This is a genomic window from Amycolatopsis jejuensis (assembly GCF_000717335.1).
Classification (GTDB): Bacteria; Actinomycetota; Actinomycetes; order Mycobacteriales; family Pseudonocardiaceae; genus Amycolatopsis; species Amycolatopsis jejuensis.
Map to the genome: position 1 here is coordinate 57,672 of NZ_JNYZ01000005.1, position 57,414 is coordinate 115,085.

50 protein-coding genes (2 of these 50 running past the window's edge) are annotated in these 57,414 nt (G+C 68.2%); 24 read left to right on the top strand and 26 right to left on the bottom strand.

Annotated elements, in window-relative coordinates:
• From OO71_RS46205 to OO71_RS06895, 9 genes are all read left to right on the top strand, one after another.
• On the top strand, positions 1–283 hold the 3' end of the coding sequence (locus OO71_RS46205) for an amidohydrolase (protein ID WP_211260456.1). The gene continues 857 nt to the left of window position 1, outside the view; the window shows 283 of its 1,140 coding nt (coding positions 858–1,140); its start codon lies beyond the left edge, outside the window; the stop codon is at positions 281–283.
• A 145-nt stretch (positions 284–428) separates the two neighbouring features.
• Positions 429–1,808 carry a serine hydrolase domain-containing protein gene (locus OO71_RS06860; RefSeq protein ID WP_033288808.1) on the top strand — a complete coding sequence of 460 codons (1,380 nt, stop codon included), beginning with the start codon at positions 429–431 and terminating at the stop codon, positions 1,806–1,808.
• 45 nt (positions 1,809–1,853) lie between these two features.
• On the top strand, positions 1,854–3,440 hold the full coding sequence (locus OO71_RS06865; RefSeq protein WP_033288809.1) for an ABC transporter substrate-binding protein: 1,587 nt from the start codon (positions 1,854–1,856) through the stop codon (positions 3,438–3,440).
• A gap of 40 nt (positions 3,441–3,480) precedes the next feature.
• Entirely contained in the window at positions 3,481–4,479 is a 999-nt protein-coding gene (locus tag OO71_RS06870) for an ABC transporter permease (protein ID WP_245633602.1), read from the top strand.
• A 3-nt stretch (positions 4,480–4,482) separates the two neighbouring features.
• Positions 4,483–6,381, top strand: coding sequence for a dipeptide/oligopeptide/nickel ABC transporter permease/ATP-binding protein (locus OO71_RS06875; RefSeq protein WP_033288810.1), 1,899 nt, complete (start codon positions 4,483–4,485; stop codon positions 6,379–6,381).
• 217 nt (positions 6,382–6,598) lie between these two features.
• Positions 6,599–7,534, top strand: coding sequence for an ABC transporter ATP-binding protein (locus OO71_RS06880; RefSeq protein WP_033288811.1), 936 nt, complete (start codon positions 6,599–6,601; stop codon positions 7,532–7,534).
• Positions 7,531–10,836 (top strand): serine hydrolase, encoded by a 3,306-nt coding sequence (locus OO71_RS06885; protein ID WP_033288812.1) that lies wholly within the window; start codon positions 7,531–7,533, stop codon positions 10,834–10,836. Before OO71_RS06880 ends, OO71_RS06885 begins: the two co-directional genes overlap by 4 nt.
• A gap of 1 nt (position 10,837) precedes the next feature.
• The gene (locus tag OO71_RS06890; RefSeq protein ID WP_051791158.1) at positions 10,838–11,698 is read left to right on the top strand and encodes a GNAT family N-acetyltransferase; all 861 of its coding nucleotides are present in this window, start codon (positions 10,838–10,840) and stop codon (positions 11,696–11,698) included.
• A gap of 148 nt (positions 11,699–11,846) precedes the next feature.
• Positions 11,847–13,538: a PucR family transcriptional regulator gene (locus OO71_RS06895; RefSeq protein ID WP_051791160.1), complete on the top strand. Its 1,692-nt coding sequence runs from the start codon at positions 11,847–11,849 to the stop codon at positions 13,536–13,538.
• Between the two features lie 80 nt (positions 13,539–13,618).
• Here OO71_RS06895 and OO71_RS06900 read toward each other — a convergent pair whose 3' ends face one another.
• Entirely contained in the window at positions 13,619–15,055 is a 1,437-nt protein-coding gene (locus OO71_RS06900) for an aldehyde dehydrogenase family protein (protein ID WP_033288814.1), read from the bottom strand.
• Between the two features lie 147 nt (positions 15,056–15,202).
• Between OO71_RS06900 and OO71_RS06905 the strand changes: the two genes are divergently transcribed.
• Positions 15,203–16,654 carry a GMC family oxidoreductase gene (locus OO71_RS06905; RefSeq protein WP_033288815.1) on the top strand — a complete coding sequence of 484 codons (1,452 nt, stop codon included), beginning with the start codon at positions 15,203–15,205 and terminating at the stop codon, positions 16,652–16,654.
• Here the strand turns inward: OO71_RS06905 and OO71_RS06910 are convergent.
• The 3 genes from OO71_RS06910 to OO71_RS06920 are packed head-to-tail and all read right to left on the bottom strand — an operon-like array spanning position 16,636 to position 20,898.
• Positions 16,636–18,249 carry an amidohydrolase gene (locus tag OO71_RS06910; RefSeq protein WP_033288816.1) on the bottom strand — a complete coding sequence of 538 codons (1,614 nt, stop codon included), beginning with the start codon at positions 18,247–18,249 and terminating at the stop codon, positions 16,636–16,638. The two genes, OO71_RS06905 and OO71_RS06910, sit on opposite strands and share 19 nt — an antisense overlap.
• A gap of 3 nt (positions 18,250–18,252) precedes the next feature.
• Positions 18,253–19,017, bottom strand: a complete 765-nt coding sequence (locus tag OO71_RS06915; RefSeq protein ID WP_033288817.1) for a MoaF C-terminal domain-containing protein — start codon at positions 19,015–19,017, stop codon at positions 18,253–18,255.
• A gap of 9 nt (positions 19,018–19,026) precedes the next feature.
• A complete protein-coding gene (locus OO71_RS06920; protein WP_033288818.1) occupies positions 19,027–20,898 on the bottom strand; it encodes a primary-amine oxidase in 1,872 nt (623 codons plus the stop codon).
• A gap of 139 nt (positions 20,899–21,037) precedes the next feature.
• Between OO71_RS06920 and OO71_RS06925 the strand changes: the two genes are divergently transcribed.
• Together OO71_RS06925 and OO71_RS06930 are read left to right on the top strand one after the other, a co-directional pair.
• Complete coding sequence (locus OO71_RS06925; protein WP_033288819.1) at positions 21,038–21,754, top strand: SDR family NAD(P)-dependent oxidoreductase; 717 nt, start codon at positions 21,038–21,040, stop codon at positions 21,752–21,754.
• A 26-nt stretch (positions 21,755–21,780) separates the two neighbouring features.
• Positions 21,781–22,575, top strand: coding sequence for an SDR family NAD(P)-dependent oxidoreductase (locus OO71_RS06930; RefSeq protein WP_051791337.1), 795 nt, complete (start codon positions 21,781–21,783; stop codon positions 22,573–22,575).
• A 3-nt stretch (positions 22,576–22,578) separates the two neighbouring features.
• Here OO71_RS06930 and OO71_RS06935 read toward each other — a convergent pair whose 3' ends face one another.
• Positions 22,579–23,487, bottom strand: coding sequence for an AraC family transcriptional regulator (locus OO71_RS06935; RefSeq protein ID WP_033288820.1), 909 nt, complete (start codon positions 23,485–23,487; stop codon positions 22,579–22,581).
• An 80-nt stretch (positions 23,488–23,567) separates the two neighbouring features.
• Here OO71_RS06935 and OO71_RS06940 point away from each other — a divergent pair, with 80 nt between their 5' ends.
• Positions 23,568–24,254 (top strand): class I SAM-dependent methyltransferase, encoded by a 687-nt coding sequence (locus tag OO71_RS06940; RefSeq protein WP_051791162.1) that lies wholly within the window; start codon positions 23,568–23,570, stop codon positions 24,252–24,254.
• Here OO71_RS06940 and OO71_RS06945 read toward each other — a convergent pair.
• The 15 genes from OO71_RS06945 to OO71_RS07015 all read right to left on the bottom strand — a co-directional run bounded on the left by OO71_RS06945 (position 24,236) and on the right by OO71_RS07015 (position 40,395).
• Positions 24,236–24,931 (bottom strand): ABC transporter ATP-binding protein, encoded by a 696-nt coding sequence (locus OO71_RS06945; RefSeq protein ID WP_033288821.1) that lies wholly within the window; start codon positions 24,929–24,931, stop codon positions 24,236–24,238. The genes OO71_RS06940 and OO71_RS06945 overlap by 19 nt on opposite strands.
• On the bottom strand, positions 24,928–26,646 hold the full coding sequence (locus tag OO71_RS06950; protein WP_033288822.1) for a branched-chain amino acid ABC transporter ATP-binding protein/permease: 1,719 nt from the start codon (positions 26,644–26,646) through the stop codon (positions 24,928–24,930). Before OO71_RS06950 ends, OO71_RS06945 begins: the two co-directional genes overlap by 4 nt.
• Entirely contained in the window at positions 26,633–27,493 is an 861-nt protein-coding gene (locus OO71_RS06955) for an ABC transporter permease subunit (RefSeq protein WP_033288823.1), read from the bottom strand. Before OO71_RS06955 ends, OO71_RS06950 begins: the two co-directional genes overlap by 14 nt.
• 31 nt (positions 27,494–27,524) lie before the next feature.
• Positions 27,525–28,703 carry an ABC transporter substrate-binding protein gene (locus OO71_RS06960; RefSeq protein ID WP_033288824.1) on the bottom strand — a complete coding sequence of 393 codons (1,179 nt, stop codon included), beginning with the start codon at positions 28,701–28,703 and terminating at the stop codon, positions 27,525–27,527.
• 35 nt (positions 28,704–28,738) lie between these two features.
• Positions 28,739–29,125 (bottom strand): nuclear transport factor 2 family protein, encoded by a 387-nt coding sequence (locus tag OO71_RS06965; protein WP_033288825.1) that lies wholly within the window; start codon positions 29,123–29,125, stop codon positions 28,739–28,741.
• A 10-nt stretch (positions 29,126–29,135) separates the two neighbouring features.
• Positions 29,136–29,885 (bottom strand): MoaF C-terminal domain-containing protein, encoded by a 750-nt coding sequence (locus OO71_RS06970; protein WP_033288826.1) that lies wholly within the window; start codon positions 29,883–29,885, stop codon positions 29,136–29,138.
• A gap of 466 nt (positions 29,886–30,351) precedes the next feature.
• On the bottom strand, positions 30,352–30,873 hold the full coding sequence (locus tag OO71_RS53275) for a helix-turn-helix domain-containing protein (protein WP_084144756.1): 522 nt from the start codon (positions 30,871–30,873) through the stop codon (positions 30,352–30,354).
• A gap of 778 nt (positions 30,874–31,651) precedes the next feature.
• Positions 31,652–32,596, bottom strand: coding sequence for an AraC-like ligand-binding domain-containing protein (locus tag OO71_RS06980; RefSeq protein WP_033288828.1), 945 nt, complete (start codon positions 32,594–32,596; stop codon positions 31,652–31,654).
• 72 nt (positions 32,597–32,668) lie between these two features.
• On the bottom strand, positions 32,669–33,727 hold the full coding sequence (gene hpaD, locus OO71_RS06985) for a 3,4-dihydroxyphenylacetate 2,3-dioxygenase (protein ID WP_033288829.1): 1,059 nt from the start codon (positions 33,725–33,727) through the stop codon (positions 32,669–32,671).
• The gene (hpaE, locus tag OO71_RS06990; RefSeq protein ID WP_033288830.1) at positions 33,724–35,232 is read right to left on the bottom strand and encodes a 5-carboxymethyl-2-hydroxymuconate semialdehyde dehydrogenase; all 1,509 of its coding nucleotides are present in this window, start codon (positions 35,230–35,232) and stop codon (positions 33,724–33,726) included. Before hpaE ends, hpaD begins: the two co-directional genes overlap by 4 nt.
• Positions 35,233–35,234: 2 nt before the next feature.
• Complete coding sequence (dapA, locus tag OO71_RS06995; protein ID WP_033288831.1) at positions 35,235–36,179, bottom strand: 4-hydroxy-tetrahydrodipicolinate synthase; 945 nt, start codon at positions 36,177–36,179, stop codon at positions 35,235–35,237.
• Positions 36,176–36,862 carry a GntR family transcriptional regulator gene (locus OO71_RS07000; RefSeq protein ID WP_033288832.1) on the bottom strand — a complete coding sequence of 229 codons (687 nt, stop codon included), beginning with the start codon at positions 36,860–36,862 and terminating at the stop codon, positions 36,176–36,178. Before OO71_RS07000 ends, dapA begins: the two co-directional genes overlap by 4 nt.
• A complete protein-coding gene (locus OO71_RS07005) occupies positions 36,850–38,295 on the bottom strand; it encodes a fumarylacetoacetate hydrolase family protein (RefSeq protein ID WP_033288833.1) in 1,446 nt (481 codons plus the stop codon). The genes OO71_RS07000 and OO71_RS07005 overlap by 13 nt, the downstream gene beginning before the upstream one ends.
• Positions 38,296–38,704: 409 nt before the next feature.
• Entirely contained in the window at positions 38,705–39,787 is a 1,083-nt protein-coding gene (locus OO71_RS07010; protein ID WP_033288834.1) for a DmpA family aminopeptidase, read from the bottom strand.
• Positions 39,784–40,395, bottom strand: a complete 612-nt coding sequence (locus tag OO71_RS07015) for a TetR/AcrR family transcriptional regulator (protein WP_033288835.1) — start codon at positions 40,393–40,395, stop codon at positions 39,784–39,786. The genes OO71_RS07010 and OO71_RS07015 overlap by 4 nt, the downstream gene beginning before the upstream one ends.
• Before the next feature lie 139 nt (positions 40,396–40,534).
• On the opposite strand from OO71_RS07015, the gene OO71_RS07020 reads away from it, so the two are divergent.
• Complete coding sequence (locus OO71_RS07020; RefSeq protein ID WP_033288836.1) at positions 40,535–41,923, top strand: APC family permease; 1,389 nt, start codon at positions 40,535–40,537, stop codon at positions 41,921–41,923.
• A gap of 7 nt (positions 41,924–41,930) precedes the next feature.
• On the opposite strand, the gene OO71_RS07025 is transcribed toward OO71_RS07020, so the two are convergent.
• The 3 genes from OO71_RS07025 to OO71_RS07035 all read right to left on the bottom strand — a co-directional run bounded on the left by OO71_RS07025 (position 41,931) and on the right by OO71_RS07035 (position 45,287).
• Positions 41,931–42,554 carry an AMIN-like domain-containing (lipo)protein gene (locus OO71_RS07025; protein ID WP_051791164.1) on the bottom strand — a complete coding sequence of 208 codons (624 nt, stop codon included), beginning with the start codon at positions 42,552–42,554 and terminating at the stop codon, positions 41,931–41,933.
• Between the two features lie 317 nt (positions 42,555–42,871).
• Entirely contained in the window at positions 42,872–44,146 is a 1,275-nt protein-coding gene (locus OO71_RS07030) for a lipase family protein (protein WP_033288837.1), read from the bottom strand.
• Between the two features lie 76 nt (positions 44,147–44,222).
• The gene (locus tag OO71_RS07035) at positions 44,223–45,287 is read right to left on the bottom strand and encodes a tartrate dehydrogenase (protein ID WP_033288838.1); all 1,065 of its coding nucleotides are present in this window, start codon (positions 45,285–45,287) and stop codon (positions 44,223–44,225) included.
• 124 nt (positions 45,288–45,411) lie between these two features.
• On the opposite strand from OO71_RS07035, the gene OO71_RS07040 reads away from it, so the two are divergent.
• From OO71_RS07040 to OO71_RS07070, 8 genes are all read left to right on the top strand, one after another.
• Entirely contained in the window at positions 45,412–45,765 is a 354-nt protein-coding gene (locus OO71_RS07040; protein ID WP_245633593.1) for a PadR family transcriptional regulator, read from the top strand.
• On the top strand, positions 45,762–45,917 hold the full coding sequence (locus OO71_RS49925; RefSeq protein WP_156096210.1) for a hypothetical protein: 156 nt from the start codon (positions 45,762–45,764) through the stop codon (positions 45,915–45,917). Before OO71_RS07040 ends, OO71_RS49925 begins: the two co-directional genes overlap by 4 nt.
• Positions 45,914–46,837 (top strand): hypothetical protein, encoded by a 924-nt coding sequence (locus tag OO71_RS07045; RefSeq protein ID WP_051791166.1) that lies wholly within the window; start codon positions 45,914–45,916, stop codon positions 46,835–46,837. Before OO71_RS49925 ends, OO71_RS07045 begins: the two co-directional genes overlap by 4 nt.
• A 12-nt stretch (positions 46,838–46,849) precedes the next feature.
• The gene (locus tag OO71_RS07050) at positions 46,850–48,601 is read left to right on the top strand and encodes an arabinofuranosyltransferase AftB family protein (protein WP_033288840.1); all 1,752 of its coding nucleotides are present in this window, start codon (positions 46,850–46,852) and stop codon (positions 48,599–48,601) included.
• Positions 48,602–48,668: 67 nt separating this feature from the next.
• The gene (locus OO71_RS07055) at positions 48,669–49,406 is read left to right on the top strand and encodes an IclR family transcriptional regulator (protein WP_033288841.1); all 738 of its coding nucleotides are present in this window, start codon (positions 48,669–48,671) and stop codon (positions 49,404–49,406) included.
• An 88-nt stretch (positions 49,407–49,494) separates the two neighbouring features.
• Complete coding sequence (locus tag OO71_RS07060; protein WP_033288842.1) at positions 49,495–50,475, top strand: thiamine pyrophosphate-dependent dehydrogenase E1 component subunit alpha; 981 nt, start codon at positions 49,495–49,497, stop codon at positions 50,473–50,475.
• 13 nt (positions 50,476–50,488) lie between these two features.
• Positions 50,489–51,523 (top strand): alpha-ketoacid dehydrogenase subunit beta, encoded by a 1,035-nt coding sequence (locus OO71_RS07065; RefSeq protein WP_033288843.1) that lies wholly within the window; start codon positions 50,489–50,491, stop codon positions 51,521–51,523.
• Positions 51,520–51,747, top strand: a complete 228-nt coding sequence (locus OO71_RS07070) for a biotin/lipoyl-containing protein (protein WP_033288844.1) — start codon at positions 51,520–51,522, stop codon at positions 51,745–51,747. The genes OO71_RS07065 and OO71_RS07070 overlap by 4 nt, the downstream gene beginning before the upstream one ends.
• A 395-nt stretch (positions 51,748–52,142) precedes the next feature.
• Here OO71_RS07070 and OO71_RS07075 read toward each other — a convergent pair whose 3' ends face one another.
• Positions 52,143–52,628 carry a carboxymuconolactone decarboxylase family protein gene (locus OO71_RS07075; RefSeq protein ID WP_033288845.1) on the bottom strand — a complete coding sequence of 162 codons (486 nt, stop codon included), beginning with the start codon at positions 52,626–52,628 and terminating at the stop codon, positions 52,143–52,145.
• A 117-nt stretch (positions 52,629–52,745) separates the two neighbouring features.
• Between OO71_RS07075 and OO71_RS07080 the strand changes: the two genes are divergently transcribed.
• On the top strand, positions 52,746–53,675 hold the full coding sequence (locus tag OO71_RS07080) for an EamA family transporter (RefSeq protein ID WP_051791168.1): 930 nt from the start codon (positions 52,746–52,748) through the stop codon (positions 53,673–53,675).
• Here the strand turns inward: OO71_RS07080 and OO71_RS07085 are convergent.
• Both OO71_RS07085 and OO71_RS07090 read right to left on the bottom strand, forming a co-directional pair.
• A complete protein-coding gene (locus OO71_RS07085) occupies positions 53,650–54,126 on the bottom strand; it encodes a (2Fe-2S)-binding protein (RefSeq protein ID WP_033288846.1) in 477 nt (158 codons plus the stop codon). The two genes, OO71_RS07080 and OO71_RS07085, sit on opposite strands and share 26 nt — an antisense overlap.
• A gap of 8 nt (positions 54,127–54,134) precedes the next feature.
• A complete protein-coding gene (locus OO71_RS07090; RefSeq protein ID WP_033288847.1) occupies positions 54,135–56,471 on the bottom strand; it encodes a molybdopterin cofactor-binding domain-containing protein in 2,337 nt (778 codons plus the stop codon).
• A 176-nt stretch (positions 56,472–56,647) separates the two neighbouring features.
• Here OO71_RS07090 and OO71_RS07095 point away from each other — a divergent pair, with 176 nt between their 5' ends.
• On the top strand, positions 56,648–57,414 hold the beginning of the coding sequence (locus tag OO71_RS07095) for a sigma-54-dependent Fis family transcriptional regulator (RefSeq protein ID WP_033288848.1). It continues 865 nt past the right edge of the window; only the first 767 of its 1,632 coding nucleotides appear in the window; it begins with the start codon at positions 56,648–56,650; the stop codon falls past the right edge of the window.

The following is a 57,414-nucleotide window of genomic DNA, read 5'->3' on the forward strand; positions in this document are numbered from 1 at the left end:
GCGGCAGATCCCGGTGGGCCTGGGCACCGACGGCATCCGAGACCTGTGGTCCCCCTACGGCGACGGCGACGTACTCCGCATCGCCCTCGGCTTCGCCCGCCTGCACGGCCTGCGCGCGGACGAGGAGCTGACGACCGCGGTGGACCTGGCGACCCGCCTCGGGGGGTCGTTTGCGGGCCGTGATCGGCACGATCTCGCCCCGGGGTGCCGGGCGGATGTGGTGCTGGTGGATGCGGAGAACGTGCCGGATGCGTTGGTGCGGTTCCGCCGCGGGCGTTGGTGATCTCCGGTGGCCGGGTGGTCGCGCGTGGCGGAGAACTGCTCGTCTGAGCCGGTCAGGCCGATTTCGTCGGCTGCTCCAGCTCCCTGCGTCCACATATGTGGTCGCGGACGAACTTTTCGCTCAAGCTGCGGGATACGTTCCCCGAATGGACAAGCTCGACGCTATCCGCGGGCGGCTGGAGCAGGAACTCCCCGCTTTGCTGGAACGACACAGAGTGCCCGGGGCCGTGGTCGCGGTCGCCGCCGGCGATGAGGTGGCCGCGGTGGCTGCCGGGGTGCTGAATCTCGATACCGGGGTCACCACCACCACCGATTCGGTCTTCCAGATCGGCTCCATCACGAAGGTCTGGACGGCCACCCTCGTGATGCAGCTCGTCGACGAGGGGCTCGTCGACCTCGATGCGCCGATCCGGCGTTACCTGCCCGATCTACGCCTCGGCGACGAGGCTGCCGCCGCCGTGATCACCGTGCGGCAGCTGCTCAGCCACACCGCTGGGTTCGAGGGCGACCTCTTCACCGACACCGGACCCGGTGACGACGCGGTGGAGAAGTTCGTCGACAGCCTCGGCGACACCGCCCAGCTGTTCCCGCCCGGGGAGCTGTTCTCCTACAACAACGCCGGCTACGTCGTCCTCGGCAGGCTGGTCGAGGTGCTGCGGGGGAAGAACTACGAGGACTGCCTCCGTGAGCACCTCGGCGCCCCGCTCGGTCTCACGCACTTCTCTACCTCCGCGGTCGACGCCATCCGGTTCCGTGCCGCGATCGGGCACGTCGAACCCGGGCCGGGCGAGGACCTCGTGGCCGCGCCGGTGTGGTCGATGCTGCGGTCCAACGGCCCGGCCGGTTCGTCGCTCGCGATGACTGCCGGCGACCTGCTCACCTTCGCCCGCATGCACCTCAAGGGCGGTACCTGGGACGGTACCCAGGTGCTGAGCGCGGAAAGCACCGCCGCCATGCCGCAGCGGCAGGTCGGGGTTCCGCCGCTCGGCATCATGGGCGACGCCTGGGGCCTCGGCTGGGAGCTGTTCGATTCCCCCGGCGGCCAGGTGTACGGCCACGACGGCAACACCATCGGCCAGGCCGCGTACCTCCGTCTCGTTCCCGGGCATGACCTCGCGGTGACCCTGCTGACCAACGGCGGCGACACGATGACCCTGTACGCCGATGTCATCCCCGGGCTGCTCAGGGAACTGGCCGGCATCGACGTTTCGCTGCCGCCGCGCCCGCCCGCGGAGCCGGAGCCGTTCGCGGCCGACCGGTACCTCGGCACCTACGCCAGCACGGCCGCCGACCTCGTGGTCTCCCAGGACGACGAGGGCAAGGTCTGGCTGGAGCAGCGGCCCAAGGGCACTGCCGCGGAAATGGGTTCCGGCCTGCGCGCCGAACTCGTCCTGCTCGAAGGCGACACCCTGATCCTGCGTGAGGCGCAGGAAGGGATCCACCTGCCGCTGGTTTTCCTCGGCGACGACGGCACCGGCCGCGCGCAGTACGTCCACTCCGGACGGGCGACCCGCCGCGCCGGTTGATCCACCCCCTTCCCCGGGGCCGCGTGACCCCCCACTGGAGGAACCATGAAGAAAACCGTTCCCGCACTGGCCGGGATCGGAGCGCTGGCTGTGGCGCTCACTGCCTGCGGAGGCGGCGGGCAGAGCCCCGCGGCAGGCGCCGGGCCGGTCGTCGAAGGCGGTACGTTCACCTACATCGCCGGCGGCGATCCGGGCAACCTCGATCCCCAGTTCACCAGCCTGTCGGTCACCATCCAGGCCGACAAGTTCCTCTACGACTCCCTGGTCGCGATCGACCCGAAGGGGGCGGAGGTCGCCGGCCTCGCGGAGAAGTGGGAAGGCGATACGACCAAGGCGAAATACACCCTGCGCAAGGGGGTCACCTGTTCCGACGGGACCCCGCTGACCCCGCAGCTGGTGGCCGACAACATCAACTTCGTGAGCGATCCGGCGCACGGCTCCTCGATGGTCGGGCTCACCGTCCCGCCGGGGGCCAAGGCCACCGCCGACGAAGCGGCCGGGACCGTTTCGGTCACCTCGGCCGTGCCCGACTCGTTCCTGGTCCGCAACCTCGGCAGCCTGCCGATCGTGTGCCCGAAGGGCATGAAGGACCGCAACATCCTCAAGCAGGGCGCGGACGGGACCGGCCAGTTCACCGTCACCGAGGCCGTCGCGGGCGACCACTACACCTTCACCCGCCGCAAGGACTACAAGTGGGGCCCAGGCACCAGCTCGGACGAGAAGGGCTTGCCCGACAAGGTCGTGCTGCGCGTCGTCGGCAACGAGACGACCGCGGCGAACCTGGTGGTGTCCAAGCAGGTCAACGCCGCCCAGATCGTCGGACCGGACAAGCAGCGGCTCGACGGCATGGGCCTCGCCAAGGTCTCGGCCGAGACGCTGTTCGGCGAGATGTGGTACGACCAGGCGCCCGGCCTGCCCACCGCGGACCCGGCGGTGCGCCGCGCGCTGACCCAGGCGCTCGACCTCGGCCAGCTCGGCCAGGTGCTCACTGGCGGCACCGGCAAACCGTCCACCGGGCTCGTCGCACCGGGCATGGGACCGTGTGACCACAACACGATCACCGGTCTGCTGCCCCCGCTGGACGAGGCCGCCGCGAAGTCCACTTTGGACAGTGCGGGCTGGGTTGCCGGCTCCGACGGGACCCGGGCCAAGGACGGCAAGAAGCTGTCGATCTCGTTCTACTACCCGACCACGCTCGGCTCCACCATGCAGGCGGCCGCCGAACTGGTGCAGCAGCGCTGGACCACGATCGGCGTGCAGGTCGAGGTGAAGGGCATGACCGACGCGGAAAGCTCGCAGATCCTCGCCCAGAACAGCTGGGGCGCCGCGATCGTGCCGCTCACCGTCGTGCTGCCCTCACAGCTGGTGCCGTTCCTGTCCGGTCCCGGTGGCACGCAGGGCAACAACTTCGCGCAGATCAAGAACACCGAGTACGACGCTGCCGCGAAGGCCGCCTCCGAGACCGCCGGCGCGGCGGGCTGCGACAAGTGGGCCGAGGGCGAGAAGGCCGTGGTGAAGGCACTGAACCTGGTGCCCTTCGTGAACAGCGTGCGGTCGTACTACCTGCAGGGCACCAAGTTCGACCAGGCCGAGGGCTCGATCGTGCCCAGCTCGATCCGCATGCTCGGCTGAGCCGAAGCCGAAAAGGGAGGGAAAAGCGTTGGTGAGCCCAGTGAACACCGTGTCGGCGCAGCTGCCGAACCGCCGCCTCGGCGCGCTCGCCGACCACGTCTGGCTGTCGTTCGCGGTGCGAAGACTGACCCGGCTGGTGGTCTCGGTGTGGGTGCTCCTGACCGCGTCGTTCGGGATGATCCACGTCATCCCGGGCGACCCGGTCCGCGCCGCACTCGGCCCGAACGCCCCGGCCGTGCTGGTCGAGGCGAGACGGGCCGCACTCGGGCTCACCGACCCGTTGTGGCAGCAGTACCTGCATTACCTCGGCGACCTGTTCACCGGCAAGTTCGGCACGTCGATGACGACCGGGCTGCCGGTGTCCCAGGTGATCTCGGACCGGCTCCCGGCCACGCTCGAGGTGGCCGGGTACGCCTTCCTCGCCGCCGTGGTGGTCGCGGTGCCGCTCGGCGCGGGCATGGCAGTGCTCACCCGCGGCGGGCGGCGCCGCCGGACCGAACTGGCCTTCACCTCGACCAGCGTGGTGTTCGCGGCGATCCCCGAGTTCCTCCTCGCGGTCGGGCTGGTGTTCGTGTTCGCGGTCAGTTTCGGCTGGCTGCCGGTGGCCGGTCGCGGCGGGCCGGAGTCGTACCTGCTTCCGGTGGCGGCGCTCGCGATCGGCCCGGCGGCGGTGCTGTCCCGCATCGTGCGGGTGGAGATGCTCGCGGTGCTGCAGGCGGATTACGTCCGCACCGCGCGGGCGAAACGGCTGCCTCCGCTCGTGGTGTACCTGCGGCACGCGCTGCCGAATGCACTCACCGCAACGCTGACCGTCGGCGGCATGCTGCTCGGCGCGATGGTGGCCGGGACGGTGCTCGTGGAGAACGTCTTCGCGTGGCCCGGTCTCGGCAGCACGATCGTGCAGTCGATCATCGCGAAGGACTATCCCCAGGTGCAAGGTGTCGTGCTGGTGTACGGGCTCGGGGTGCTGCTGGTGAACCTCGTGGTGGACATCGCGCTCGCCGTGCTCAATCCCCGTTCCCTGACGAAGGAGGGCTGAGGCGTGCGTCGCACGAGGTGGGCCGGCGCACTGCGGACCCCGGTCGGTGCCGGAGCCGCGGCCGTGCTGTTCTTGGTGATCGTGCTTGCGATCGCCGCGCCGATGCTGTGGTCGCAGCAGGCGGAAACCGTGGACACCAGCCACATCCTGCAAGGCGTGTCGGGCGACCATTGGGCCGGTACGGACAATCTGGGTCGCGACATTTTCTTCCGCGTGCTCGTGGCGACGCGGTTCTCGGTCGAGCTGGCGCTGGCCGCGACGCTGCTCGGCGTGGTCGTCGGGCTCGCGCTCGGGACCGCGCCGCTGCTGCTCGGCAAACGCGCGGGCCGGTTCGTGATCGCGGTGGTCGACATCGCGGTGGCGTTCCCCGGACTGCTGCTCGCGCTGTTCTTCGCGGTGATTTTCGGCGTGGGTACCAAAGGCGCGGTACTGGCCATCGGATTTGCCGTCGCACCAGGTTTTGCGCGGTTGACGCATACGCTGGCGGCCGGGGTCAGCGGGCTGGATTACGTTGCCGCGGCGCGCATTGCGGGTGCCGGACGGTTCCGGGTGATGGCTCGGCACGTGCTGCCGAACATCGCCGAACCGCTGATCGTCAACGCGACGATCGGCGCGGGCGGTGCGCTGCTGGCGTTCGCCGGGCTCTCCTTCCTCGGGCTCGGCGTGCAGCCACCGGCGTACGACTGGGGGCGCCTGCTCGGCGACGGGCTGAGCGGGCTCTACCTGCACCCGGCGGCCGCGCTCGCCCCGGCCATCGCGGTGGTGATCGCGGGGCTGGCGTTCAACCTCTTCGGCGAGACGGCCGCGAAAGCGCTCGGGCACCCGTCGCCCGGGCAGCGGATTCTGGCGCGGCGCAAGGAAGTTGTCGCGGACGAGCCGGCCGCTGCGGAGCCGGACGCGCCGGTGCTGGTGGTCGAGGACCTGCGGGTGAGCTTCCCCGGGCCGAACGGCCCGATCGAGCCGGTCCGGGGGGTCGGGTTCACCGTCGGACGCGGGGAAACCGTTGGCGTGGTGGGGGAATCGGGCTCCGGCAAGAGTCTCACCGCACTCGCGGTCGCGCGGCTGGTGGAGGAACCCGGGCACGTCCAGGCGGGCCGGGTGGACTTCCTCGGCCGGTCGCTGCTCGGCGACGAGCGGGCGTTGCGGTCGCTGCTGGGGACGTCGTTCGCGATGGTGTTCCAGGACCCGTCGTCGTCGTTCAACCCGACCCGGCGGATCGGCAACCAGCTGGCCGAGGTCGCGCGGTTCCACCAGGGCATGAACCGCACGGACGCCTTCACCCGGGCCGTCGACCGGCTGCGGGCGGTGCGGCTGCCCGCGGCGCAGCGCCGGGCGAAGCAGCTGCCGCACGAGTTCTCCGGCGGGATGCGGCAGCGTGCGATGATCGGGATGGGCTTGATGGGCAAGCCCGCGTTGATCGTCGCGGACGAACCGACGACCGCGCTGGACGTCACCGTGCAGCGCCAGGTCCTGCGCCTGCTGTGCGACGTACGGGACAGCGACGACGTCGCGATTCTCCTGATCAGCCACGACATTTCGGTGATCAACCAGATGTGCGCGCGGGTGCTGGTGATGTACGCCGGACGGATCGTGGAGGACTTGCCGACGACGGCACTGTCGGCAGCGCGCCACCCGTACACGCGGGCGCTGCTCGCGGCGGTACCGGACCTGGAAACCGACCGTGACGAGCCTCTTGCGGTGATCCCGGGTCGTCCGCCGGAACCGGCCAACCCGCCACCCGGCTGCGCGTTCGCCCCGCGTTGTCCGCTGGCCGACGCCCGCTGTTCCGAGGAAGCGCCGCCATTGCTCGCCGATGACGACGGACGCCGGGTCGCCTGCTGGCATGCGGGCGAAGAGGTTCCGGTGGACACGGAAACCGTGGGAGCGGGGGAAAGCCGATGAACCTGAGCACCTTTGCCCCGCCCATCCCATCCACCCCAGCCGACCCCAATGTGGCGTTGGGTGCATGTGACGCGTGGGATCGCGCCAATGTGGCGTTGGGTGCATGCGACGCACCCAATGTGGCGTTGGGTGCGTGGGATGCAGCGAATGTGGCATTGGGGCGATCGGTGGCGGTGGCGGTGGCCGGGCGGGCGCGTGGCGGAATGGGGGACGAGCGATGAGCGAGTTGCGTTTCGAGGACGTCTCAGTGCGCTACGGCAGCCGCCGCCGGGGGCTCACCGTGGTCGACGGCGTCAACCTCGTCGTGCCATCCGGGGCGACCGTCGGGCTGGTGGGCGAATCCGGGTCCGGGAAGTCCACGCTCGCCCGCGCCGCCGTCGGGCTGCTGGAGCCCTCTGCCGGGCGGATCGTGCTCGACGGGAAGCCGGTGCCGCGGCCCGGACCGGTGCAGATGGTGTTCCAGGACCCGTATTCGTCGCTCGATCCGCGGATGACCATCGGGTCCTCGATTGCCGAAGCGCTGCCCCGCGGGAGCCGCGACCGGCGGGCCGAGGTGCTCCGCTTGCTGGAGCAGGTCGACCTGCCTGGTGACCGCGCCGACCAGTATCCCGCGCAGCTGTCCGGCGGGCAGCGGCAGCGGGTCGCGCTCGCCAGGGCGCTCGCGGCGCGGCCCGAGGTGATCATCGCCGACGAGATCACCTCCGCGCTCGACGTGTCCGTGCAGGGCACGGTGCTCAACCTCGTCCGTGAGCTGCAGCGGCGGATGCACCTGTCGCTGCTCTTCATCTCCCACGACCTCGCCGTGGTGCGGTACGTCAGCGACTTCCTCGCGGTGATGTACCTCGGCCGGATCGTGGAGCAGGGTCCGGCCGACGACGTCCTGCGTGACCCGCAGCATCCCTACACCCGCGAGCTGCTGGCCGCGGCCGGCGCGCGCGGGCTCGACGGCGGGCTCGAAGCCGAACCCGCCGATCCGCACCATCCGCCGTCCGGCTGCCGGTTCCATCCGCGGTGCCCGATCGGGCCGCTCGTGCTCGACGACCGCGACCTCTGCCGGGAGGTCGAGCCGGACGGTGACGGCCACCGGCACCACACCGCCTGTCACTTCGCGGCGGACGCCCTCGTCCCCGAGATCGCAAGGAGAAACCCATGACCAGACGGCAGCGCATCGCCGACCTCACCGCACTGGCGATCCCGGACCAGCCCGTGCTTTCCCCGCGTGGCACCGAAATCGTCTACGTCCTGCGTACCAGCGACGTGGAGAAGGACGAGAACGTCACGAGCCTGTGGCGCGTCGGCACGCACGAGGGCATCGCCCGTCCGCTCACCCGCGGCCGGTCCGACAGCGCGCCCGCGTGGGAACCGGCCGGCGACCGGATCGCGTTCCTGCGGGCGCAGGACGGTCCGCCGCAGGTGTGGCTGATCCCCGCGGACGGCGGCGAGGCCGAGGCCCTCACGTCGCTTCCGCTCGGGGCGGGGCGTCCATTGTGGAGCCCGGACGGCACCAAGATCGCTTTCACCGCAGCGGCGAACGCGCCGAAGGAAGGCACGCCCGCGCCGATCGTCACCGAGCGGCTCGACTACCAGTACGACGGCAGCGGCTACCTCGGCGAGGTCCGCTCGCACCTGTACGTGGCCGATGTCGCGACCGGCGACGTCCGCCAGGTCACCTCCGGCGACTGGCATGCGGGTGAACCCGCGTGGTCGCCCGACAGCACGAAGCTCGCCTTCGCCGCTTCGACGCACCCTGACCGCGACCTGGTGCTGGCCGCGCCGGTGCACGTGCTCGACGTGACGAACTCGGCCGCCGACCCCGAGGTAGTCGGCCTTTCCGCGGGCTACGCCGGCGCGGTGAGCTGGACCGCGGACGGGTCGGCGCTGCTCGTCATTGGCTATGCCGGTGCGCCGTACGGGCACCTGCGGCTGTTGCGGGTCCCGCTCGGTGGCGGCGAGCCGGTCGACCTCGCCGGTTCGCTCGACCGCAACGTGATGCCCGGCGCTCCGGCGTATCCGGGAGCGCTGCCGCAGCTGGCCGACGACGGCGCGAGCGTCCTGTTCTGCGTCCGCGACCGGGGTCGTTCGCACCTGTACTCGGTGCCGGTCGAGGGTGGCGAGCCGCGGCCGGTGCTCACCGGAGACGGCCGCAACGTGGCCGGGCTGAGCGTCGTCGGCGGCACTGCGGCAATCGTGTTGCAGACCGCGGATTCCTACGGCGAGATCGTGCGGGTCGACCTCACCGACCACTCCGAGGCGGTACGCACCGAGCACCGGCTGGCCGACGTCGAGCTGTTCCGGTCGGAGGAGCGCGAGTTCACGATCTCCGACGGCACCTCGGTGCACGGCTGGCTGCTGCGCGACCCGAAGGTGACCGGTCCGCGCCCGCTGCTGCTCGACATCCACGGCGGCCCGCACAACGCGTGGACCGGCGTTCCCGACGAGCTGCACTTCTACCACCAGGAGCTGGTTTCCCGCGGCTGGGCGGTCCTGCTGCTCAACCCGCGCGGCAGCGACGGCTACGGCGAGGCGTTCTACACCGGCGTCGAACACGCCTGGGGCATCGCCGACGCGAAGGACTTCCTGGAGCCGATCGACGCGCTCGTCGCCGAGGGCGTGGCGGACGCGGACAAGCTCGCGCTCACCGGGTACAGCTATGGCGGCTACCAGACCTGCTACCTGACCGGGCTCGACAACCGGTTCGCCGCCGCGGTTGCCGGAGGGGTCGTCTCCGACCTCACCAGCCTGGTCGGCACCGCTGACGAATCGCACTACTTCACCGCGTACGAGCTGGGCGCGCTGCCGTGGGACGAGCCGGAGAAGTACGCGGAAATGTCGCCGCTGCACCGGGTCGACCAGGTGGACACGCCGACGTTGATCCTGCACGGCGCCGACGATCTGCGGTGCCCGGTCGGCCAGGCCCAGCAGTGGCATGCGGCGCTGCGCGAGCGCGGGGTACCCACGAAACTGGTGCTGTACCCCGGAGGTTCGCACGGGTTCATCTTCCAGGGACCGCCTTCGCACCGGCTCGACTTCAACCGGCGCGTGGTCGACTGGATGCAGCAGTACACAGTGGACCGTCGGCCGCCGGTGGACGCGAAGCATTGGCAGCAGCGGCTTTCCGCGCTCGCCGAACGGCACCACGTACCCGGTGCGACGCTGGGTATCCTGCGGTTGAACCCGGACGGCGAGGACGAGCTCGTCACCGCCGCGCACGGGGTGCTCAACATCGAAACCGGCGTGGAGACCACCACCGATTCGGTGTTCCAGATCGGGTCGATCTCCAAGGTGTGGACCGCGACCGTCGTGATGCAGCTCGTCGACGAGGGTCTGCTCGACCTCGACGCGCCGATCACCGACGTGCTGCCGGAGCTGAAGCTCGCCGACGAAGCCGCCAACAAGGCCGTGACGATGCGGCACCTGCTGAGCCACACGAGCGGGATCGACGGCGACTTCTTCACCGACACCGGCCGCGGCGACGACTGCCTCGAGAAGTACGTGGCACTGCTCGGCGACCTCGCGCAGAACCACCCGATCGGCGCGACCTGGTCGTACTGCAACGCCGGGTTCTCCGTGGTGGGCCGCGTGATCGAGAAGCTCACCGGCGGGACCTGGGACGCGGCGATGAAGGAACGGCTCTTCACCCCGCTCGGTCTCGGCCACACCGGCACGCTGCCGGAGGAGGCGCTGCTGTTCCGCGCCGCGGTGGGCCACGTCGGGTCGCCCGAGCCGGTGAAGGCTCCCGTGTGGACACTCCAGCGGTCGGCCGGACCGGCCGGGCTCATCACGTCCACTGTGGACGATGTACTCGCGTTCGCCAGGATGCACCTCACCGGCGGGCTCGCCGCGGACGGCACGCGCGTGCTGAGCGAGGAGAGCGCCGCCGCGATGACCGCGAAGGAGGTCGACCTCCCGGACAAGCATTCGCTCGGCGACTCGTGGGGCCTCGGCTGGTTCCGGGTCGGCTGGTCGGGCCACCGGCTGTACGGCCACGACGGCAACACCATCGGCCAGGCGGCGTTCCTGCGCGTGCTGCCGGAGGAGAACCTCGCGGTCGTGCTGCTCACCAACGGTGGCAACGGGCACGATTTCTTCATCGAGACGTACCGCGAGATCTTCGGTGAGCTGGCCGGGATCGAGGTGCCCGCGCAGCTGACGCCGCCCGCGGAACCGGTCGCTGTCGACATCACCCCGCATCTGGGTACCTACGAGCGTGCCTCGATGCGGATCGAGGTGTACCGCGGTGAGCAGGGCGCCCGCATGCGGAGCACGATCACCGGTCCGCTGGCCGAGCTGGTGCCCGACCCGGTCGACGAGTACGACCTGGTCCCGCTGTCGGAGGACCTGTACCTGGTCCGCGAGCCGGAAGCGCGGATGTGGGTACCGGTCACGTTCTACTCGCTGCCCACCGGCGAGCGGTACCTGCACTACGGCGTCCGCGCGACGCCGAAGGTGTCCTGACGTGCTCTTGAAAGCGGAAGCCGCCGCCGAAGCAGCCGACGCGGCGGCGGCCGCAGCCGGGGTACGGGTCCGTGAGGTGGCCGAGCTCGAGGAGCTGGAAGCGATCTTCCGGCTCTTCGAGCGGGTGTGGCAGACCGACGAGGCCGGGGTACCGCTCACGATCGAGCTGATGCGGGCGTTCACCAAAGCGGGTAACTACGTGAGCGGCGCGTACGCGGACGGTGAGCTCGTGGGCGCCTGCGTCGGGTTCTTCGGCACGCCGGCCGACGAGGTGCTGCACAGCCACATCGCCGGGGTGTCCGCGGCGATGGCCGGGCGGCACGTCGGGCTTGCGGTCAAGCTGCACCAGCGGGCGTGGGCGCTGCAGCGGGGGATTTCGGTGATCGAGTGGACGTTCGACCCGCTGGTGAGCCGGAATGCGTACTTCAACCTCGGCAAGCTCGGCGCGACCGCGGTGGAGTACCTGCCGAACTTCTACGGCGGCCTCGGCGACGGCCTCAACGGCGGCGACGAGAGCGACCGGCTGCTGGTGCACTGGCGGATCAGCCGTCCCGAGGTGGCCGCGGCGTGCGGCGGCACGCCCCGGTCGCTGGACGCGGCTGCCGAGCGGAAGTCCGGCGCGCTGGTGGCGCTGGGCCGTTCGGAGGACGGGGCGCCGGTGCCCGGCCCGCTCGACGGGCCCCGCCTGCTGGTCGCCGCGCCGCGGGACATCGAGTCGCTCCGCGGCAGCGACCCGGCGCTGGCCAAGCAATGGCGGATCGCGCTGCGCGAGACGCTCGGCGCTCTGATGGCCGAGGGCGCGCACGTGTGTGGTTACGACAAGGCCGGGTGGTACGTGATTTCCCGGGCGAGGGAGGAGTAGGCGATGACCGTGCGGCTGACCGGCGTGGCTCTGGGTCGGGTGGTCCGGCCGAAGGCCCGCCCGGACAGCCGCGGGCGGGGCAGCCTGCCGCCTCACCCAGGGGTACCAGTTGTGCCCGTTTGTCCCCCGGCCGTGAGCAGGGTCACCAATGGTTCCCCCACGCGCTAGCCTTCCTTCGGTGACGACGCCGTCGGGTTCCGACCTGCGCCGGGTGCTGGACGCACTCGGCGGCACCCTGCTGGACCTCGTGTTCGGCGAGCCGGACGCGCCCGGCGAGATCGACGGCGTCGCCATCCACGATCCGCTCGAGGAACCGATGCTGCCGCGCCGGTCGCTGGTGCTGGGGGTCGGGGTGCGCGCTCCGGACGAGGTCGCGCGGCTGCTGCGGCTGGCGCGGGAGCACGGCGCGGTGGGGCTCGTGGCGCGGGCGCCGGTGAGCAAGTCCGGCGAGATCGCCGAGGCCGCCGCGGAGACCGGCGTGGCGCTGCTGGAGTTCGCGCGGGGTGCGTCGTGGAGCCAGCTGGCGGCGATGTTGCGGTCGTTGCTGGCGGAAGGTGATGTCGGTACGGCGGACCGGGAGATGCTCGGCGGGCTGCCGTCGGGTGACCTGTTCGCGGTGGCCAATGCGATTGCCGCGCTGCTCGATGCGCCGATCACGATCGAGGATCCGCATTCCCGGGTGCTGGCTTTTTCCGGGCGGCAGGATGAGGCCGATCCTTCGCGGGTGGAGACGATTCTCGGCCGGCAGGTGCCGGTGCGGTTGTATCGGGTGCTGGCTGAGCGGGGGATTTTTCGGCAACTCTATGGCGGTCGTCGTCCGGTGTTCGTGGCGTTGACTGCGGAGGAAGACGGGACTGGCGGGGAGATTCTGCCTCGGGTTGCGGTCGCTGTCCGGGCCGGGGATGAGGTGCTGGGGTCGATTTGGGCTGCCGTCCATGAGCCGTTGAGCGAAGAACGTGAGCAGGCGTTGTGTGATGCAGCTCGGTTGGTCGCGTTGCATATGCTGCGGATTCGTGCTGGTACGGATGTGGAGCGGCGTCTTCGTACGGAGTTGTTGAGTACTGCGTTGGAGGGTGGGGCTGGGGCGCATGATGCGTTGACCCGGCTGGGGTTGGCTGGGCGTCCAGCGGTCGTGCTGGCGTTGGCGCCTGCGGAGATTGAGAAGACCGAAGACGACGCCGCGTTGGTCACTGAGCGGCAGCGGCTCAGTGATGGGCTGGCTATGCATTTGAGTGCCGTACACCCGCGTGCAGTGAGCGCACTGCTCGGCGACGTTGTTTATGGGCTGGTGCCGCTTGCTGACCCGGACTTGAAACGGGATGAGGCCGAGCAACGGGTAGTGGGGATTGCCAACGAGTTCCTGGACCGCGTCGGCCGCCGGGTGCCCGCTGTTGTTGGGATCGGGCCGGTTGCGCAGGAAGCTTCGGCGCTTCCGGAGGCCCGGGCTTGTGCCGATCGGGTGCTGCGGGTTCTGCGTTCAGGTCGCGGATCGGGCCGTCGGGTAGCCCGCTTGGCCGATGTGCACACCGAATCGTTGCTGTTGGAATTGCGTGATCTGGTAACTGCACGCGGAGACCTGCCTACCGGGCCGGTCGCATTGTTGCTCGACTACGACCGTCGGCACCACACCAATCTGGTGGAGACTTTGCGGGCGTGGCTGGATGCTTTTGGGGATGTGGTGGCTGCTTCTACGGCGATGTATGTGCACCCCAACACTTTCCGGTACCGTCTGCGCCGCCTGGGAGAGGTCGCCGGTCTCGACCTCACCGACCCGGAAGCCCGCTTCGCTGCAATGCTCCACCTGCGGGTTGTCGCCCCGGAAGACCCGGCCAACGATTGACCCGGCTTCAGTCCGTGAAGGGAACCATGAGGGAATCTGATTCCGTGAAGGTTCCCTTCACGGACTTCGTGCGGTGGGGGTCAGTAGCCGTAGTGGAGCCAGACTGCTTTTGTTTCTGTGTATGCGTCCAGCGCCCAGGGGCCCATTTCCCGGCCCCACCCTGACGCCTTGTAGCCACCCCACGGAGCCGTCATGTCCGGAATCGGGGGCATGTTCACGAATACTGCGCCTGCTCGGATGCCGTTAGCGTAGCGCTGTGCCGTGCGGATGTCTCGGGTCCATACTGTGGCGGCCAGGCCGTATTGTGTGTCGTTTGCTCGTGATACCAATTCATCTGGGTCGTCGTAAGGGGTTACGGCCAGTACTGGGCCGAAGATTTCCTCGCGCATGATGGTCATTGTGTCGGTTACGTTGGCGAACAGGGTGGGCTCGTAGAAGTAGCCTTCGCGGTTTGGTTCAGTGCCGCCGGTGATCAGGTCGGCGCCTTCGGTTCGGCCGGTTGCCACTAGTTGTGCTACGTGTTGGCGGTGGCGGTCTGAGACCAGTGGGCCCAGTTGGGTCGTTTCGTCCAAGCCTGGTCCGATCTTTAACCCGGCCAGTCCGGCGGCCATTTTTTCCACGAACTCCTGCTCGCGTTTGCGGTCCACGTAGAACCTGGTGTACGCGGCGCACACCTGCCCGGTGTTCAACGTGGCTCCCGCCAGGTTGCCTGCTACTGCCGCATCGAGGTCGGCGTCGGCGGCGATGATGCTTGGTGCCTTGCCGCCCAGTTCCAGGGTGAGGCGTTTGAGATTTGACTTTGCGCTGGCTGCGGTGATCAGCTTGCCTACTGCCGTGGACCCGGTGTACGAGACGTGATCCACATCGTGGTGCGCGCTCAGCATCGCTCCGACTGCGCCGTCTCCGGTCACCAGGTTTACCACGCCGCGGGGGATACCGGCTTGTTCGGCCAGTTGCACCAGCCTGATGCTGGTGAGCGGGGTGACTTCGCTTGGCTTGATCACCACGGTGTTTCCCGTGGCCAGTGCGGGTGCCAGCTTCCACACCAGAATCATCAGCGGGAAGTTCCACGGCGTGATCAGTGCGTTTACGCCGACTGGTTCGCGGCGGGTGTAGTGCAGGGTGTCCGGGAAGGAAACCGGGTTGGTCGTGCCCTGGATTTTCGTTACCCACCCGGCGAAATACCGCAAATGCTCGGCTGCTCCGGTCACGCTTACTTGCCGCGAAATGCCGATGGGCTGGCCCTGGTCGCGGGTTTCGAGGGCGGCCAATTCCTCGTGGTGCTCGTCGACCAGGTCGGCCAGGCGGAACAGCAGCGCGGCCCGTTGTACCGGTGCCAGGCCGGCCCATTCCGGCGAGGTCAGCGCTCGCCTGGCGGCGGCCACCGCGGCGTCGACGTCGGCCTGGGTGGCGGTGGCGACGTCCTGCAGGATCGCGCCGGTGGACGGGTCGCGGGTGGGGATGGGGTCCCCGCCGCCGTCGGTCCACTGACCGTCGATGTACAGGCGTGTCGGCATGGTGGCTCCTCGTCGGCAAAGCGGCCTTCTGGTGGGTCCGAGTATCGGGCCGTGGCGGGGGTGCGGTCTTGTCCGCGAGGGCACGTCCGTTGTCGGCCAGTGAAGGGAAATCCGGACCGGGGGTGGCGGCAGGTCAGGATCGGGGGCATGGACGTCATCGTGGTGGGGGCAGGTTCGGCTGGGTCGGTGGTGTGTCGGCGGCTGGTCGATGCGGGGGCCGAGGTCACGCTGCTGGAAGCGGGCGGGCCGGACACCAACGCGGCGATCCACGACCCGTCGCGGGCGGCGGAGTTGTGGCATTCGGCGGAGGACTGGGACTATTACACGGTCCCGCAATCGCACGCCGCCGATCGCAGGCTGCATCTGCCGCGAGGGAAGGTGCTCGGTGGTTCGCATTCGTTGAATGCCATGATCTGGGTGCGTGGCGCGGCTGCCGATTACGACGGCTGGAAGTTGCCGGGGTGGACCTGGGACGACGTGCGGCCGGTGTATGAGCGCATCGAAACCGACCTGCTGGACCTTGAGCGGCACGAACCGCTTCAGCCGATCCAGCGGTCCATTTTGGACTCGGCGCAGGAGATTGGGTTGCCGTACAATGAGAACTACAATGACGGTGTCCTCGACGGAATTTCCGTGCAGCAGGTAACGATGAGCGGTGGGCGGCGGCGGAATGCCTGGTTGTGTTACGCCCAGCCGGTTGCTTCGCGGATGACTGTCCACACGGGAGCGTTGGTGCACCGGGTTTTGGTGGAGGGTGACCGGTGTGTCGGGGTGCTGGCGGAGATCGGCGGGCGGGTGGAACGGTTGTCCGCCGACACCGTGGTACTCGCCGCCGGTGCACTCGCTTCTCCGGCGATTCTGTTGCGCAGCGGGATCGGCCCTTCTGGTGCCCTGGCCGAGTCGGGCGTCGAAGTGGTGGTGGATTTGCCTGGGGTCGGCGAGAATCTGCATGACCATTTGCTGTCGCCGGTCATCTTTGCCACCGACCGGCGTGAGGTGGAGCCGCCGCAGTCTGGGCGCTCGGTGACGCAGACGCATCTGTTCTGGCGCAGCCGTCCGGGGCTCGACGTGCCGGACACACAGCCGATCCACTTCAGTGTGCCGATGTACGAGCCGTGGATGACTGGTCCGGCGACGGGGTTTTCGCTGATGGCAGGCATGATTGCGCCGCGGAGTCGCGGCACCTTGCGGCTGCGTAGTACCGATCCGCTCGAGCCGCCGTTGATCGATCTGGCTGCACTGGCGCACCCCGCGGACTTCGAAAGCCTGGTCGCGTCGGTGGAGCAGTGCCGCCGGATCGGGCGCGCTCCGGCGCTGGTCGAGGAGTGGGGTGCGCGGGAGTTGTACCCCGGCCCGGCCGACGTGCGCGAGTATGTCCGCCGGACTGCTATCACGTATCACCACCAGGTCGGCACTTGCCGGATGGGGACCGACGCTCTCGCGGTGACTGACCCGGAGTTGCGCGTGCATGGTGTGTCCGGGTTGCGGGTTGCTGACGCATCGGTGCTACCGCGGGTGATCAGCGGTAATACGAACGCTCCGGCTGTGTTGATGGGTGAGCGCGTTGCCGAATTCCTTGCTCACGAGGGGCGGCGGTAGACCTGCCGTCCGGCGAACCACGTTTCCTGCACGGTGATGTCGGCGAGGTCGTCGGCGGGGGTTTGGAACGGGTCTCGGTCCAGGATGACGAAATCGGCGGATTTGCCGGGGGTCAGGGAGCCCGTCACGTCGTCCAGGCCGCAGGCTCGGGCCGAGTTCAGCGTGAATACCCGGATTGCCTCGGCGAGGGTGATGGCCTGTTCCGGCCACAGGCTTCCCGGGTGCTTGCCGTGCGGGTCGCGGCGGGTGACCAGGCCTTCGATGCCCTCCCAGGCGTTCGGGGATTCGCTCACCGGCCAGTCCGAGCCGCCTGCGACCAGTGCGCCGGTGTCCAGCAGGGTGCGGTTCGGCTGCATTCGTGACGCGCGTTCGGGCGGCAGTACTTGCGCGATTGCGTCCGGGATTACCCCGGGGACCCACAGGAATGGTGAGATGTCTGCCGACACGTCCAGGGTGGCGAAGCGTTCCAGGTCCTCGGGGTGGATGAATTGTCCGTGTGCTACCTGGATTTTGGTGGTTCGATCGCCGCCGGCTCGTAGGGTGGCGGCTGCGTCCAAAATGGACCGGACCGCGGAGTCTCCGGCGCAGTGGATTTTCGCGGACAGTCCGGCGCGGGCCGCGGTGTCCAGCCAGCCTGCCAATTCTTCGGGGGGCATGGTTGTTTCACCGCAGAAGCATTCGTGGTGCAGATATGGTTCCAGGAACGCCGCGGTGTGCGCGGGTGGGGTGCCGTCCAGGAAAATCTTCACGAAGTCGGGGCGGTGGTGCTCGGTGCGGAAGGCGGCGGCCCGTTCCAACAGTGGGGCGCCGATCGGGTCTGCGCCGAAAATCGGGTCGTTGACCAGCATCGACGACACTACCCATGCGGCCAGTTCGCCTGCGTCGTCGAGGGTTTTCAGTGCGGTGAGGATGTCCAGCGAAGCGCCTGCATCCTGGAAAGCGGTGATTCCGTAGGAATGCAGGATTTCGATTGCTCGCCGTGATGCTTCGGCGTGTTGTGCGGCGGTGAGCGTCCGGGTTTTCCGCATTGCCCGCTCGACTACGAGGCCTGCGGATTCGATCAGCAAGCCGGTCGGGGTGCCGCTCATCAGGTCGCGGTGGATGCTGCCGCCTGCCGGGTCCGGAGTGGACTCCGTGATCCCGGCGAGTTCCAGCGCCCGGCTGCTCACCCATCGGTTGTGTCGGCTGTCCTCGATGAGCACCACCGGACGGCCGCCTGCTGCCTCGTCCAGCGCCCGCCGCACCGCATCGTTTCCCAGTTCCGGGGCCAAAGTGGACGGCCAGGCGCCGCCGACAATCCATTCGTCCGGCGCCAGCCCGGCTGACCATTCCCGCACTGCGGCGAGAATGGACGGTAAATCGGCGCCGCTTTTCAGTCGTAGCTCGAACAGTTCACGTCCCGCGAGGGCATGATGGCTGTGTACGTCGACGAAACCCGGCAGTACGAACGCGCCGTCGAGGTCGCGGACCTCGGTGTCCGGGCCGGACGCAGCGGTCGAGACCTTGCCGTTCTCGACGGCGACGGACGTCGTCCACGGCCGGTCGTCGTCCACTGTGTACACGGTGGCGTTCGTGAGGAGCAGTTCGGGCGCCACGGTTCAGCGTCCTGCGGGATCATAGTCCGGGGAATAGACGGTGTTGCTCAACAACCGGCCGTATGCGCCGAAAGTGAAGTGCGTCGGGGTTTTCCCGTCTTCGCCGAGCCCGAACAGCGAGCCGTGCGAACGCAGGTCTCGCACGTTCCGGTGATCGGCCACGGTCACGGAGGCGCACGGGATCACCTTTTCCCGCCACGCGAACACGTAAATGCCAGGCCGGATTTGGTACACCGAGTTCTCGTCGGTGTCGGCAAGGCCGCGTTCCGGGCCGGACAGGCACTGCCACGTGTACCAGTGCGGCGTAAGGTAAACGTGCTCGTACGCGTGTTGTTCACTGTAGACCCACTGCACCCGGCGGCCGATCAACGCCGTGCTGGGCGCAATTTCGTCGCCGTTTGCTTCGAGGCCTTGAATCGTCGCGGGGAGGAACTTCTGCGTCACGCGAGGAAGTGTGTCGCCGATCGTGCTCGTGACCACCAGCGCGCGGCCCTGCCGGACGTCCAGCAGCAGGCTGTACGCGGTTTCCGCACCCGGGTGGAATTGTACGTAATACAACCCGGCGTCGACGAGGAAGGTCTCGGCGGCGGAGTCGTGACCCTTCCAGGAAATTCGGCCATCGCGGAACTGGGCGGAGAACGTGCCGTCGAGGACGAACGACTGGCCGTCCAGATCGTCCACAGTGGCCGCTTTGTTGGCGTCGAAGCCGGGGGCGAGGCCGTCGAGCGGGAGCCAGGTCGAGGTGTCGGACAGGTTGGTCGCGGGCATGGGCCTTCCTTATTCGTGGCAATGGCCGGTGGCGGACGAGGGCAGGTCGAGTGCCGGGTTGCGGTCGAAGAACCCGTAGGGACGCAAGGTGAATCCGGAGTAGTCGACCGGCATCACGGGCCAGTCTTCCGGACGCGGGATGTGCGTCGGGCCGAAGACGTGCCACAGCACGACGTCGGTGTCGCTGATCGATCGGTCTCCCGCGGTCCAGGCAGACAGCCCGGCGCCACCGGGGTGTGCGCCGGGACGGTCGCCCGCGGGGAAGCGTTCGTCCGGCGCATATGGCGTCACCCAGAGATGATTCGTGGCGAACGTCGCTCGCTTGTGGACAGACGATTCCGGTTGTGCCATCAGTGTTGCCGACGGTCGTGGCACGAGCTGGTACGCCGTCGGTGCGCCGAGCCGGTTCGTATGCTCAGTGCTGCGGACCTCCCACACCCGTGCGGTTGCCGGTTTCGCGTGTCGCTGCGCTTCCTTTTCGGTGCGCAACTCCTTGGCGCGCCAGGTAAAAGCGTTGCCGTACGGGTTGTCGTCGCCAGTGGGCACGCCGACAGTGTCCACTTCGTACACGGAGTTGCGTTGACCGTCGACCGCGAAGTCGAGCCGGGCGCAGAACAGATGTTGGTGCACCGGCGCGAAAAGCCCGGGCGCGATCTCCGACGCGTGCGGCTGCGGGACGCCGGACGGTCCGGCACCGGCGAACACGATTCCGGTGGCTTTGGCTTCGACTTCGATGGTGCCGTCGAGGTAGAGGTACCAGAAGAAGCCGTAGTCGTAGTTGCCGATCGTGGAGATCGACGAGATCACCAGCCGCCGCGATCGCCGGACCTCGGCGTTGCCGTCGAGATCCGTGTGCTTCCACAGGATTCCGTAATCCTCTTCGTGCATGCAGATCGCGTTCGGTACCTGCACCGGGTAGCCGTGGTCGTCGGCGAGGAACGCGTCGAAGTAGTGGATGACGCCGAGGCAGTCGCAGCCGAGCCGCAGGCTGTTGCCGTTCTTGCCGAGCAGGTACTCACCCGCGTCGAAGTAGCTGATCCAGAACCGGCTCGCGGCAGTGTCGCCGTACGGCACCACCATTTCCGGCACCGACGCCCGGTACAGCACCGAACGGTCCTGAAAGGACAGTTGATGCAGGGTGAGCCCTTCGCGTGCGTTGAACCCGACGCGTAGCTGCCAGCCCTCCCACTTGACCTCCGAACCGTCGACCTGGAAGCTCGGCCCCTCGGGCTGGGTGATTTCGATCGGCTTCAGCGTGGTCCGCGCGGAGTGGTGGCCATAGCGGCCGGAGTCGGCAGGCACGGGTACCTCGCCGTCGTCCTCGATCCGCAGCACGCGCTGTTCGGTGAGGTCGAGGTGGACGAGCAGGCCCTCGACTGGATGCGACCACGGATTGTCCGTGTCGTCCTCGCGCAGGAAGGTGAGGGAGCGGATGACCCGGCCGGTCTCGTCCGCGCGGCCGAAGTGCCCGGGGGCGAGCGGGGCGCAGAATGCCTGGTCGATGCGGTCGCCGAGGCCGCGGCGGTGCATTGCGGCCTGCCACTCGGGCGACGCCTTGGTGATCGCCTCGGCAAGCGCGTACTCCTCGAACAGGTACGCGGGCTGCCCATCGGTGCACTTCTCGTGCGAGAGCACCTCGCCCGCGGTGACGGAGACGACGACGTCCGCCGCCTGCCCGGTGGCGGTGTCGAGCAGGGTGAACTGGATCCGCCGGTCGGCCGGTCCGCCCGCGAGGACGGTGGCCTTGTCCGGCTCCACCGGCAGGACCTGCGGAAACCGGGTCGTCTCGGTCAGGAGACCGCGGGTCTCCAGCACCGCGCGGCCCGCGGCGAGCTCGTCGGCGGTCAGCGGGTCCAGCGGATGCGGTTGTGCGTTGTTCATGGTGTCCCTTCGCTCCTGGTCGCAGTTTCGGCGGTCACGCGCGGGCGGCGGAACTCGCGCGATGGGGTCGTGCGGTCGCTGACAACAAGGATGCACTCGCGGCCAACCGGGGGCTGGTTTCGTAGGCCACGATGGCGGCATGCGACTCGACCTTGCGGGTAAGGCCGTGCTGATCACGGGTGCCGGGTCCGGGATCGGGCTGGCGTGCGCTCGCGCGTTCCTCGCCGAGGGGGCTCGGGTGGGGATGGTCGATCGGGTTGCGCCGCCGTTGCTGCCGGGAGAGGTGGTGGTGGCGCGTGCTGATGTCACCGATGAGACTGAGGTCGCGGAGGCGGTGCGGGTTGTTGCGGAGTCTTTCGGCGGGTTGGACGTGGTGGTCGGCTGTGCCGGGGTGTCGGGGCCGGTCGGCCGGGCGCTCGCGGACACCAGCGCGGCTGATTTTGCCGCGGTGCTCGCGGTGAACGTGACCGGGCAGTTTCTGGTCGCGAAGCATGCGCGGCCGTGGTTGGGGCGGGGGAGCGCAATGGTGTTCCTGGCGAGTGACTCGGCGTTCGTGGCCGCGCCGGGGATGGTGCCGTACTGCGCTTCGAAGGGTGCGGTGGTATCGCTGACCAGAGCACTTTCCGTTGAATTCGATGACGTGCGGGTCAACTGTGTGTGTCCGTCAGTGGTGGATACGCCAATGGCCCGTGGCGATCTCGGCGACGTGCTCGACGACCCGGCGTTTCCAGTGCAGGCGGCCGACGACGTCGCTCAGCACGTGCTGTACCTGGCCTCCGCGCGTTCTCGGACGGTGGATGGACAGGCTGTGCTTGCCGACTTCGGCATGTCGGCGCGGTCCGGTTTTCCTGCTTGATCGGCGAAAGGGTGGCGATGGTGGAGATGCGGGACAGGGTCGTTGCGATCACTGGTGGTGGTACCGGGATCGGGGCGGCGGTGGCTCGGCGGTATGCCGGAGAAGGGGCTCAGGTGGTGGTGCTTGGGCGTCGGCGCGAGCCGCTAGAGAAGGTGTCCGCGGAAACCGGTGCACACGTGATCGCGTGTGACGCCAGTGTGCGGGCCGAGGCCGAAGACGCGATTGCGGAGATCGCCGGGAAGTACGGGCGGTTGGATGTGATCGTGGCGAACGCGGGTGGGCATGGGTTGTCGTCGGTGACCGACACCAGCGACGACGAGTGGGAGACGGCCATGCGCTCGAACCTCTCGAGCGCGTTCGTGTTCTGCCGGGCGGGGTTGCCGTCACTGGTCGAGAGCGGCGGGCAGGTGGTGATCGTGTCCTCGCTGGCGGGGCTGTTCGCCGGTCCGAACGTGGCGGGGTACACGGTCGCGAAGCATGCGCTGATCGGCCTGACGCGCTCCATCGCCCGGGACTATGGGCCCCGAGGCGTACGCGCGAACGCGGTGTGCCCTGGCTGGGTCCGCACCCCGATGGCGGACGGGGAGATGGACCAGTTCGCCACCGCAGCGGGTTTCGACGGCGGTCATGACGAGGGGTACCGCCGCGTAACGGCCGAGGTGCCGCTCCGCCGCGCCGCGGAGCCGTCGGAGATTGCTTCCATCGTGCGGTTTCTGGGCTCTTCGGAGTCGTCGTACATCACCGGCGCCGTGCTGGTCGCCGACGGCGGGGCACATGCGGTGGACCTGCCGACGCTGGCCTTCGAGCGGGCCGGGATGTGACGGTTACTGCCATGAGCGTTGGCTGAGCCGCCATCGTTGCGGTGTGATCGCGTACCGGTCGCGGAAACGGCGGACCAGGTAGGTGGCGTCACGGAGGCCGGTTTGCGCCGCGACCACTCCGAGCGGCAGATCGGTGTCCCGCAGCATTCGGCGGACCTCGGTCATCCGGCGTTCGGTGATCCACTCCAGCAGCGGCCTCCCGGTGCGCTCGCGGATCACCGTCGTGAGGTGACCCGGGGTGTAGCCGAGCGACCGGGCGACGTCGCCGGCCGAGATCGGGTCGCGGAAGGTTTCCTCGATTTTCTCGAACACCTGCGTCACGAGCGGGTCCGGCGGGGTGGGCGCGGTGGCGACCAGCCGGGCGGCGGCGACCAGGAGGCGGGTGAGCAGGGCAGCGACTGCTTCGCGGGACCCGAGCCGTCCCGGGTCGGCGAGCTCTTCCGCCAGTTCGGTGAGCCACGCGCTCCAGCGCGCCCGGTCCGGGACGGCGACGCGGCCCTGCCCGGCGCCGGCGGCGAACATCGCGAGCAGCGGGTGGTTTGCCCAGGTCAGCGGGGAGATCGCGGTGAGCGCGGGCACGGCGTCCGGCGTGAAGGCGACCGCCCATGCCCGGCAGCGGACCAGCGTCGAGACGGTCGAGACTCCGACGACCTGGCCCGGCGGTACGGCATGCACGTCACCCGCTCGCAGCAGCCGCTCGGTGCCGTCGGTCACGAACGAGCCCTCGCCCTCGGAGACGTACACCAACACGAGGAAATCGTGCGCATGGCGGTGATCCGGGGGAAGGTCGGCGTGGCTGTCGAAGCGGACCACCGAAACCGGCGGCGCACCCGGACGTTGCGCATAGCGGTACACCGGCGTCCCGTCCCGCCGGACCGTGCGCAAATGGGAACCGTCCGACAAAAGTCCCATGCTCTCCTACGTTCGTGCTGTTGGTGACCCGCAAGATGTCCAATGCTGGTGTACCACAGGCACCGCACCGGGAGAAGCTGATGACGAGCGACGTTCGCATACTGGATCACCGCACCCCGGAGGAGCGCACCCGCTCCTTCCTGCCCGGCATGGGCAAGACCTGGCTCCTGCCGTTCTACGACGTCTTCACCCGCGCGGCAGGCATCCGCGTGCTGCACGAACGGGCCGCCGAACTGGCCGGGGTCGCGCCCGGCGCGGTGGTCGTCGACGTCGGTTGCGGCACCGGCAACCTGTCACTCACGCTCCTCGCGGCTCAGCCGGGCGCGCAGGTCACCGGCCTCGACCCGGACGGCGACAGCCTCCGCCGGGCCGCTCGCAAGGCGCGCCGCCGCGGGGTCTCCCTCACGCTCGTCCAGGGATACGCCGACCGGATCCCCGGCGCGGACGGTTCGCTGGACCACGTCGTTTCGTCTCTGGCGCTGCACCACATCGACGACGAGGGCCGGGCCGGGTTTGCCCGGGACGCGCTGCGTGCCCTGCGGCCGGGCGGGAAGGTCACCATTGCGGATTTCGGTGGACCCGGGGACACCCATCGCCACGGCCGAGTCGCCCACCGCCCGGTTGTGGCCCGCAACCACAGCGGCGGCATCCTCGCGCTCCTGAGTGAAGCCGGCTTCGCCGACGTCCACGAAGCCGCGCATTTCGACCACCGGTTCGGCCGGGTCACCTTCGTGCAGGCCACCCGGCCTCAGCTCGTGCCAAGGTAGGCGGCGTGGAGGGTCGCCGGGGCGTCGAGCAGGGGTTGCGCGGCTCCGGTGTACGTGACTCGGCCCGACGACACCACGAGTGCCTCCTGTGCCACCCGCAATGCCAGGTTGGTGAATTGTTCCACCAGCAGGATTGCCGCCCCGGCCGAAGCGAATTCCGTCACCGCCGGAAGCAGCCGCGTGAAGACGGCGGGAGCCAGCCCCAGCGACATTTCGTCGATCAGCAGGAAAGCTGGTTTTGCGGCGAAGGCCCGGCCCAGTACCACCATTTGCTGCTCCCCGCCGGACAGCAACGCGGCAGGCGAGTCCCGGCGTTTCTCCAATTCCGGGAACAATGCCAATACCTCGTCGACGGCCGCGGGAGTACGTGCGGTCAGGCGGAGGTTTTCCAGCACGGTTAGGCCCGCGAACACCGCGCGTCCCTGTTCCACGTGGGCCATTCCCAACCGTGCGCGGGCGACGCGGGAATGCCGGGTGATGTCGGTGTGTCCGATGTGGATGGATCCGCGCGCCGGCCCGATCACGCCGGACAACGCTTCCAGCAGGCTGGTTTTCCCGGCACCGTTCGGGCCGACCAAAGCGGTGATCTTGCCTGGCTCCAGCGTCAGCCCGACGTCCGCGATCACCGGCCCGGCGCCGCGCGTCACGGTCAGGTTTTCGATCCGAAGCGTGCTCACAGCATCTCCGTTTCGCCGAGGTACGCCTTCAGCACTGCCGGATCGGCCAGTACCTCGGCTTGCGGGCCGCTGGCCAGTACCTCGCCGAAGTCGAGCACGGTCAGGGTGTCGCACACCGACCGCACCAGGTCCAGGTCGTGTTCGATGATCAGTACTGACACGCCGAACCGGGCCGGTACCTGGCGCAGGCGCTCGCCGAAGGCGACGTGTTCCTCGTGCGGCAGTCCGGCCGCTGGTTCGTCCAGCAGCAGTACCTGCGGTTTTGCCATCAGGTGACCGACCACCTCGACCAGGCGCCGCGCGCCCACGTCCACTCTGTCCAGCGGGGTCGTGGGCGGTGGGCAGCCGAAGAACTCCAGGGCGCTCGCGATTTCCGCGGCTGCCGGGCGACGGCGGGCGACGAAACGTACGTAGGCTTCGATGGTCAGGCCGACCGGTACTCGGTCCTGCTGGAAGGTGCGGCGCAGGCCGGACCTGGCTCGCCGGGTCGGGCTTCCGGTCAGTGGGCGGCCGGAGAGGTCCACGCTTCCGGAAGCTTGGGGCAGGAAGCCGCTGATGGCGTCGACCAAAGTGGACTTTCCGGCGCCGTTCGGGCCGATTACGCCCAATACTCCGCCCTTCGGCACGGCAAGGTCCACTCCGGACAGTGCCTTGACTTGACCGAAGGTGACGCTCAGGCCGCGGACTTCGAGTACCGCTTCCCCTGGCGGCAGTCGCGGTGGTTCGGAATCCAGCGCGGTGATTCGTACCCCGGCGCTGGCGCGCGATCGGCGGCGCCACAGTTCGCGGATTGCGGTACCCAGGTTGCCGCGTCCGGCCAGTGCTTGAATACCGAGCAGGCCGAAGATCACGTAACCCCAGTCTTGCGGAATGCCCCACCGTTTCAGCAATTCCGGTACCGCGACCCACAGCAGTGCACCGAAAATTGCCATGTCGATCAGGTGGGCGCCGGACATGATGGCGAGTACGTACAACGCCAAGGACTGCAGCGGGGCAAAGCTGGTCGGGAACGCGAAACCGACTTGTGCGGTCAGCAAGCCGCCGCTGATTCCGCCCAGGGTGGCGCTCACCGCGAAAGCGGAAAGCTTGGCGGTGCGGACGCTTGCGCCCGCGGCGGCGGTACCGCGTTCGGAGAAGGACACTGCCGCCCAGCCGCTACCCCATGGTCCGCGGCGGAGGAAATGCACTGCCAGCGCGCAAATCACGAGTACGATCACGCACAGCAGGAAGAATGCGTTGTCGTCGGCGACCAGGGAAGGCCGGTCCACCGAAACGCCTTCGGTGGTGCCGGGGAATTGGATTTGCACTAGCGTGACGTCCGCGGCCGCGGCGAGTCCCAGCGTTACCACGGCAAGGTTGATCCCGCGTAGCCGCAGCGCGGGGAGTCCGATGAGGACACCCACCACACCTGCGGCGAGACCGCCCAGCAGCAGCCAAAACAGGAAACCGCCGGGGGCGCCCGCGACATTCAGCGCGGACACCACCCAGGCCCCGATTGCGCCGAAAGTGAGCTGGCACAACGAGATCATCCCGGCGCTGCCGGTGACCACGCCGAGCCCGAGCAAGGCGATTCCGGCGACCACGACGCTCACCCCGAGGTAGGCGAAGTAGCCGTTGAGGCCCGCGCTCAGGCCGTAGCCGACGAGCACCGCGACCGCGGCCACGGCCAGCGGAATCCCCCAGCGGGACCACGCACTCCGTTCAGCGAGCCGCATCCCACACCTCCTTGCGCTGGGACCACACGAGCAGTCCGACGATGGCCAGGAACGGCACGAAATTGCGGACGACCGACAGCTGGTCGACCTGCGCCAGCGCGCCTTGCAGCAAACCGAGCAGCAGGCCGCCGACGACCGCGAGGTCGAGCCTGCGGAACCCGCCGAGCAGCGCCGCCGCGGCGGCCGGGACGACGAGCATGGCCAGCGACGTCGCGTCGTTCGACTGCGACGGCGCGACGATCACGATGATGATCGTGCTGATCAGCCCGGTCGCGCCCCACACGGCGGCGCTGAGCCGCTTCGCGGGGATGCCGAGCAGTTCGGCGGTGGTCGGCCGCTCCGACAGCGCACGCAGCGAAATCCCGACCGGCGTCCTGGTCAGCACCAAGCGCGCGGCAAACGCGATCACCACCGCGATGGCGACGGTGACCACGGTGACCTGGCTGATCACCACCCCGCCGACGGTGAACGCCGGACCCGCCAGCACCGGCTGGAACGGCTGCGGTTTGTTGCCGAACAGGATGAACGACAGCGAGATCAGCAGAAGCAGCACGGCAACGGTGACCGCCGAGCGCGTCCCGGTGCCAGCCTCCGCGAGCCAGGTCGACACGACCCAGCCGATCGCCACGCTCAGCAGCCCGCCGAGCAGGACGCCGACGACCACCGCGAGCCATTCCGGAAATCCACTGTGGACCGACAGTGCGACGGCGACGTAACTGCCGAACATCCCCGTGGCCGCCTGTGCGAAGTTGACCACCCGGACCAGCCGCGACATCAACGTCAGGCACACCGCCAGCACCGCGTACAGCCCGCCGGCGGCCAGCCCGGCCAGCGCTCCCTGCAGCATTGCAGTTCTCCTCGTTTCGGGCGGGTCCGGGCTACTGCCGGGGGATCCGCAGCCAGTCGGTTCCGTTGACCTGCCACCGGTTCGTGCCCGAGGCGAGCTTCACCGGCCAGCCCGCGATGTTGTCGTGGTGGGTCGGCCCGGTGCCGAACACATACGGCGTACCCACCATCGGATCGGTGATCGGCTCCATTTCGTGCAAGGCCTTGGTCACCGATTCACGCGTGATGTCGCCCTGAATTCCCTCGATCACCTTCAGGAAGTACTTCGCCGCGAGGTACCCGCCCTGGCTGAAGGAGGTCAGCGGAATGTGGTTGCGGGTCATCAGGTCCCGCCATTCCTTGGTGCGCGGGCTCGCCGGGTCGGTGAACGGGTAGAACTCGGCGGGCACGTACACGCCTTGCCCCGCCTCGGAAACCGCCTGAGCGTACTGTTCACTGTAGACACTCGTGAGCAGCAGCCAGGTCACGTCCCGCCAGCCTTGCGCTTGCGCGGCTTTGAGCTGGCCGATGGAGTCCGGTTCGACCGGGTTCACCGTCACCGCTTTGCATCCGGCAGCGCGGGCTTTCACGATGTAGGGTGTGTAGTCGGAACCGTTGTACGGCACGGTCGCATCGACGTACTTCAGCTTCTTGCCGGTGATCTTGGACCATTCGTCGATGGCCGCGCGGTAGTACGGCAGCGTGTTGCCCGCAATTTCCAGAAGCGCACAGATATTGTCCAGATGCAGCACTTCGGAGCCGTACAAGAGGGTCAGCGTCATGTCGTGAAACGGCCCGACGTTCGCCGGAGCGATGTTCGGGCTGGTGAAACACGACGGGTCCACGCCGATGCCGGAAATCGAAAGGATCTTCTCCTGCTGGTAGTACTTGGCGTTGATCTGGCATTCGATCAGGCTGGACGAGCCGACCAGCGCGACCGCCTCGTCGCCGCCCACGATCTCCCGCGCGGCCGCGGCAGCGGCAGCCGGATCGCCTTTGTCGTCGATGGCATGGTAGTCGATCTTCCGCCCGTGCACCCCGCCTGCCGCGTTCACCGCGTCGAACACCGCGCGGGCGGCCTGCGAGGATTCCGGGAAGGTGGCGGGCCCGCTGAGCGCGTTGACCGAGCCCACCACGATCGGGCCGTTCGGATCGGCGGTACCCGCGCATCCCGCCGCGACGAGCGTGACGAGCACGGCCGCGGCGAGCGCGGGCAGGAACTTTCTCTTCATGGCTCGGCTTTCCGATCGGCGGGGACTCAGGCGGGTCAGTCGGTGGCTGCGGCGACCGGGGCGGAATCGACGATCTGCTCGAAACTCGCCACCCGGTCCCCGTCGAACTTCCACACGTGTGCCACTCGAGCGGTGAACGCCTTGCCGGATCGGCGGTTCTTCCCCTGATAGGTGCCGATCCCAACCACTGTGTCCCCGGCGTCGAGCAGCGCGGACAGGGTGAAGGTGTAGCCGTCCCAATCGCGCGCAATTGCCGCGAAAACGTTGCGGCGCACAGATTCCGGTCCGGTGTAGGTTCCGGCGTACAGGAAACCGGCCGCCTCGGTCCACGTCGTTTCCGGCCCGATGGGGGCGAGCATCCCTTCGAGGTCGCCGCGGTCGCTTGCCGCGTAATGCGCGGTGATCACGTCCATATTGGACACTGGAACTCCTTCAGACGGGCTGGACGTCGGGGTAGCTGATCGAGCCGAGCGGGTAGATGTGCCCGCCCGCGCGGGAATGCTCGGACCGGCCGTCGCCGGTGATGCCGAGGAACACGCCGGTGGTGCGCAATGCGTAACCGAGATCGTGCAGCCACACGCTGGCGACGGCGATCCGGAACTCGCGGAAGCAGAACAGGTACAGCCCGTCGGCGAACTTCCAGACCGTCGACAGGTCGACGTCGCCGTGCCCGCGCTGTACCCCCTCGACGCACTGCCAGCAGTAGCGTTCCGAAGATAGGTAGACGTGCTCGTAAAGGTGATTCGGGCTGTAGCGGTACACATTCCGCTTGCCGATGAGGTCCCGCGACGGGCCGGGCGCCTCCCCGGTCGCGTCGCCGGTCGTCCCGGCGTGGAACGTCTGGGACACTCTGGGCGAGCCCGAACCGATCACCGACCGCACCGCCAGCGCGCGATGGGTGGTGGTGGAGTAGACCAGCGTCAGTGCTTCGCCTTCGACGCTCGTCATCGGCAGATTGACGAAGAAGACGTCCGGGCGCACGGCGACAGCGTCGTACGGATCCTCGACGCCGTTGCAGGTCAGCCGTTCGCTGTCGAGGAACTGCAGTGCGAGTTGCTCGCCGCCGTCGAGCGTGACAGTGACCGCCTGTCCGGTAAGATCAACGCCGGGCAGGCGGAAGGTGTCGATGCCGGCGGCGAACTCGTCGTAGGTGCGCCATTCGTCAGGCGTAGCGTCGGACATGCCCCTCATGCTCGCCGCGCCCCGGCCGCGGAGCGAACGTTCGTGCGCTGGCGGGCAACACCCGGACGCTCGCGGTCAACAGCCGTGTGTGGCTAAGCCGCTTCTAATGACCCTCATCTGCCAACCTACCGTGATCGACATGTGTGCTGACAAGAACGCTCAGAGGGACGCTAACGCTGTTGAGGCGGGGCCGTGACCGGAGAATGACTCGTACGCGCGATTGTCGCGGGTACCGGAGAACGGTCTGTTGGAAATCGAGACTCAGCACGTCGACAACGACAAGGTCATTGACCGGTTGGGCGGTGCGCTGGGCCCGGCTCTGGATGACGGGATGTCGGCGTGGCGCAAGGGCTGTATCGGTGCCAGACCTGAGGCCGCAGCAATGCCCGCCGTACGATGCGGGCGGTTATGCGGGACTACATCACCTCGTCGCTTTCCGTCCGATGTCAAATCACCCTGACCGCGGCTACACGGTCGCCAACTGCGCAGGAGCGTCGTCCTCGCCGTCGCATGTGTTGTGGTCTCGTTCGTTATATATCTCGCCGACGAACTTCCATGCGTCCAACGGCAACGCGCGAATCTCTTCCCGCAGCCGTTCTAGTCTTAAATGTTCCAAGAGTCTTTTATAGAGATTGAGGAAGGAGCTAGGCTCTCCTTTTTCAATTCGACTGATAGTTACAGAACTTACGGACAACTTTGCCGCAATATCTTCCAGTGTGTAACCAAGTCTATTTCGCCGGAGCTTCAACATTCTTCCAGTAGTCATAGCTAGTTTGTTCCTTCGATATGTAAGAGATGCGTGGCACCTGACCTGCGCATACAACGCAACGTGAGCGCATGTGTCGGCCCACTTGACTGGCACTTCGTGTTGGGTTGCAATGGATGCGTGGGCCGGTGGCTTCAGAATAGTCGCGTCGCGCGCAGCATTCAAGCGGAACGTCACAACCCAGTGAATTGATCGCTCAGTCATGGTGAATCGGGGTGGCATCAAGTCAGGTCCGGCATCCCCTTGGAGCCGTCATGGGCGGGGTCGGTGCCGCGACGGGGGCAGCGGCGGCATCTCTCGTCGCGGCTCCGGGAGCCCGTTGACTTTTGTGTCAGTATGTGAGTCGGATCGGCTACCTCGTCGATCCGGCGGACGATGAGCACGATAGCGATGTCGGCGTCATGGTCATGAGGGACTGCGGGTTCCGGGATCACCTCTCCAGCCATTCGGCGCCACCTTACCCGTGGCTCTCTCCGACAGGCCAGCCGATCTAACCTGCTCGACAGCGGCGCGAATGTCTGCGTTCGGGTAGCCGCGAACCCGCTTGCCCTTCCGTCGGTGTTCGGCTCCCGTTCCCTAAACGGGCTGCGCCGCTAGCCGCCGATCCGTCTTCCGAAGGTGGCTGGCTCGGCAGCAAGTGCTTCGACAAGTAACGACTCGATAGTGTCAGCCGTGCGACGCAGGAAGTGATATGGCTTCGGTGGCAGCTTGCCGACATCCGGAAGGCGCGCGGATGGTGTCGAAATCATGTAGCGGCGCAGCTTCAACATGCACCCAGCGACCGTGTGGAGGTGTGAACCCAGCCCCGGAGTCCCCGGCCGCACGCCCTCCGGCCCCACGCAGATTGATCGGCTGCAGCCTTCGGGCCCTCCTCGTATCCGACCCGCCCTACGGCGTGACTCAGGACGATCTGTCCCCCACCAAGGCAAACGGATGAAGTGAACCCGCAGGTCACGAGTGGGTTAGTAGATGAATGTCCTCTCAAACTGGCATCAACAGCTCAAGAGGCAGCGCGCAACTCGCTCGGCGATTGGGCGAACGCCGCTCGGAAGACGCGGCTGAAGTGTGCCGCGTCGACAAATCCCCACCGCGCCGCGATGGCTGCCACCGGACGGGCCGCCAGGAGCGGGTCACGCAGGTCGCGGCGGCAATGCTCCAAACGGCGCTGCCGGATCCATCCCGCGACGGTCGTCCCTTGCTCCTGGAACAGCCCGTGCAGATGCCGCGTGGAGATGTAGTGCTCCGCGGCGATCTGCGCCGGGCCGAGATCCGAGCGGGACAGGTTCTCGTCGATGTACCCGCGGATGCGCCGCATCAGGTCGTGGTGCGGGTCGGCGGCCGTGCGGTCGAGGTCGAGTTCCGTGGCGAGCATCGTGGTGAGCAGGTCGACGGCGTTGTGGGCCAGCCGGACGCCGACCGGGCTCGTGAGCACGTCGAGATTTCCGCCCAGCTGAGCCAGGAACGGCACCACGACGTTGCCGACGCCCTCTCGCCCGGACATCCGCACGGCCGTCAGCTGACCCACGAGATCACGCGGCAGATCGACCTGCTGCTGCGGGAACATCAGCACCAGCGTCCGGAAATTCTCTTCGAACACCAGCGAATACGGCCGATTCGTGTCGTACAGCGCGACGTCGCCGGGGCGCAGCACGGCTTCCCGGCCGCCCTGGGTGAGCAGGCCGGTACCGGCCAGCATCACGCTCAGCTTGTAACACGGCCGGTCCGCCCGCGCGACGAGCTCCGGCGTGCGTTCGACGAGGTGCGGGGACGCGGTGATCTCGGTGAGCGCGACCTCGCCCGCCTCGCGCGTGCGGAGCCTGCCGTGGAACCGGTCCCGTTGATCGGTACTCACCTGCAGCGGCACGAACGACCGCAGCACCGCGGCCCGGAACTCGGGGAAGTCCTGCGCGACGGTCGTCGCGGGGGTGTGGCAGATCGCCGTCATCGGGTCACCTCTCCGTCGAAGTGCTGCGCTGCTGCGGCAAGTCCGCGCAGGGAGCAGCTCCCTGCACGGACCCTAGACCTGTTCTCCCAACTTGAAGCCAAGGTCGGGGGCGCTGTCCGGGGTGCGGGTGTAGGAGAAGCCGTCCGCGCCGATGGTCACGTCCATTTCCTTCGTCTCGGTGCGCTCGGACACCGGTTGCAGCCGGCCGTCCAGGTCGAGGACCCGCGACGCCTCGGTGTACCAGCTCGGCACCACCGGATTGCCCCACCAGTCGCGCCGCTGGCTGTCGTGCACGTCCCAGCTGATCACCGGGTTGTCCGGGTCCCCGGTGTAATAGTCGTGCGTGTAGATCTCGATCCGGTGCCCGTCCGGGTCTCGGACGTACAGGTAGAACGCGTTCGACACGCCGTGCCGCCCCGGCCCGCGCTCGATCTGGCCGGACTTCCGGAGCGCCCCGAGGTGGTCGCAGATGTGCAGGATCTGGTGCCGCTCGTGGGTCGCGAACGCGATGTGGTGCAGCCGCGGCCCCGCGCCGCCGGTGAGCGCGACGTCGTGCACGGTCGGCTTGCGGAACATCCACGCCGCGTACACCGTGCCCTCGTCGTCTCGGATGTCTTCGGACACGCGGAATCCCAGACCTTCGTAGTACGCGCGCCCGGCCGGAACGTCCGGCGTGTTCACATTGAAGTGGTCCAGCCGCGACAGCGCACCCGGGCCGTGTACGTCGTAGCGCTGGGTGAATCGCTCGACGTGCTCAGCGTCGTAGAAGAACTCCACCGGGAACCCGAGCGGGTCCTGAATCCGTACTGCTTCGCCGATTCCGCGCGTGGTTCCGGCGGGAAGACGGCGTACGGGCACGCCGAGTTCGCGGTAGTACGCCTCGGCGACGTCGAGCTCCGCCGCACTGCGCACCCGGTACGCGAGCACAGCCAGCGCCGGTTCCGGGCCCTTGCGCAGGATCAGCGAATGGTGCAGGTACTCCTCGAACGCGCGCAGGTAGATCGCTTCGTCGTCCTCGTAGGTCACCACGAGACCGAGCACGTCGACGTAGAACTCCCGCGACGCACGCAGATCACGCACGACGAGCTCGGCGTACGCGCAGCGGATCACGTCCGGTGCAGTGGCGGTCATACCTTGTCCTTCCCGGCCCCGAAGCGCGCCGTGTGCACGTCGCCGAGCGTGATGTGCACGGCCTGCTGTTCGGTGTAGAAATCGATCGAGCGGTACCCGCCCTCGTGCCCGAGCCCGGACGCCTTGACCCCGCCGAACGGCGTCCGCAGGTCACGCACGTTGTGTGAGTTCAGCCAAACCATCCCGGCCTCGATGCCCTGCGCGAACAGGTGCCCGCGAGTGAGGTCGGTGGTCCAGACGTACGCGGCCAGGCCGTATTTGACGTTGTTGGCCAGCTCCAGCGCTTCCTCGTCGCTGTCGAACGGCGTGATCGCGACGACCGGGCCGAAGATCTCCTCCTGGAAGATCCGCGCGTCCGGCTTGACGTCGGCGAACACCGTGGGGGCCACGTAGTTTCCGGTGTCCAAGCCCTCCGGTCGCCCGCCACCGGTCAGCAGCCTGCCTTCGGTCTTGCCGATCTCGACGTAGCTCATCACCTTGTCGAAGTGCTCCGGGTGCACCAGTGCGCCGACCTCGGTAGCCGGGTCGTGCGGATCGCCGACCACGATATTCCGCGCGCGTTCGGCATATCGCGCGCAGAATTCGTCGTAGATCGAGCGCTCGACGAGGATTCGGCTGCCTGCGGTGCAGCGTTCGCCATTGAGCGAGAACACGCCGAACAGCGTGGAGTCCAGTGCGGCTTCGAAGTCCGCGTCGGCAAACACGACGGCGGGCGATTTGCCGCCCAGCTCCATCGACATGCCCTTGAGCCCGGGCGCGCAGTTGCGGAAGATCGTTTCACCGGTGGTGGTTTCGCCGGTGAACGAGATCAGCCGGACGTCCGGATGCTTGACCAGCGCGTCCCCGGCTTCCTCGCCGAGACCGTTGACCAGGTTGAACACGCCGTCGGGGAGACCGGCCTCGCGGAAGATGTCCGCCCACAGGCTCGCCGAAAGCGGCGTGAACTCGGCGGGCTTCAGCACCACGGTGCACCCGGCTGCCAGCGCGGGCGCGAGTTTCCAGCTTTCCAGCATGAACGGCGTATTCCACGGCGTGATCAGCCCGGCGACGCCTACCGGCTTGCGGTTGACGTAGTTGACCTGGCGGCCCGGCACTTTGTAGGCGTCGTCGGCCTGCGCGACGATCAGGTCGGCGAAGAACCGGAAGTTCTCCGCCGCGCGCTGTGCCTGGCCGAGGGCTTGGGTGATCGGCAGGCCGGTGTCGAACGTCTCGAGCTCGGACAGCCGAGCGTCGCGGCTCTCCACCAGGTCGGCGATCTTGTTCAGCACCCGGGCGCGCTGCCGCGGCAGCATTTTCGGCCATGGCCCGTGGTCGAACGCTTCCTTCGCCGCGGCGACCGCGAGGTCGACGTCCTCCGCCTGCCCGGCCGAAGCGGTGAGGTACGGCTGGTTGGTGACCGGGTCGAGCACCTCGAAGGTGGCGCCGGAGACGCTGTCGGCCGGCGCGCCGCCGATGTAGTGGCGGATGTGCTCCGGCAGGTCCGCCGGAACGTGATGCGCGGTCATGGTCAGTTTCCTTCCAGGATGAAGCCGTCGGCCGGGGAGAGGAAGTACTCGCCCTGGTGCATGAGCTCGGTGATGCGCGCGATCCCCGGTTCGGTCGGGGTGATCAGCGGCGGGCGCACGTACCCGGAGCGGATGAGGCCGCGTTGTTCCAGCACCCACTTGCCGGGCGCGGGATTGGTCTCCACGAACAGCAGGTCGACCAGCGGGTGCAGGCCGTAGTGGATCTCGCGGGCGCGATCGAAGTCACCTGCGGTCCAGGCGCGGTACATCTCGGCGCTGGCCGCCGGGGCGATGTTGGCGGTGGCGCTGACGAACCCGGCGCCGCCCAGCGAAAGCAGCGGCAGACACAGCAGTTCGATCCCCGACCAGACGAGCAAATCCTTGCCGCACAAGTGCAGCACGCGCGAGAAATGCTCGAAGTCCTTGGTGGTTTCCTTGATCCCGACAAAGTTGTCGAAGTTGCGGAACAGCCGCGCGACCGTCTCCGGGGCCAGGTCGACGGACGTGCGGCTCGGCACGTTGTACGCGACGATCGGCAGGTCGGGGAATTCCTTGGCAACCGTGGCGTACCAGACGTACAGCGCTTCCTGCGTTGGCCGCGCGTAATACGGGGTGATGATCAGCGCGGCGTCGATCCCGGCGTCGCGGGCGGCGGCGGTGAGTTCCATCGTCTCGTCGAGTTTCGCCGAACCGGTGCCGGGCATGAACGGCACGCGATCGTCGACGACCTTGGCGACCGTGCGGATCGCGTCCGCCCGCTCGGCCACCGTCATCGCGCCGGGCTCACCGGTGGACCCGCCGATCGACACGCCGTGCGACCCGGATGCCAGCTGCCAGCGCACGAGGTTCGTGAGGCTCTCGTGGTCGAGTTCGCCGGTGTCGAGGAACGGGGTCATCAGCGGCGCGATCGAGCCGGTGATGGCGTTCGGAGTACTGCGGAACCTCATGGGGCGGGGTCCTTCCTGGGTACTTCGGCGGTGGTCCGCCGGTCGAGGTAGGCGTCGAGGGTGGCAGTGCGGTGCCGCCGGGCGGCGAGCTCGATTTCGAGCGGGTCGGCGTGCTGTTCGATCAGCACCAGCAGCTGCTCGTGCTCCTTCACCGACTCGTGCGCGCGGCCGGGGACGAAGCTGAACGTGGAGTCGCGCAACGAGTTCAGCCGGTGCCAGCCGCGGTGTACGAGGTCGAGCACGTGCGGGTTCGGGCACGGTTCGAAAAGGACCGAGTGGAATTCCTGGTTGAGTTCGGTGAAGCGGTGCGGTTCGAAATGTTCGAGGCACAGCCGCATCTGTTCGTTCACCGTGCGCGCTCGTTCGAGGTCCTCAGTGGACAGATGCGGCGCGGACAGCGAGGTGGCAAAGCCTTCCACCAGCGCAAGGGTTTGCATGGTGTGCTCGTACGCGGTCTCGTCGACCATCACCACCTGCGCGCCGACGTTGCGCTCGAAGGTGACCAGGCCTTCGGCTTCGAGCAGCCGGATCGCCTCGCGCACCGGCACCACGCTGACGTCCAGCTCGCGCGCGATCTGGCCGAGCACCAGCCGGTAGCCGGGGCCGAAAGTGCGGTCGGCGATCCGGTCCTTGATCCACCGGTACGCCCGCTGCGCCTTGCTTTCGCCGTTCACCGGCGCCACTGCTCGTACCTGGCTTTCCAGTGGTCGTTCATCGGGTACAGCCCGTCGACGCTTTCGCCGGCCGCGACCTGTTCGGCGATGAACGTTTCCTGCCGCTCCTGCTCGATGGCCGCGTCGGCGATCTGCTCGACGAGGTGCGGCGGGATCACCAGGACGCCGTCTCCGTCGCCGACGATGACGTCGCCTGGCTGCACGGTGGCGCCACCGCAGGCGATGGTGACGTCGGTGTCCCACGGCACGTGGCGGCGGCCGAGCACCGCGGGGTGCGGACCGGCGTGGTAAGTCGGAATGTCCAGCGCTGCCACGGCATTCAGGTCACGGACCCCGCCGTCGGTGACGATTCCGGCGGCCCCGCGGACCTGCGCGCGCAACGCGAGGATGTCGCCGATCGTGCCGGTGCCCGTCTCGCGGCGGGCTTCCATCACGAGGACGTCGCCGGGGTTCAGCGTGTCGATCGCGCGTTTCTGGGCGTTGAAGCCGCCGCCGTGGGATTTGAAGAGGTCTTCGCGGAAGGGGACGTAGCGAAGGGTCCTTGCGCGGCCGATGAGTTTCGCGTCCGGGCGGGTGGTGGCGAGGCCGTCGATGGAGACGTGGTTGTAGCCGTTTTTACGCAGCTGCGCGGACAAAGTTGCGGTGCCGACACTCGTGAGTTTGGCTTTGAGCTCGTCGGTGAGGACGAATTCCGGGGGGAGTCCGGCGGATTCGCGGTCGCCGTATGCCTGCTCGCGCTGGGCGTCGTCGACCTTGGGTTGCGCGCCGAAGCTGCCGAGCGGGACGGTGCCTTCGGTGATCGGGGTGACGAGTTTCCCCGTGCTGTGGTTGCCGCTCGTTACTTCGACCTCGACGGTGTCACCCGGCTGGACGACGGACGATCCGGCTGGGGTGCCGGTGAGGATGATGTCGCCGGGTTCGAGGGTGATCAGCTGCGACAGGTCGGCGACCAGGGTGCCGAAGGGGAAGATGAGGTCTTCCGTGGTGTCGTCCTGGACCAGTTCGCCGTTGACCCAGGTGCGGATGCGCAGCTGTGCCGGGTCGATCTCGGCCGCGGGAAGGACGGCGGGGCCGAGCGGGGTGAAGCCGTCGCCGCCTTTGGAACGGAGGTTGGAGCCGCCGTCGGCGTGGCGCAGATCGTATACGCCGAAGTCGTTGGCGGCGGTGACGCCGTGGACGTACGCCCAGCCCTTCGCCGGCTCGACCCGCCGCGCTTTCTCGCCGATGACCAGCGCGATCTCGCCCTCGAAGGCCAGCAGCTCGGTGCCCGCGGGACGCTCGACGGGGGTGCCGGAGACGCTGACCGAGGTAGCGGGCTTGAGGAAGTAGGAGGGCTTCGCCGGAGTCCGCCCCCGCTGCGCCGCCCGCGACGGGTAGTTCACATGCAGCGCAATGACCTTGCCCGGCCGCTCCGGCGGGCTAGTGCTCGATGCCGAACTCATGGAGGGTGACCTGCCCGGATGTCGACTACGGAAGATATCTCAAATCATATACGATCCATCCGGGCCTGGGCAAGCCTCGCTCGCTGCGGTAGACGTCCGTGAAGGGAACCATCACGGAATCTGAATCCCTCATGGTTCCCTTCACGGACTTCACCCAGCCCCAGGCCGCACCCGCGCACCCCGCGCGACCGGGCAGCCAGCCCCAGGCCGCACGCGCGCCCCCATCCGACCCAGGCACCCAGACCCGGCCCTGCACCCCGATACGAAGCCAAAACACGGTCTGGGGCTGTTTGTCAAGGCATCTTTCCCGCCTTGACAAACAACCCCAGACCGTAGTCACAATTCCGGCTTCGGGGTGCCCCACCGCAACAGTTCCCTCAAGCCGAACCTTCACGGACTTCCCCCGGGCTCAGCGCGACGGTGGTGCGGGACGCCAGCGAGACAGCGGCAGCGCAGGTACCCGACGTCCCCGATAGCCGGTCATCTCCTCGTTCGCCACCAATGCATTGAGCACCGCCTCCTCGACCGTCTGCACCGCCGCCTCGAAGAACGGGTCGATCGCGCCCCACGGAACGAAGCGCAGCTGCTCGTACTGCGGATCGTCCGGACGCGGGAAATGGCTGGTCAGCGCGCCCGCGTTGGCGGTGCTGAAGGCCAGGAAAAGATCGCCGGAGAAGTGCGACCCGGTGGTACCCGTGCGGGCGAGGCCCAGCGGGACGCGCCGGGCCAGTGCCGTGCACTGCCCGGGCAGCAGCGGCGCGTCCGTGCCCACCACCACGATCACCGACCCCGCGCCCGCCGGGGCGAGCCAGCCCGGGTCGGCCATCGGGTTGTCCGCGGCGAGTTCCGCGCCGAGCGGTTCCCCGGCGACAGTCAGCTCTGCGCGGCTGCCGAAATTCGCCTGCACCAGTGCGCCGACGGTGTAGCTGTCCGGGCCATGCGCCACCACTCGCGACGACGTGCCGGAGCCGCCCTTGAAGCCGTAACACGTCATCCCCGTGCCGCCGCCCACGGAACCTTCGGCCAGTGGACCCGTTGCGGCAGCATCGATCGCGGCCACCGCGTGTCCAGTGTGGATGGTGGGCGCGTTGACGTCGTTGAGGTAACCGTCCCAGGTTTCGGCGACCACCGGCAGCAGCCACTCCGCCGCCGCGGCCGGGCGTTCGCGCACCACCCAGTCGATCACGCCGCGGTGGCACGGCCCGACCGCGTGCGTGCTGGTGATGAGCACCGGCAGTGTGAGCGACCCGGTCTCGGCAAGCCACGCGCGGCCGGTCATCTCCCCGTTGCCGTTGAGGGAAAACGTACCTGCTGCGCACGGGACGTCGAACTGGGCATGGCCGCGTGGCAGCACCGCCGTGACCCCGGTGCGGACGGACGCGCCCTCGACCAGCGTGGTGTATCCCACCTCGACCCCGGGCACGTCGGTGATCGCGTTGTGCGGTCCGGGTTCGCCGGCGAGAGCCAGGCCGAGGTCGCGGGCGCGGGTCATACGGTTTCCTCCAGGCTGCAGCTCGTCGAGACCCGGGCGTAGGACAGCACCATCGCTTCGGCGCTCGCCCGTTCGATCGGCGGTACTGCTTGGGTCAGGTGCAGGCCATACCCGTCTTCGAGGGTGACGAGGTTGCGCGCGATGGTGACCGGATCGTCGGTCAGCTCGAAAATCCCGGTCGCCGCGCCGGCTTCGAGGATTCCGGTGTAGCTGCGGACCTGCCGTTCGTACAGCGCGATGTGCCGCGCCGCGTACGCCGGATCGCGCCGCGCGATGGTGCCGAGCTCGTACAGCAGCACGCACAGCTCGTCGTTCTTGCCGTTCGGCAGTCCGCTGCCGATCATCGCGCGAAGCCGGGCCCGCGGGTCGCGCTCCGCGGCGACGGCCTCCTCGCGGGCCACGCAAAATCGGTCGACGGCCTCGCGCTGGACCTCCTCGAGCAGGTCGCTCAGTGACGGGTAGTAGTACAGCAGGGAACCCGGTGACATGCCGGCGCTGTCCGCGACGTCGCGCAGCCGCAGGTTCAGCACCCCGCGCTCGACGACCGTCCGCCGCGCCGCCGCCACCAGTTCCGCCCGCCGCTCGGGGGCCTTGCTCGGTCTCGCCATACCGCTGATTCTTTGAACAAATCGCGAAAAATGCAAGCCCTGGGTTCGCGCCCCTTGACGAACGTGTGTCGAGGGCCTTAGCTGAACGCCGGCTGGTTTTTTGAGTTCCATTCAAACAACGACGTGATGGAGGCCAGCGTTGTCCACCCCCGTCTTGCGCCGCGGGTTGCGCACCCTCGGCATGCTGCTGATCACCCTCTCCGCGATCAGCCCGGCGTCCTCGGTGTTCGTCATCGCGCCGGGCGTCCTCGCCGGCGCCGGATCGGGCGCCTTCTACAGCTTCCTCGCCGCCGCCGTGGTCGGCGTCTTCATGGCCTTCGTGTACGCCGAACTGGGCTCGGCCTTCCCGGTCGCGGGCGGCGAGTACGCCATCGCGGCGCGTACGCTCGGCCGGTTGCCCGGGTTCATGGTGCTGGGCATCATGATCGTGACGCAGGTACTGATCGTCGCGGTGATCGCGCTCGGCGTCGGCACGTACCTCAGCGTGGTGCTGCCCGGCGTCTCCCCGGCCGTGGTGGCGGCGGTGACCTGCGTGGTCGCGGCGGTCGTCGCGGTGTTCGACATCAAGCTGAACGCGTGGGTCACCGGCATTTTCCTTGCCGTGGAACTGCTTGCGCTCGTCGTCGTCGCCGTGCTCGGCCTGGCCCGCCCCGCCCGGCCGTTCACCGACCTGCTCGCGCATCCGGTCGCCCCCGGCGGCGGCACGGCGACGATCAGTGCGGTAATCGTCGCCACCGCCATTGCGATCTTCGCCTACAACGGTTACGGCTCGGCGGTCTATTTCGGAGAGGAGACCAAGGATGCCGGCCGCGGGGTCGCGCGGGCTGTCCTCATGGGACTCGGGGTGACCGTGCTGGCCGAGCTGGTCCCGGTGACGGCGGTGCTCATGGGGGCACCGGATCTCGGGACTTTGTTCAGTTCTCCCAACATGTTGTCATATTTCGTGCAGGCTCGCGGTGGGTCCACATTGGACACGGTGCTGAGCTTGGCGGTCGCGCTGGCCATCATCAACGCCGTGCTCGCGATCGTGCTGATCAGTTCCCGTCTGGTGTTCAGCAGCGGACGCGACCGCGCCTGGCCCAGTCTGATCAACCGCGCGCTGGCTTCGGTGCACCCTCGATTCGGGACGCCCTGGATTGCCACCTTGGCAACGGGTTTCGTCGCCGCGGCACTGTGCTTTGTGGACTCGCAGGTGCTCACCGTCGTGACGAGCACGTCGATTGTCGTGGTGTACGCGGCATTGTGTCTCGGTGCGATCCTCGGCCGCCGCTCAGGGGTGACCGCAGGCGCGAAGTACCGGATGCCGCTTTTCCCGGTTGCACCGGTGCTGGCACTCCTCGCACTTGCTTTTGTGTTGTACCTCAACGCAACCGACCCGGTGATCGGCCGCCCGAGCCTCATCGTCACCGCCGGAATCGCCGTGCTGGCAGTCGGCTATTACCTGCTCGTCCTCCGGCGCCGCGGCGGCTGGCAGTTGACCGATCCCGAGGCGGAGGTGGTCACCGCTCCGGTACGCGAGGTGTCGTGATCCCCTTTCAGTGCGCGATATCGACGACGACCAGGCGAATCTGATCGGCCTGTCGTACTTGGCTGGTCACCCGGAACGGCAGCTTCGTGCGGACACCGATCGCAATGGTGCACTGTCCCTCGAACGAACCCGCAAACCGCACCGCCCGCACCGAGTCCCATCCGGCGGGCTGGGCGAAGTAGTCGCCCGTCTTGGCCAGGACGCGTCCAGGTTGGTGTCCACTGTCGTCGGTGCCTTGCGCGGGCGCCCGGATCACCACCTGGAGCACCGCATTCCCGGCGACGGGCAGCGGCGCGTCCGAAGGATCGGCCGTCACGAGTGGCACGTACCGCACGACGTACCCCACCTCGTCGGCGCCATTGATCGTGAAGACGACCTCGTCGTAACACTCGTGGCGGCTCGCTTTGACGAGATAGAGCGCATTTCTCGTCGAGCCCGCACTTTCTTTTGTTCCGGTACCCCAATCCTGCACACACCCCGGACGGCTCGTGGCCGGTTTACTGTCCGAAGTGGACGGTACCGGGGTCGCGGTGGGGGCCGCGCTGGTCACCGGCACCGAACTGGTGGGCGCGGGAACGCTCGCCGGTCCACTGCACGAGGACAACACCAGCACTCCGGCGAACACCGGCATCAAACGGATGACTCTTCGACCCGAAGACGACTCGATTCGGTTTTTCATGACGCGCCTGCCTGAATGGATCAACCCGATCGCCCACCCCCGGGACAGGCCGGGTGAATACCCGCCAGTGTGCGACCCCGGCCCCCGTGATAAGCCCACAGTGACGGACTCGGACACATTTCGACGCCGAACCGTGTCCACCCCGCCCAGTCGCTGCCCTTGTCACAAGTCCGTGAAGGGAACCATGAGGGACTCAGATTCCCGCATGGTTCCCTTCACGGACTCAGATTCCGTGATGGTTCCCTTCACGGACTACCGGCCGCGGGGGATCAGCGCGTAGGCACCTCCGGTGCCAGGGAATTCCCGGGCGGGATGTGGCCGCAGCTGGACGGCGCCGGGGTACCCGCGAATCGGTCGTTCAGCCAGGTCAGCGCGGCCGGGGCCCACACCGGCACCGCGGTCGCGTGGCTGAGGGCGTCGTACTGCGTGTACTTGATCCCCGTATTGCCCGTCGCGCAGTACTGCCGCGCCAGCGCACGCACGTCACCCGCCACCATCACCCCGTCGCCGGGCTCGGTGCTCACCGTGCCTTCCAGTGCGCCGTTGCTGGCCTGCCCGATGAACCCGGGGATCGACGGCGTCGGCGCCGAGCCGAGGTTGACCTTGTTCACCGCGGCCACGAACGGCGGTACCGAGTTCGGGTCGGCGTACTCCGGTTTCACCAGTTTCTGCCACGTGAGACCGGGATAACGGCCGAGTGCGACGGCAATCGACGCGTTTTCCATCTCCCCGAGCACCTTGAGCCCGTACTCGCTCGCGTACGGCTTCAGGTCGATGCCGTAGCCGCGGGACACCCCGATCAGCGCCATCGGGATGACCCCGGACCAGATCGGGCTCCCGCCGACGTACTTCAGGTTGTGCGCGGGATCCACCAGCACCCCGCCTTCGGCGAACCCGACGAGGTTCTTCGCGACGTCCGGCGCGTAACTCGCCGCGAGCGCCGACGCCCAGCCGGTCGCGATCGCGCCGCCCGAGTAGCCGAGGAGGCCGAACCGGGTGTTCGCCGACAGCCCGGGCACCCGGACTGCCGCGCGGAGGGAGTCCAAAGTGGTCTGGCCGTATTCGGGCCCGGCGGCGAAATCCGCGGTCGGCCCCTCGGTATCGGGAATGACGACGCTGTACCCCAGCGCGAGCGCCGGCGCGATCAGCGCGGACTCGGCGTTCGGCAGGACGCCGCCGAGCCGGACGTCTCCGGCAATGGCGCGGGAGGGCGCGTCCTCGGGGTCGAGCGAGTCGTACGCCGACTGGTACGAGATGGCTTTTCCGTTGTCCCCCAACGGATTACGGACGATCGACGTCACGTTGGCAACCGCGCGGCCCTGCGCGTCGGTGGTGCGGTAGAGCAGCTGGGTCGCCCGCACCGGGGTCGGGAAGCCGAAAACGTGATACGTGAGCGTCCGTGACTTGAGCACGGTGCCCGGCGCGTAGGACGACAACGGGCCGTCGAAGCGGTAGAACGAGTCGGTGGCCGCCTCGGCGGCGGGGGTGATGGCGAAGGTGACCAACAGTGCAGCGGCCAGCGTCCGGACGGTTTTCCCGATCATGACTCCCCTTTGAACCATGAAGTGGATCACGACTGGCCGGTAACCTACCAGTGAGTAGGTATGAGCACAACCGCACTCAGCCGATCGCGAACTCCAGTACCGCCTCGGTGAACTCCGCGGTCGTCGCCGTGCCGCCGAGGTCAGGGGTGCGGACCGGGGTCCGGGCGAGGACGTCGGCGATGGCCTGCTCCACCGCGGCTGCCGCTTCGGCGTGGCCGAGGTGGTCGAGCATCATCGCGGCGGCCCAGATCGCGCCGAGCGGGTTCGCGATGCCGCGGCCGGCGATGTCCGGGGCCGAGCCGTGGACCGGTTCGAACATGGACGGGAAGTCGCGTTCCGGGTTGAGGTTGGCCGCCGGGGCGATGCCGATGCTGCCTGCCACGGCGGCGGTCAGGTCGCTCAGGATGTCGCCGAACAGGTTGGACCCGGTGATCACGTCGAAGTGTGCCGGGTCGAGAACCACCTTGGCGCACAACGCATCGATGTGCTCCGACTCCAGCGTCACGTCCGGATAGGACAGTGCCCGTTCCGCGACGACCTCGTCCCAGAACGGCATCGTGTGCACGATCCCGTTCGACTTCGTCGCCGACGTCAGCAGCCCGCGCCGCCGGGTCGCCAGCCCGAGGGCGTAGTCGGCGATCCGGGTGACCCCGGCCCGGGTGAAAACCGCCTCCTGCACGGCCATTTCCTCCGGGAAACCGCGGCCGAGCCGTCCGCCGATCTCGCTGTACTCGCCCTCGATGTTCTCCCGCACCACCACCAGGTCGACCTCTCCGGCCAGCGCGCGCCGCACCGGGCTCTCCACGCCCTCGAACACCTTGACCGGACGCAGGTTCACGTACTGCCGGAACTCGCGCCGGATCGGGATCAGCAAGCCCCACAGGGAAACGTGGTCGGGTACCGCGGGGTCGCCGACCGCGCCGAGGAAGATCGCGTCGTGGTCGCGGATCCGCGCGAGGCCGTCGCCGGGCATCATCGCGCCGGTTTCGGTGTGGCGGCGGCAGGACCAGTCGAACTCGTCGTAGCCGAAGGTGATCCCGTGCCGCTTGCCGACGGTGTCGAGGACGCGGCACGCGGCCGGGGTCACCTCCTGCCCGATGCCGTCGCCGGGGATGAGGGCAATGCGGTGCTGGGTCGCCATGCCCTCATCGCAGCATCGGAGCGTCCCGCGCGTCCAAGACGCAGCCCGAGCCCGGCTCATAGCCGCTGCTTATGGACGGATACTCGCCAACCGGCATATATCGCGACGTGATATATATGGACGGGTGACCGAACGAGGCATGTCGGAGCAGGCCTTCCTGGTCCTGACTGCGCTGGCCGACGAGCCGAAGCACGGCTACGGCATCGTCCAGGCTGTCGAGACGCTGTCCGAGGGACGGGTGCGGCTGCGGGTGGGGACGCTGTACGGCGTGCTCGACCGGCTGGTCGCCGACGGCTGGGCCGAGCGCGACAAAGAGGAGATCCACCAGGGCAGGCTGCGCCGCTACTACCGGCTCACCGAGGCAGGCGGCCGCGCACTGGCCGACCAGACCCGGCGGCTGGCCGCGAACATCGACGCGGCGAGCACGGTCCTGCGCGCCCGTGGCTGGTGGTCTCCGCAACCGGAGGGTGGGGCATGAGCGGGGTGGCAACGCAGGTCGGGCGTCTCCGCGGTCCGAAGGTCCTGGCCGGGGAGGAACTGCAGGTCGGCGGTCTCCATGGCTCGAAGGTCATGGCGGGTGCGGAATCGCAGGTCGACCGGCGGCCCCCGCGGCTGGAGGGAAGGGGATGACCACCATGCAGGCCGAACTGCAGTGCCGCCGGATGGTGCGGCTCTTGCCGCGGTGGTATCGCGCCGACCGGGAGGACGAGATGGTCGGCACGCTTCTCGACGTGCGGTCGGCCGGGGGCGGGCGTTTCGCGGAATGGCGCGAGCTCGCGGCCATGGCCGGGCTCGGGCTGCGGGCGCGGCTGGCGGCCGGCCACGCGCCCGCCCGGGTGGTGGCGCTCGGGGACACCGTGCGGCTGCTTGCCTTGCTCGGCGTTTTCTGGGGCGCCATGAAAAGCCTGCTCACTGTCGGGCATGTGGTCTCCAATGCCGTTTTCCACCCGCAGTGGGACAACGATTTCGCCGGTGACCTCGGCCTCGCCGCGGCGGTGATCGTGCCGGTCGGGCTTCTTCTCGAAGGAAAGCGCCGGGCGGCCCGGATTTCCGCCGGGTTCATGCTGGCGGCCGGATTCGCCGTCTTTCTCTGGCGCTATTCGTTCAGCTTCAACCCGGCCCTCCTCGGGTATTTCGTTCCCCAATGGCTTCCGCTGCTGCTCGTCATCGTCGGATTTCACGACGGCGCCCCGCTTGCGCATGCCAGGAAATGGGGGACTGCGTTGGCTGCGGCCGCCGGATCCGCCTTCGTTTTCGGGTTTTTCGCCGACCTCGAACTGCGCGGGCTTTCCTGGTTCGCCTGGGTGGCCGCGCTGGTCATTCCGGGTTACCTGGTCTGGCGCCGTAGCGCAGAACGGCCGGCGGCGTGGTCGTTCTCCCTCGCCGCGTGCTGTGCGTTGGTCCTGATCCAGCCGCTGGTGCTGAGAGCCACCATGGTGAGCGAATTCGAGCCGGTCGAACTGGTACAGCTGAGCCTGGTGGGGACAGGAATTGCGCTGCTGGTCGGCATCGGCATCCGGGATTACCGCCGCGGTCTCGCCCGAGGATAAAAGGGAACAGTCATGAACACCATTCCCAGGGCGCTTCCGCGCGCCGAAAACCATGTGCCGGAAATCGGCCGGAGAATGCGCTGGAACGGCTGGGTGACCGGCGGTTCGGTGGCCCTCATCGCCATTCTCGGCTATTTCACCCGCTGGATTTGTGACGACGCGCTGATCTTCACCCGCATCGTCCAGCAGATCCTCGCCGGAAACGGTCCGGTGTACAATGTCGGTGAACGAGCCGAAGCAGCGACGAGTGCGTTGTGGGAATGGCTGCTCGCATTCGCCGGGTTCGTTTTCGGGCAGACCGACACGTCCACGCTGTCGTGGGTGCTCGGCCTTGCGCTCACCGCGACCGGGTTCGGCCTCGCGGTGGACGCGACCCGGCGGCTGCACGGCGGGCACACCGCCGTGATGGTCCCCTTCGGCATCTTCGCGCTGCTGGGCGTGCGGCCGGTGTGGCAGTACGCGACGTCCGGCCTCGAAACCGGGCTCAACACGTTCTGGATGGCGCTCTGCTGGTGGCTGCTCGTACGGCTGCGCGGCATCACGGCGGCGAAACCGATCGTCGGAGCGGCTCTCGTGATGGGCCTCGGTCCGCTGGTCCGGCCCGAACAGGCGCTGGTGGCCGCGGTGTTCCTGGTGGCACTGTGGCTGGTGGTGAAGCCGACCTGGCGGGTGACGGCCGCCGCGGTGGCTGCGGCCGGTGCGCTGCCGGTGGGGTACGAGATCTTCCGGATGGGTTTCTACGGCATCCTCGTGCCGATGCCCGCGCTCACCAAGAACGCCGGGGAATCGTTGTGGGCACGCGGATTCGCGTACGTCGGCGACTTCGTGAACCCGTACCTGCTGTGGCTGCCGCTGGTACTCGCGACGGTGTTCCTGGCGAGTCTGCTGCGCCGCCGGCAGAACAAGACGGACCTGATCGTCGCGCTCACGCCGGTGGTCGCCGGGGTGCTGCTCCTCGGGTACGTGCTCAAGGTCGGCGGCGACTACATGCACGCGCGGATGGTGCTGCCGATCTTCTTCCTGGTCCTGCTGCCGGTGCTGGTGCTCCCTTCGTCGAAGCGCAGCCGCGCGGCCGCGGTGGTGCTGCTGACCTGGGCGATCTTCTGCGCGAGCCTCGGCAGGTTCGTCCCGGTGGACAGCGGCAAGAACCTGATCGACGACGAACGCGGTTACTACCGCGCGTGGACCGGCCGGATGTACCCCACCGAGTCCGCCGATTTCACCTGGAAGATGCAGCACCTGAAGGACGCCGTCACGAGCGGTGCGGGCGACGGCCAGCGAACCCTGATCTACCAGGGCATCCGCGAGGAGGTGCTCACCACGCCGCTGCGGGGTGGGCAGCCTTCGCGGAACGCCATCATCGGGGTCTACCTGGGTACGGTCGGGGTGATGGCACCCACCGACGTCGGCGTGATCGACTTCTGGGGCCTGGCCAACCCGATCGGCGCGCGGTTCGACTACCCGACGGTCAAGCCGGGGCACTCCAAACCGCTCGGGAACGCCTGGCTGCTGGCCGACTACGCAGACCCCGCGGCGCCGGTACAGCCGCAGGGCAACTTCGTGGTCCGCGCCGACGTCAACCCGGACCAGGTCGCCGCCGCCCGGCACGCGCTGAGCTGCGGGGACCTCGCGGAAATCCAGCGGTCGGCGCGGGAGCCGATGTCACCCGGCCGGTTCTGGGACAACCTCACCGGCGCCGGGCACCGCACCGGCGTCAGCATCCCGCCGGACCCGTTCGAGGCGGAGCGCAAGTTCTGCGGCTGACGCCGCTTGCCCAGGTCAGAGCCTTGGCGCATGCTGGAAGCCGCAGTGGCGCGGTGGAGGTGACGGGATGGCGGCCGAGCCGACCTTGATCGGGTCCGTGCAACGTGCGCTGCATCTGCTCGACGCGGTCGGTGCCAGCGAGCGTCCGGTGCCCGCGAAGGTGCTCGCGCGCAGTGTCGGGCTGCCGTTGCCCACCACGTACCACCTGCTGCGCACCCTGGTCCACGAGGGCTACCTCTGCAAACTCGACGACGGTTACGCGCTCGGCAGCCAGGTCAGCGGGCTGCGGCAGCACACGTCGCGGCACGCGTTGCTGCCCCGGATCCGTCCGGTGCTCCGCGCATTGCGCGACGAAGTCCGCGGCGCGGCATACCTTTCGCTCTACGTCGACGGCGACATCAAGCTCATCGACATCGCCGACGGACCTGCCGCACCGTCGGTCGACCTGTGGGTCGGCGTGCACGAGGCCGCGCACGCGACGGCGTTCGGCAAGTGCATCCTGTCCGCCCTCGACGCGGTGGGCAGGCGCGACTACTTGTCCCGGCACCAGCTCGCCGACCTCACCCCGCACACCATCACCGACACCCGCGTCCTCGAGCAGCGGCTGTCGCAGAGCGGCGACGTCTTCAACGACCGCGAGGAGTACCTGCTCGGCACCGCGTGCGTGGCGACCATGGTCCGTACCCCGGGAGCGCTGGGTGCGGTCGCCATCTCGCTGCCTGCCCGGCGGCTGGGTTCGGCGCAGCCGCAGTCGCTGCGCCGGGCCGCCCAACGGGTGTCGCGTGCGCTCGCGCTGACCTCCTGAACGGGGCGTTATCACCATCTGAAATCGGGCCCGTTGCCCGGCGCCGGTACCGCGGCGAAAGTGACCTCCACAGCGAACGGGAGGTCACATGGAACCGCAGGACAGGCTGGACCTGTACCGGACTATGGTCCTGATCCGCACCTACGAGGAGGCCATCCTCCGCGAGTACCACGCGGACAAGAAGCCGGTCTTCGACATCGGGGCGGGCCTCGTCCCCGGGGAAATGCACCTGTCCGCCGGGCAGGAACCGGTGGCCGCGGGCGTGTGCGCGCACCTCACCGCCGGCGACGCCGTCACCGCCACGCACCGGCCGCACCATTTCGCCCTCGCGCACGGCGTCGACCTGGACAAGATGACCGCCGAGATCTTCGGCCGCGTCACCGGTCTCGGCAAGGGCCGCGGCGGGCACATGCACCTTTTCGACCCCGCGGTGCATTTCTCGTGCTCCGGCATCATCGCCGAGGGCTACCCGCCCGCGCTCGGCCAGGCGCTCGCGTTCCAGCGCCGCGGTACCGACCGGATCGCCGTCGCGGTCACCGGCGAGGGCGCGGCCAACCAGGGCGCTTTCCACGAATCGCTCAACCTCGCCGCGTTGTGGCAGCTGCCGGTGGTGTTCTTGGTGGAGGACAACGACTGGGGTATTTCGGTGCCGCGCAGCGCATCGACCTGCGTGACGTCCAACGCGGTCCGCGCCGCTGGGTACGGGATTCCGGGCGAGCGCGTCGAGGACAACTCGGTGGAGGCCGTACACGAAGCGGCTGGACGCGCGGTCGCGCGGGCGCGTGCCGGGGAAGGGCCGAGCCTGATCGAGGTACACACTTTGCGGCTGTGGGGCCATTTCGAGGGTGACGCGCAGGGGTATCGGTCCGATTTGGAGGGTGTGCCGGGCAAGGATCCGTTGCCCACGTACGAAAACCGGCTGCGTACTGACGGTGTCCTCGACGATGCGACGGCCGCCGGGATCACCGCGCAGGCCCGCGACCGGGTCGAAGCCGCGATCGCGTTCGCCAAGGACAGCCCCGAGCCCGACCCCGCCACCGCGCTCGACTTCGTGTTCGCGCAAGCCTGAGGAGACGCAGCCCATGACGCTCACCGAACCCGCCGCGCCCGCCGGGCGGAAACTCAGCACCGCGAAGGCCATGGTGGAGGCCATCGCACAGGAAATGGAACGCGACGACCGAGTGTTCGTACTCGGCGAGGACATCGGCGCCTACGGCGGGATCTTCAGTTCCACCACGGGTCTGCTCGACAAATTCGGCCCACAGCGCATCCTCGACACCCCGATTTCCGAGACGGCCTTCATCGGCACCGCAATCGGCGCGGCCGTCGAGGGCATGCGGCCGATCGTCGAGCTGATGTTCGTCGACTTCTTCGGCGTGTGCATGGACCAGATCTACAACCACATGGCGAAGATCCATTACGAATCCGGCGGAAATGTCAAGGTACCGATGGTGCTCACCGCCGCGGTGGGCGGTGGATACTCTGATGGTGCACAACATTCGCAATGCCTGTGGGGAACTTTCGCGCACCTGCCTGGGATGAAGGTCGTCGTGCCGAGCAACCCCGCCGACGCCAAGGGCCTGATGACGACGGCAATCCGCGACGACAACCCGGTGGTGTACCTGTTCCACAAGGGAGTCATGGGGTTACCGTGGATGGCGAAGAACCGCCGGTCGATCGCCCCGGTACCGGAAGGTGACCACGAGGTCCCGATCGGCAAAGCGAACGTGGTACGCCCTGGTAAGGACGTCACCATCGTGACGCTGTCGCTGTCGGTCCACCACGCCCTGGACGTCGCCGACGATCTAGCCGAGCAGGGTATCGACTGCGAGGTCGTGGACCTGCGCAGCCTGGTCCCACTGGACACGGACACGGTACTGGACTCTGTCGGCAAAACCGGCCGCTTACTGGTCGTCGACGAGGATTACCTGTCGTTCGGCCTGTCCGGCGAGGTAATCGCCCGCATCGCCGAACGAGACCCGGGTTTGCTACGCGCCCCGGCGGCTCGAGTGGCAGTACCCGACGTGCCGATCCCGTACGCGCGCCCGCTGGAATACGCAGTACTGCCAACGCCGACCCGCATCCGCCAAGCAGTCGTCAACCTGGTGGGCGCATGACGGAGGTAGCTTTCCCCTTCCTGTCAGACGGCCCCGCGGAAGGCGTCGTGGCGACCTGGTTCACGACGGACGGCGCGACAGTCAGTGAAGGTGAGCTGCTGGGGGAGGTCGCGGTGGACAAGGTAGACGCGGAGGTCACCGCGCCGGTCGCCGGAGTCGTGCGGTTGCTCGCGAAGGAGGGGGAAGTGGTGAGTCAGGGGACGGTGATCGCCCGAATCGAATAGTCCACCCGGGCCGCCGCCGAGCCCTCCCGCACCCCAGCAGCGGCCCTTCCCCGCACCCTCCACCGCGGCTGACGACTTCCGTGAAGGCCACCTTCACGGAATCAGATTCCCTCATGGTTCCCTTCACAGACACACATTCCGTGAAGGTTCCCTTCACAGCCTTTCCGACCCACCCACCGACCCACCCACCCAACCGCAGCCGAGGCACCCACCCGAGACCCGGGCACCCAGTCCCGGCCCTGCACCCCGATACGAAGCCAAAACACGGTCTGAGGGGCTTGTCAAGGCATCTTTCCCGCCTTGACAAGCCCCTCAGACCGTAGTCACAATCACGGCTTCGGGGTGCCCCACGAAACAATTCCCTAACCGGAACAAAATCACCTAAACCGGAAAGCTCACGAAACCAACTCCGCCATCATCCCCGGCTCATAAAACCCGGCAGGCATCCGCACAATCACATTCATCCGATTAGCCGCATTGATCAACCCCACCAAACACACCAACGCGGCAGTCTGATCATCGTCGTAATACCTGCGGACCTCAGCCCAAGTCTCATCCGACACCCCACCCTGACCGTCCGCAATCCGCGTCCCCTCCTCAGCCAGCGCAAGGGCCGCCCGCTCCGCCTCCGTGAATACCGTGGCCTCACGCCAACTCGCCACCAGATGCAACCGCTGCGTCGTCTCACCCGCAGCCGCAGCGTCCTTGGTATGCATATCCGTGCAGAAACCACACCCATTGATCTGACTGGCCCGCAACGAAACCAGCTCCTGCGTGGCCACCGGCAGCGAAGACCGGCGCAATACCGAACTCATCCCGGCAAACCGCTTCCCGACCGCGGCCGCCAGCTCATTACCCATCATGTCGAACCGTGCGTTCATCGTCCGTCCTCCCGGTGCATCACGTGGACACCCATGAGATGCCGGACCCCCGCACTTTGTGACAACCCCAGCGAAAATAAGTAGAGACCCAGGCCACCCGAAACCCACAATCACCCCATGACCAGGGCCCGAGCGACCGGACTGAGCCTGACCTCCTGGGTGCTCTTCGCGAGCTCAGGCCCACTGGCCAAGTCGGTCATGGACGCAGGCTGGAGCCCAGCCGCAACCACCGCCGTCCGCATCGGCCTGGCCGCGCTGCTCCTGGTCCCGTACGTCGCCATCCAACGGCCGCAAGCACTCCGGTTCCACCGCAAAGACCTGTGGCTACCACTGGCCTACGGCCTGCTCGGCGTAGCCGGAGTACAGCTGTCCTTCTTCATCGCAGTCGAACGCATTCCGGTCGGCACCGCAATGGTGCTCGTGAACCTGTCACCCGTACTGGTCGCGTTATGGATCCGCACGGTGCGACACACCCAGCTGCCGATCCAAGTCTGGCTCGGAATCGGGCTGGCGCTCACCGGCTTGGTGCTGATCTCAGGACCCACGGCCCGGCTGGACATCCTCGGCGTCGCCGCCGGACTGGCGTCGGCAGTCTGCTCGGCAGGGTACTTCCTACTCGGCGAACACGGCGCGCAACGTCACGACTCCCTCGGCCTCACCGCAGCCGGGCTGACCATCGGCGCCATCGCAGTGCTCGCACTGAGTCCACTATGGACAATAAACGCCGGAAACGGCACGATAGGTCAAGCGAAAGTCTGGCTGATTTTCCTGACCCTGGCAGGATTCGGCACCGTACTCCCGTACCTCGCAGGCCTGCGAGCATTGCGCGACCTGCCAGTAGCACTCGCCGGAGTGCTGGCGCTGGCCGAACCGCTGGTAGCCACCCTCCTGGCCTGGCTCCTGCTGGACCAAGCACCGGGCGCAACCCAGCTGACCGGCATCGCGGTGCTGATCCTGGGCGCGGCGCTGGTGAGTGGCCATGCCGGTAACCAGCACACCCGGCACAGCCACTCACCGGACGTCACATCTTCGCCGCCCCGGCCTTGATCGCCTCCCGGATCCGGGAGTACGTCCCGCAGCGGCAGACGTTGCGGATCTCGTCCAGGTCGGCGTCGGTGATCTCGCGACCCTCGGCCTTGGCCTGCTTCACCTTGGCGACCGCGGCCATGATCTGGCCGGGCTGGCAGTACCCGCACTGCGCGACGTCGTGCTCCAGCCACGCTTCCTGCATCGGGTGCAGGTCGGCCTTCACGGTGCCGGGCAGGCCTTCGATCGTGGTGATCTCGTCGCTTTCCTTGACGTCGGCGACCCGCACCGAGCACGGGTTGAAGGCCTTGCCGTTGAAATGCGACGTACAGGCCTTGCAGACGTTGATCCCGCAGCCGTACTTCGGCCCGCGGACGCCGAGCACGTCACGCAGGACCCACAGGAGCCGGACGTTGTCGTCGACGTCGACGGACACCGGCTTCCCGTTGAGGATGAAGGTGTGCTTGCTCATCGTGCTCCTCAGAAGGTCCAGCTCAGGCCGTCGGTCGGCGATTCGGGAACGGGTGGGACGAACGACTTGACCTCGAAGCCGATCGGGTCGTCGTGGTTGATCGGGAACCGCTTCGGGACCTTGCCGGTCGCGCGGGCGTACGCGCACGCGACGGCCGCGACCGAACACGCCACGCCGGCTTCGCCACCGCCGCCCGGCTGCTCGCCGTTGGACGGCATGGCGATCGCGGTGAAGTCGTGCGGGATGTTCCACTGCCGGGTGTAGAAGTAGTTGTCCCAGCTGGCTTCCAGGAAATGCCCGTCCTTCAGGTGGACACTGCTGGTGAGCGCGAGCGCCAGCCCGTCCGCGAAACAGCCCATCATCTGCGCTTCGAGGCCGCGCGGGTTGATCACCAGCCCGGTGTCGATGGCAATGACCGCCTTCGTCACGCGCGGCCCGCCGACGCCGTCGCGCACCTTGCGGTTCACCGTTTCCGGGCGGCAGTCGATCTCCACCATACAGGCGCTCGCGCCCTTGTACTCCTTGTGGATCGCGATGCCCTGCGCGGTGCCGGCCGGCATCTTCCGGCCCCAGCCGCCGACCTCGGCGACCTTGCGCAGCACGCCCTTCACCTTGTCGTTCTTGAGGAACTCCATCCGGAAGTCGTACGGGTCCTTGCCCATCGCCTTCGCCAGGATGTCGACCATCATCTCGTTCGCGCAGCCGACGTCGGGGGAGTACACGTTGCGCATCGACCCGGTGTTGAACCGCTGGTCGGTCTCGGTGAGCGTCTGGTCGACGACCCCGAAGTTGTACGGCATTTCCTGGCTCAGCACGAAAACCGCCTCGGCGACGCCGAGGTTCCCCAGCCCGGTCGGCAGTTTCGTGGCGACCGACGTGAGCACGTCGCCGAGGCCGTGCCGGAACGAGGTCTCCACCGACGTGTGCCGCTGCTCGAAGGTGAGCACGTTCCCGCCGAGCACGGTGGCCCGCATCCGCGACGTGGCCATCGGGTGCAGCCTGCCCTGGCGCGGCTCGTCGGCGCGGTGCCACATCAGCCGGACCGGCTTCCCGAAGGCCTTCGACGCCTGCGCGGCTTCCACCGCGTGGTTGCCGAACAGCTTGTGCCCGAACGATCCGCCGCCGGTGATGACGTGGACCTTGACCTTGCCCTGCGGCAGCCCGACGGCCTGCGCGACCTCACCCTGCGCCACGATCGGCGACTTCAGCCCGGCCCAGACCTCCGCGCTGCCGGCCCGCACGTCGGCCACCGCGCAATACGGCTCCAGCGCCGCGCTGGAGCGGAACATGAACTCGAAATCCGCTTCGACACTCTTCGCCAGCACCGGCACCTTCGGCACCGCGAGCGGCAGTTCGGCGCGGCGAAGGTTACGCAGCACCGATTCGTCGTTCTCGCCCTCGACAGTTCCCGCGCCCCAGTCGACCTTCAACGCGCGTACGCCGTCGATGCACTGGCCGAACGTCTGCGCGCGGACGGCGACGCCGGTCGGGATGATCGCGACGTCGGTGACCCCGGGCAGCTTCAGCACGTCGGCCTTGTTCTGGATGGCCTTGGGCTTGCCGTTGAGCGTCGGCGGGCGGCAGATCATCGTCGGCAGTGCGCCCGGGATGTCGAGGTCCATCGCGAACTGCTTCTTGCCGGTGACGATGTCGAGCGCGTCCATCCGGTTCTGCGGCTTCCCGAGGACCTTGAACTCGCCGGACCCCTTGAGCTTGCTCGGGTCGAGCTGTACCTGCTTGGTGGTGCTGGACGCGGCTTTCGTCGCGAGTTCGCCGTACGTCGCGGTCTTGCCGTTCGGGGCGGTGACGATGCCGCCCTTGACGATGAACCGCTCGGCGGTCCCGCCGAGGAGGAGCACCGCGGCTTGCAGCAGCTGCTGCTTCGCGATCGCGGCGGCCACGCGGATCGGGGTGTACGTCGAAACCGTGGTGTTCGACCCGCCGGTGAGCTGGTTGAAGAGCAGCTCGGGCCGCGCCGGGGCGAGCGTGACGTGCACCTTGTCCAGCGGCAGGTCCAGCTCCTCGGCGATGATCATCGCGCTGGAGGTGGTGATGCCCTGGCCGACCTCCGCGCGCGGGAGCGCGAACGACGCGCTGCCGTCCTTGTTGATCGTGACGGTGATCAGCTGCGAGGTCGGGAGCGCGGCGTCGGTGAGCGCGTCGTTGAGGTCGTACAGCTCGGGCGGCTGGGGCAGCGAGGGCACCGCGGCCGACGCCGGGGTGGAAAGCCCCACGTCCGCCGCGACGACCAGGGTCCCGGCCGCGACGACATAGCCGAGGAAACCACGCCGGGAAACGCCCGTGCGCTCGCTCCCGGTGTCCGGGTCGGAGTGACTGAGGGTCACGCTGCTTCCCCTTTCGAGGGTGAGGACCGCGGGTGGGGAACTCTCCACCGTCGCGGGATGTGGTGGGCCACCACCTTGCCGGGTGAATTACACGTGGAGTGTTCAACTTCTGGACAGCTCTTGCGGGTAGTGGCGGGTATCCTCCTCCGCGTCACCAACGAAGGTGGAGATTCCACGTGAGCACGACGACGTCCTGGTGCGGCGAGGGGCTGCGGGAACCGATCGCGCTGTCCTGGCGCCGCGCGTCGCTCGCCGGGGTCGAACCGGCGACCGCGCTGCTCGACCTGCGGCCGGTGGAGGTCGACCCGGCCAGCCACCTGCTCGCGGCTGCCGCCCCGGTGCTGGAAGACCTCGACGAACGCCTGGCCGGCACCGGAATGTCCACGGTGCTCGTCGACCACGACGGCCGGATGACCCACCGGTGGAGCGCCGATCGGGCCGCGTCCGATTGCTTCGACGAGCTGGGGCTCGACATCGGGTCGTGCCTGCTGGAGGAGGTCGTCGGCACCAACGGGCCGGGGACCGCGCTGGAGACCAGGTCGAGCATCGTGGTGCACGGCGAGGAGCACTACGCGGAGAACCTGCGCGGGTTCAGCTGTTACGGGCACCCGATTTTCCACCCGGTCACCCGCCGGATCGAGGGCGCGCTCGACGTCACTTTGCTGGCTGCGCAGGCGAACCCGCTGCTGGCGCCGCTGGTCGCGAAGGCCGTCGAGGAGATCGAGCGGCAGCTGCTGGAAGGCAGCCGGGTGTCGGAGCGGTCGTTGCTGGCCGCGTTCCAGGCGATGTCGCGCCCGACCCGGCCGGTGGTCGCGATCGGCGCGGACATGCTGTTGTGCAACCAGGCCGCCGCCGACCTGCTGGAAGGCTCGGACGTCGCCCTGTTGTGGAACCTCGCCGGGGAGGTCGCCGGACCGTCCGAAATGGAGACCGACCTGCGTTC

Bases quoted from the DNA above. Each gene is read 5' to 3' on its own strand.
- OO71_RS06860 (WP_033288808.1), top strand. From the start codon at position 429: ATGGACAAGCTCGACGCTATCCGCGGGCGGCTGGAGCAGGAACTCCCC.
- OO71_RS06865 (WP_033288809.1), top strand. From the start codon at position 1,854: ATGAAGAAAACCGTTCCCGCACTGGCCGGGATCGGAGCGCTGGCTGTG.
- OO71_RS06880 (WP_033288811.1), top strand. From the start codon at position 6,599: ATGAGCGAGTTGCGTTTCGAGGACGTCTCAGTGCGCTACGGCAGCCGC.
- OO71_RS06885 (WP_033288812.1), top strand. From the start codon at position 7,531: ATGACCAGACGGCAGCGCATCGCCGACCTCACCGCACTGGCGATCCCG.
- OO71_RS06895 (WP_051791160.1), top strand. From the start codon at position 11,847: ATGGTTCCCCCACGCGCTAGCCTTCCTTCGGTGACGACGCCGTCGGGT.
- OO71_RS06900 (WP_033288814.1), bottom strand. From the start codon at position 15,055: ATGCCGACACGCCTGTACATCGACGGTCAGTGGACCGACGGCGGCGGG.
- OO71_RS06905 (WP_033288815.1), top strand. From the start codon at position 15,203: ATGGACGTCATCGTGGTGGGGGCAGGTTCGGCTGGGTCGGTGGTGTGT.
- OO71_RS06915 (WP_033288817.1), bottom strand. From the start codon at position 19,017: ATGCCCGCGACCAACCTGTCCGACACCTCGACCTGGCTCCCGCTCGAC.
- OO71_RS06920 (WP_033288818.1), bottom strand. From the start codon at position 20,898: ATGAACAACGCACAACCGCATCCGCTGGACCCGCTGACCGCCGACGAG.
- OO71_RS06925 (WP_033288819.1), top strand. From the start codon at position 21,038: ATGCGACTCGACCTTGCGGGTAAGGCCGTGCTGATCACGGGTGCCGGG.
- OO71_RS06930 (WP_051791337.1), top strand. From the start codon at position 21,781: ATGCGGGACAGGGTCGTTGCGATCACTGGTGGTGGTACCGGGATCGGG.
- OO71_RS06935 (WP_033288820.1), bottom strand. From the start codon at position 23,487: ATGGGACTTTTGTCGGACGGTTCCCATTTGCGCACGGTCCGGCGGGAC.
- OO71_RS06940 (WP_051791162.1), top strand. From the start codon at position 23,568: ATGACGAGCGACGTTCGCATACTGGATCACCGCACCCCGGAGGAGCGC.
- OO71_RS06950 (WP_033288822.1), bottom strand. From the start codon at position 26,646: ATGCGGCTCGCTGAACGGAGTGCGTGGTCCCGCTGGGGGATTCCGCTG.
- OO71_RS06955 (WP_033288823.1), bottom strand. From the start codon at position 27,493: ATGCTGCAGGGAGCGCTGGCCGGGCTGGCCGCCGGCGGGCTGTACGCG.
- OO71_RS06960 (WP_033288824.1), bottom strand. From the start codon at position 28,703: ATGAAGAGAAAGTTCCTGCCCGCGCTCGCCGCGGCCGTGCTCGTCACG.
- OO71_RS06970 (WP_033288826.1), bottom strand. From the start codon at position 29,885: ATGTCCGACGCTACGCCTGACGAATGGCGCACCTACGACGAGTTCGCC.
- OO71_RS53275 (WP_084144756.1), bottom strand. From the start codon at position 30,873: ATGCCACCCCGATTCACCATGACTGAGCGATCAATTCACTGGGTTGTG.
- OO71_RS06980 (WP_033288828.1), bottom strand. From the start codon at position 32,596: ATGACGGCGATCTGCCACACCCCCGCGACGACCGTCGCGCAGGACTTC.
- hpaD (WP_033288829.1), bottom strand. From the start codon at position 33,727: ATGACCGCCACTGCACCGGACGTGATCCGCTGCGCGTACGCCGAGCTC.
- hpaE (WP_033288830.1), bottom strand. From the start codon at position 35,232: ATGACCGCGCATCACGTTCCGGCGGACCTGCCGGAGCACATCCGCCAC.
- dapA (WP_033288831.1), bottom strand. From the start codon at position 36,179: ATGAGGTTCCGCAGTACTCCGAACGCCATCACCGGCTCGATCGCGCCG.
- OO71_RS07005 (WP_033288833.1), bottom strand. From the start codon at position 38,295: ATGAGTTCGGCATCGAGCACTAGCCCGCCGGAGCGGCCGGGCAAGGTC.
- OO71_RS07010 (WP_033288834.1), bottom strand. From the start codon at position 39,787: ATGACCCGCGCCCGCGACCTCGGCCTGGCTCTCGCCGGCGAACCCGGA.
- OO71_RS07015 (WP_033288835.1), bottom strand. From the start codon at position 40,395: ATGGCGAGACCGAGCAAGGCCCCCGAGCGGCGGGCGGAACTGGTGGCG.
- OO71_RS07025 (WP_051791164.1), bottom strand. From the start codon at position 42,554: ATGCCGGTGTTCGCCGGAGTGCTGGTGTTGTCCTCGTGCAGTGGACCG.
- OO71_RS07030 (WP_033288837.1), bottom strand. From the start codon at position 44,146: ATGATCGGGAAAACCGTCCGGACGCTGGCCGCTGCACTGTTGGTCACC.
- OO71_RS07035 (WP_033288838.1), bottom strand. From the start codon at position 45,287: ATGGCGACCCAGCACCGCATTGCCCTCATCCCCGGCGACGGCATCGGG.
- OO71_RS49925 (WP_156096210.1), top strand. From the start codon at position 45,762: ATGAGCGGGGTGGCAACGCAGGTCGGGCGTCTCCGCGGTCCGAAGGTC.
- OO71_RS07045 (WP_051791166.1), top strand. From the start codon at position 45,914: ATGACCACCATGCAGGCCGAACTGCAGTGCCGCCGGATGGTGCGGCTC.
- OO71_RS07050 (WP_033288840.1), top strand. From the start codon at position 46,850: ATGAACACCATTCCCAGGGCGCTTCCGCGCGCCGAAAACCATGTGCCG.
- OO71_RS07055 (WP_033288841.1), top strand. From the start codon at position 48,669: ATGGCGGCCGAGCCGACCTTGATCGGGTCCGTGCAACGTGCGCTGCAT.
- OO71_RS07060 (WP_033288842.1), top strand. From the start codon at position 49,495: ATGGAACCGCAGGACAGGCTGGACCTGTACCGGACTATGGTCCTGATC.
- OO71_RS07065 (WP_033288843.1), top strand. From the start codon at position 50,489: ATGACGCTCACCGAACCCGCCGCGCCCGCCGGGCGGAAACTCAGCACC.
- OO71_RS07070 (WP_033288844.1), top strand. From the start codon at position 51,520: ATGACGGAGGTAGCTTTCCCCTTCCTGTCAGACGGCCCCGCGGAAGGC.
- OO71_RS07075 (WP_033288845.1), bottom strand. From the start codon at position 52,628: ATGAACGCACGGTTCGACATGATGGGTAATGAGCTGGCGGCCGCGGTC.
- OO71_RS07080 (WP_051791168.1), top strand. From the start codon at position 52,746: ATGACCAGGGCCCGAGCGACCGGACTGAGCCTGACCTCCTGGGTGCTC.
- OO71_RS07085 (WP_033288846.1), bottom strand. From the start codon at position 54,126: ATGAGCAAGCACACCTTCATCCTCAACGGGAAGCCGGTGTCCGTCGAC.